Here is a 57,671-nt window from a genome sequence, read left to right on the forward strand (position 1 = left end):
GTGAGTGGTAATAAGCTTGATTCTCGAGCGAAAGATGTACTACGTAGAGCACAGCGTGGTTCTACAGTGCAAATATTTGACATTGATGCTCAGATTGCAGGAAACAGCAGTTACCGACTTAAAAAGGTATCACCTGTATTAATTGAGCTCACTAATTAAAAGATTAAGAGGTATGAAAAGCCAGATGCAAGCGTTAAGTGTTTTTTGTTTGATGATGTTGGGTACGGCCGTAATGGCACAAACCAATATTCTCAATGCAAAAATGCCTGGTGAAATGTTTGAGAAGACCGAAAGCCAGAAGCAGCTAGACAATGATAAACCATTACCATACGGTTATGTAGATAGCCGTGATGTGCTATGGGGTAAAAATACTTGGGAGATCGTAGATCTTGATGAGCGTGTCAATTTCCCGCTGTACTATCCTATAGATACAAACAATATTGGTTCAGATCGTAGATCGCTTTATGATGTTTTGGTTAAAAATGTTAAAGCAGGTAAGCTTGATATTTATGCAGATTCATACTTTAATCAAAAAATTGAATTAAGCGATATTGCTGCAGCAATGTCACGTGTTGATACCACAGATTTAGGTATCGAGCAAATCAATGCAGGTTATGAAGTCGATGAGCAATACATTGACCGTAGAGATATCTCTGCTGCTGATATTGAACAATATTGGATACGTGGTTATTGGTACTTTGATAAGCGACAGGGAGAATTAAAATATCGTCTGATTGGTTTAGCTCCGGTTGCACCAGATGTTAACTTTATCGATGATGAAGATCCTGTAATGGTGCCACTTTTTTGGGTTTGGTATCCTACCGCACGTGATATTTTACACGAGGCTAAGGTGTTTAACCCACAGAACTCTGCACAACCGATCTCTTTTGATCATATCTTGAATTCTCGACGTTTTAATGGCGTTATTTATCAGGTTGATAATATTCAAGGAGATCGTGAGGTTAAAGAGTATATCGCAGATAATGCGATGATGCAGTTGCTCGAATCACAACGTATCAAAGAACAAATACGCAACTTTGAAATTGATATGTGGAATTATTAAGTTCAAGTTCGCTAAAAACTACTTAATGGTAAGCCCAAGAAGCATTCGTTAGAGACGAATTTTCAAATTCACGGCTAGCCTAGGTTATTGAGCCTTTGGCGATGCCAATAAATTAAAACGCCTTTTTTTAAAGGCGTTTTTTTATACCCTATTTTTGCTGAATGAAAGAAGTAGATTATATCGTAGTGGGTTTTGGTTTAGCTGGAATGGCGTTCTGTGAGCAGCTCGAGCGCAATGGACACAGCTTTGTTGTGATCGATAAGCAAACCGAAGCTGCTAGTAGAGTCGCTGCAGGATTGATCAATCCTGTGATCTTGAAACGCTATACGATGCCGTGGCAAGGAGAAGAGCAATTTGATTTGGCTAAAGCCTTTTTTAAACGTTTACAAAATCGATTAGAAGTTGAGGCGATTCAGGAAATCCCCGTTTATAAATTATTTGCTTCAGTAGAAGATCAAAACAATTGGTTTGAAGCTTCAGACAAACCTGTGCTTTCGCGTTTTTTAGACGCCACTTTAAAGACCGATGTTTCTTCAGCTGTTGATGCTCGACTACATTGCGGTGAGGTCAAAGAAACAATCAGAATACACCTTTCAAAACTCTTAGATGCTTATCGAGTCAAGCTCCAAGAAAAGGGGCGATACTTGAACGAATCTTTTGAACACGATGCTCTGGTTTTTGATTCAGAAAGCGCAATCACCTATCAAACTTTAAAAGCAAAGCGCATTCTTTTTGCTGAAGGTTTCGGTATAAAGAAAAACCCTTTTTTAAATAAGCTTCCGCTGGTGGGAAATAAAGGTGAATATATCACCATCGCTGCTCCTGACCTTCAAATGACTAAGGCCTTAAAATCTTCCTTTTTTATTATTCCGCTGGGCGATGATTTGTATAAAGTGGGAGCAACCTTTAATTGGCTGGAAAAAGATTGTATTCCCACATCAGCTGCCCGAGAGGAACTTGTACAGAAGCTAGAAGCGGTAATTAATTGTGATTATAAAATAATGGATCAAGAAGCGGCGGTACGTCCTACTACAGGTGATAGAAGACCCTTGCTAGGCGTGCATCCTGAGTATCCTCAGTTGGCGCTTCTCAATGGTCTGGGAACGCGTGGTACCATGATGGCTCCTTATCTTGCAGAGCAGCTTTATAAACATTTGGAGTATAATGAACCTTTAGATTCAGATGCTCAAATTTTACGCTTTCCAAAGAAATTTTAAGAGGTCTTTTCAGCTTTCTGAACGTCGTAATCAAAAAAGAAATTGATCCAGATATTTCTACTCAAGCGCATAATTATGGGTGCAAAAACAAAAAGCGTCCCAATGATCGCGACAAAAGCGGTGACCAAGCTAGACCCTAAAAAATAATAGGAAATGATAAATGCTGCAACCGCAAAAGCGATTCCCACAGCATAACTCACATACATTGCTCCGTAGAAAAACGAGGGCTCAATTTTGTACTTTGTGTCACAGTGTGAGCAGCGTTCGTGCATTTTGAGGGTATCAGAAAGTTTGTACGGATTGCTTTCTACATACATACTTTCTTTTTGGCAAACGGGGCAGCTGCCCGTAAAAATGCTGTATAAAGGATTCCCTTGGAGGATTTTTTTCATAAAGCAAAGTTACTTGATTTCTTCTGAAATCTAAGTAACTCTTGTTACCTAAAGCATTTAATTTAATCCTTTAAAGTCTCTTATTTAATGATAACTTTGCGCCTTAAAATTATGCAAGATGCTTAACATACATAACCTTTCTGTTTCTTTTCAGGGAGAATATTTATTTGAAGAAGTAACCTTTAGGCTAGGGGAAGGAGATCGAGTAGGTCTAGTAGGGAAAAACGGAGCAGGAAAGTCAACGATGTTGCGCATTATTTCTCAAGAGCAGGAATATGACACCGGGCAAATTGCAACCGATAAGGATATTGAAATAGGCTTCTTAAAACAGGATATTGATTTTGTTGAAGGACGCACCGTTCTTGAAGAGTCTTATCAAGCTTTTGAGTTGATCAAAAAACTAGAAAAGCGCCTGGAAGAGATCAATACACAGCTAGCAGAACGTACCGATTATGAAAGTGAGTTTTATCACGATTTGATGGTAGAGCTTAATGAGGTGCAGCAGCAATATGAGATTCACGGTGGATATAACTACCAGGGAGAGACCGAGCGTATCTTAATGGGCTTAGGTTTTAACCGGGAAGATTTTAATAAAATCACAGATACTTTTTCCGGTGGATGGCGTATGCGTATTGAGTTGGCAAAATTACTGCTTCAAAATAATGATGTGTTACTGCTGGATGAGCCTACAAACCACTTGGATATTGAATCGATAATCTGGCTTGAAGGCTTTTTACGCAATTATGCCGGGGCAGTGGTTATTGTGTCGCACGATAGAATGTTCTTAGACAATGTAACCAATCGTACCATTGAGATTTCCCTTGGGAAGATCTACGATTACCCCAAGCCTTATTCAGAATATTTGGTGTTGCGTAAAGAAATGCGTGAGCAACAAATGGCAGCGCAAAAGAATCAGCAAAAAGAGATCGAGCAAACTGAAAAGTTGATCGAGAAATTTAGAGCCAAAGCATCTAAAGCGACGATGGCGCAGTCGTTGATCAAGAAGCTCAACCGTATGGATGTGATAGAAGTTGATGAGGATGATAACAGTGTGATGACGCTTAATTTTCCGGTTTCTATTGTGCCGGGAAAAGTGGTGATCGAAGCAGAAGATGTTAAGAAAAGTTACGGTGAGAAAAAGGTTTTAGAAGGAATCGACTTACTCGTAGAGCGCGATAGTAAAACTGCTTTTGTTGGACAAAACGGTCAGGGGAAATCTACATTAGCAAAAATTATTGTAGATGAGATTTCTTATGAAGGTAAGCTGAAGCTAGGGCATAACGTTCAAATTGGTTATTTCGCCCAAAATCAAGCCGATCACCTTGATGGAAACAAGACCGTATTAGATACGATGATCGATGCTGCAAATGAAAAGAACAGAAGTAAGGTGCGTGATATTCTAGGCTCCTTCTTATTTCGAGGCGAAGAAGTTGAGAAGTACGTGCGTGTACTTTCGGGAGGGGAGCGCAACCGCTTGGCTTTAGCAAAATTGATGCTTCAGCCGTTTAATGTTTTGGTAATGGATGAGCCTACAAACCACCTGGATATCAAATCTAAGAATGTACTTAAAGAAGCTTTGAAACGCTTTGAAGGTACCCTACTTATCGTATCGCACGATAGGGATTTTCTTCAAGGGCTTACTACAACTGTATATGAGTTTAGAGATCATCAGATCAAAGAATATCTGGGAGATATTGATTATTATCTAGAAAAACGCGCTGTTGAGAATTTACGTGAAATCGAAAAGAAGGATCCTAAGGTAAAATCGAAAACCACTACGGCTACCAAAGATTCGTATAAAGACCAGAAAAAGATAAAGTCTTTAAATAATCAACTAAGTAATATAGAATCTGAGGTGAACAAGCTGGAGCGCCAAATGAAAACTATGGACGATGAACTGGCTGCCGACTATGAGAAGACCAGTGCTAATCCTGAGTTTTTTGATAAATACCAAGCTAAAAAGAAAAAGGTAGAGCAACTCATGGAAAAATGGGAGGCATTATCTTTAGAATTAGAAGACTACAGTTAGCAGTATTTTTATGTTTTTTTTAACTTATCGAGAAGAATAGACGGGTATTTTTGTCAATAGTTAATTTTTTCATAAAAAGTTCTTTACATGCTCACAGCTGTACGCTCTATTCTAGCTATCCTGATTTTGGGTATAGCGGTTACCATTGGGTATTTTATCGCAACGCGCGATAAGGAAATACCAACTGAAATTGCCAAAGAGGTAAAAACGGTTTTTGTTCAAGAGGTAGTCAACGACACAGTCCCTATTATCATTCCTGCAAACGGAAACCTTACTGCAAAAAACAGGTTAGAGTTATATGCTGAAGTACAAGGTGTTTTTAGAAGCAGTGCACACGATTTTAAGCCGGGCCAGCCCTACAGTAGAGGACAAGTTTTGCTTAACCTTGATTCTTCAGAATATTATGCTTCGGTGCAGGCTGCAAAAAGTGAGTTGTACAATTTAATTACTTCCATAATGCCGGATTTGCGTTTGGATTATCCGGAGTATTTTGAAAAATGGCAAACTTATTTAGATGGTTTTGACATCAATAAAAGCACGCCGCAACTTCCGGAAACCGCTTCGGAAAAGGAGCGCTATTTTATAACCGGTCGTGGTATTTTCTCTTCGTATTATAACGTGAAAAATCTGGAACAACGTCTAGGAAAGTATCGCATTGTAGCACCATTTTCCGGGATATTAACAGAAGCTTTGGTCAATAAAGGAACTTTAGTACGCTCAGGGCAAAAGCTGGGGGAATTTATAGATACATCGGTTTACGAACTGGAAGTAGCCGTAAGTAAACGTTTTGGCGACCTGTTAGAGTTAGGTGAAGAGGTGATGCTCTCAGACCGTAATGATATAGAGCAATTTACCGGAAAGGTAGTGCGCATCAATGGCCGCGTAGATCAGGCTACACAGACCATTCGGGTTTTTATAGAAGTTAAAGGTTCAGATAAGCTCAAAGAAGGCATGTATTTGCAAGCAAATCTTGAGGCTAGAGATGAGCCTAATGCGATTAGTATTCCGCGTCAATTACTCGTAGACAATTCACAAATCTACGTAGTACGTGATAGCATTTTGGATTTGGTAGAAATCAATCCGGTTTACTTTTCAGATAAAGAAGCTGTGATAAGCGGTTTGCCTGACGGTACGCAATACCTGTCAAAATCTGTTCCCGGAGCTTATGCCGGAATGCGCGTGAAGATTTTTGAAGATCAACAAGAATCAACACAGTAGGTTTATGAAAAAAATTATAAGCTACTTCATTAAGTATAGTGTTGCCGTAAATGTGGTGATACTGGCTTTCGTCATTTTTGGGATCATTGGTATTCTAAGAATGCGTTCGTCGTTCTTTCCACTTATAGACTCACAAATCATTACCATAAGTGTTGCTTATCCGGGTGCTGCACCTCAGGAAATTGAAGAAGGGGTGATCCTAAAAATTGAAGACAACCTCAAAGGCCTCGTTGGGATAGAACGTGTGACTTCAACTTCACGCGAAAACGGCGGAAGCGTAACAGTAGAGATTGAACAAGGAGAGGATATCAACGTGATTCTTGCCGAAGTTAAAAATGCGGTCGATCGCGTTCCCAGCTTTCCTACCGGTATGGAACCGCTCGTGGTGGCCAAGCAGGAAGCCATTAGACAAACCATCAGTTTTGCGATAAGTGGCGAAACCTTAGATCTTGCCACGCTGAAGCAAATCGCGCGGTCTATTGAATATGATCTTCGGGCAATGGACGGGATCTCTCAAATTGAAATTACCGGTTTCCCTGAAGAGGAAATAGAAATTGCAGTACGTGAAAACGACCTGCTTGCTTATGGTCTAACCTTTCAGGAAGTTGCACAAGCCGTATCCAGAGCCAATATTCTCACCACCGGTGGAAATATTAAAACCGAAACCGAGGATTATCTCATACGCGCAAATAACCGCGCGTATTATGGTAAAGAACTTACCAATCTAATTGTTCGTGCAAACCCTGATGGTTCGCTTATACGCTTAAGCGATGTGGCGGTAATAAGAGATCGTTTTTCTGAAACGCCTAACGCATCCTACTTTAATGGGAATCTTGCAGTAAACGTAGAAATTAGCAATACCAATAACGAAGATCTATTACCTACCGCAGCTAAGGTTAAAGATTATATAGAAGACTTTAATAAGCGTTATGATGCCGTTCAGATCGATATTACTTCAGATTCTTCGATACGTTTAGAGCAGCGTACGCAGTTGTTAGTGGTAAATGGAGCAGAAGGTATCTTACTGGTATTACTCTTTTTGTCTTTCTTCTTAAATACGCGATTGGCATTTTGGGTAGCTGCGGGGATTCCGGTAGCGTTTTTAGGAATGTTCATATTTGCAGGAGGCTTTGGTGTTACGATAAACGTGCTTTCCCTTTTTGGGATGATCATCGTGATAGGTATTCTGGTAGACGACGGTATCGTGATCTCAGAGAATATTTATCAGCATTATGAGATGGGAAAAACGCCAATTCGTGCCGCAATTGATGGTACGATGGAAGTTATTCCGCCAATTATCTCTGCAATCATACAACGGTTCTGGCCTTTTCAACTTTCTTGTTTTTAGACAGTAGAATAGGAGAATTCTTTGGCGAAGTCTCCACGGTGGTGATTCTTACTTTGGTGGTTTCGCTGGTAGAAGCCTTGATCATTTTGCCGGCGCATATTGCACATAGTAAAGCCTTGGTGAATGAGTCTGATGAAGCTGTTGCCTCCAAAACGGGCATTGATAAATTCTTATATAAACTGCGCTTTTTTAATGAAAAGGGTGATCAATTCATGTCTTACATGCGGGATAAGCTATATACGCCAACACTCAAGTTTGTATTAAAAAATCAATTGCTTTCGCTATGTGTGCTTTTAGCGCTTTTTGTACTTACGATAAGTTCTATAATGGGTAGCGTGGTAGGCGTAACTATATTCCCCAACGTGGCTAGTGATACGGTTTCTATTGAATTGCTGATGCCGGAAGGAACAAACCCTGAGCGTACCGATAGTATAATCACTATGGTAGAAGATGCGGCCTGGGTAGTGAATGAAGATTTCACTTCGCGTCAAACCGATGAAATGCAGGTTATTGAAAACATTATCAAGCGTGTAGGACCTGGGAATAATAAGGCTTCTTTACGTATCAACCTCCTGCCGGGAGAGTTTAGAGATTTTTCCTCGCCAGAAATTACCAATGCGATACGAGATGAAGTTGGTGGTGTTTTTGGTGTAGAACGCCTCACGTTTGGTTCTGGTGGTAATTTTGGTGGAAGTCCGATCTCTATTTCTTTATTGGGTAATAATACCGAAGAATTAGAAGCTGCTAAAGAGGAGTTAAGAGCCAAACTGGAAGATAATATTTTACTACGAGATGTTGTAGATACCGATCCTGAAGGGATAAAGGAAATTCAAATTGAGCTGAAAGAAACCGCATATTCCTTAGGTCTTAACCTGAACAGTGTGATGGCACAAGTGCGTAGCGGATTTTTTGGTACACAGGCGCAGCGTTTTCAGCGTGGACAAGATGAGATTCGAGTTTGGGTGCGCTATGATCGCAGCGACCGTAGCAGCCTAAATGATCTTGATGATATGCGCATCGTTACGCCTTCAGGAGATCGAATTCCGCTGCGCGAAATTGCAACTTATACCATTTCACGTGGAGACGAATCTATAAGTCATTTAGAAGGACAGCGTGAGATTCAAGTCAACGCAGATATGGCAGATCCTAACGGAAGTGTAACCGATATTATGGCCGATATTCAGCAGAATATTATGCCAGATATTTTATCAAAATATCAAACACTTTCAGTCTCTTATGAAGGTCAAAATCGAGAAGCTGAAAAATTAAGCAGTTCTGCAAATAAAGTGGTTTGGGTGATTTTGTTCTTGATCTACGCGACCATCGCTTTTACCTTCCGTAGTTATAGTCAGCCGTTTTTACTGTTGTTTATGATACCTTTCAGCATTATTGGTGTCGCTTGGGGGCATTATTTTCACGGATTCCCAATCAACGTGCTTTCAGCATTAGGGATTATTGCATTAATCGGTATTATGGTTAACGACGGACTGGTGCTTATAGGTAAATTAAACGGATCGTTAAAAGCAGGAGTTAAGTTTGAAGAAGCACTTATGGATGCCGGTAAATCGCGTTTTAGAGCAATTTTCTTAACGAGTATCACAACCATTGCAGGTCTTGCTCCATTATTGCTTGAAAAGAGTAGACAGGCGCAGTTTTTAAAGCCTATGGCGATCTCTATTTCTTACGGAATTGGGATAGCGACAATACTTACTTTATTGATGTTGCCGTTGCTTTTATCAATTTCCAATACCATTAAAACCAAAGCAGCTTGGGTAAAAACTGGTAAGGAGCCTTCTCGTGAAGATGTTGAGCGCGCAATTAAAGAATTAAAAGAAGAAGATGAAGCTCACTAGTATACAATTTTTAGTAGTCGGTGTATTTGTGCTGATGCTGCCTTTTTGCGCTACAGCTCAGGAAGAAGTGCTCTCCAAGTCTGAGGCGATCGCACTTACTCTGGAGAATAATTACAATATTGCTGTTGCCGGTAATACGGTGGAAATCGCAGAAAATAATGCAGATTTATTGAATTCTAATTACTTGCCTAGCATCTTTGGTCTTGCCGGCGCAAATTACAGTGTTCAAGATCAACAGACAGATAGGGACGATGGACAATCTTTTGAATTGAATGATGCCAGATCAGAAAGTTACAATGCTTCATTAAATCTGGAGTATACCCTTTTTGATGGTTTAGGAAGATTGTACAATTATAAAAGTCTAAAAGAGAATTACAACCTTTCAAAATTAGAGGCAAGAGAAACTATAGAGAATACGGTTTTACAATTATTCTCTGTGTATTATGAGGTTGCACGTCTTACCGAAAATGTTGAGATCCTAGAGCAAACGCTTGAGATCTCGAGAAATAGAGTTAAACGAGCCGGATATCAGTTTGATTACGGCCAAAACACAAAGCTAGAGGTGCTTAATGCTGAAGTTGATGTGACCAATGACAGTATTAATTTGATGAACACCCGCCAACTTTTGCAAAACACAAAGCGCGATCTTAATGTGGTGCTCGCCAGAAATTTGCAAGCAGGATTTGCAGTAGATACCAATGTGACGTTTATTCCAAAAATTCAATTGGAGTCTTATATTGATCTCGCTCAGGAAAATAATGTGCGCATCTTACAAAGCGAATCAGCAATCACGCTGAGCGAATATGATATACAATCTTCTAAGGCGCGTTTTTTACCTACGGTGGGACTTTCGGGCTCTTATGGTTGGAATGAGTCGATCTCTCCGGCTTCTGCTTTCTTTGGCGGTAGTACACGGCAAACTACAGGATGGCAAGGCGGATTAAGCTTACGCTGGAATCTTTTTGACGGTGGTACTAGCATAACGCAGTTTAAGAATGCAAAAATAGCCAAGGATAATCAAGAATTATTGAAGCAACAAATTGAACTTGAGGTGGAGCGCGACATTGCAAATGCACTCGGTAATTATGAGAATCTTGTCGACGTTTTTGAAATTCAAGAGCAAAATGTGATCACCAATAAAAACAACTTTGAACGTTCAAAAGAGCGCTTCAATCTGGGGCAAATCACTTCGATAGAGTTTAGGCAGGCGCAGATCAATCTCATCAATGCGCAAACCAACAAAAACCTGGCGAAGTACGAAGCGAAGTTTGCAGAGCTTCAGCTTTTGCAGCAAATAGGCCAGTTGCTTAATATCGAATTTTAAGATGGAAGAACACTTTTTTCAATGTCCTTATTGCTGGGAGGAGATCTCGATGCTGCTGGATACTTCGGTACGCTATCAGGTATATGTTGAAGATTGTGAGGTGTGCTGTAACCCTATTGAGCTCACTGTTGCTTATGAAGATGCGGTGCTGACGCAATTTCAAGCCTCAAGTATTGAGCAATAAACCTTAACTTTAAAGGCGTATGCTGCAATAGAATCGCAATAATTCGAGAGTTGATTTAAAAAATATCAAGTGCTTCTAGATTTTAGTTTATCTGAAAATTCAATAGGTTACATCGTAGAAGGCACGATGGACTATAAAGCTGTTCAGGAATTGAAAGGTGCGATTCTGAAAAAACTTGAGAAACACGACAGCATCAACCTTTACCTTGAAGATAACAATATTGACCGTTTTACGCTAGATGCTGTGTTTATCGCCGGTATTTTCCCCATGCAGCACAAAAACCAACTCAATAAAATAGCGATGGTAACCAATCGCAAATGGATTCATATGATCGCCAACTTCAATAAAGCGGTTATAGGAAAAGATATGCGCAATTTTACGACCGACCGGCGCACAGAGGCAATTGCCTGGATCGCTTCAGATTAATCTAATGCCGTAACGGTTTTCAACATTCCATCTTTTAAATTGAGCCATAGATAATTAAAAAAGGACTTGGTTTGATTTCTGTTAACGTCTCCAGAACCTTCTTTAAAACCACCTTCATCATTCTTGCTGGTTTTAGAAATGAAAATATTAGCCAAAGTTGAAACCAGCCATTTTTTCTTTCCTTTCTCTTGATTGAGAATGCTTACTTTAAAATCATCATAAGTCATCTGCATATCGATATGCGAACTGTAGTTGTTACCGTAAATGGTAAAATAAGTACGGGCTACGCTTCCGGTCATTTCAACACCCAGATTAGGACCTGTAAATGCTTGTAGTTGTTTTGCAGGTAAGTTAGAAAGTGTTCCTACAAATCTAAATTTATCCTGCGCGTCTTGAACATCAAAATCCCAATCTACAGAAAAGGGTGCGCTTTTCATAAATCGGGCATTAAGGTCAATTTTAGTCTTCTTTTCACCTTTTTTATAAGTGTTTCCTACGTTGGTGATGGTCGCATTCAGGTTGTCAAAATACAATTGACCGGCCTGCTCTTGATTATTTACGCGTTCGGTATACGTGATGCCTCCATTTTTGAGTGCAATCGTATCTATCATCAAGTCAAACTTTAGCTCACGCAACATTTTAGAATACAAGGCTTTTGTGCTGTTATCATCTGCGATACGCTTGTCGCGATAGATATCTAAAAACGGCGCTTCTAAAGTTAGTTTTGGCGCTTTAAAGAAGAACTTGCCGTCATTTTGCCCGTAGGTTAGATTAGAGATGTCAACCTTTTTAATCGTGAAATTCATATGGTCTCTTTCCTTAGAAATCAACTCAGACAGTTTGCTTCGGGAAACTTCGGTAACTAACTGGGTTTCGTTTAGGCTTAAAGAAGAGCCGTTCCACTCGAGATGTTTTATTTTAAGTGCGTCATACGCATTTGTTTTGTAATAGATCGAGTCGGTTTTAATCAACACACTTTCATATTCAAAAGGGCGTAAAATACGTTGAGATTCTGCCGGCGTGACGTTTTTAAGGTCAAGAGAAAAATGAGCGGTGTGTAAAGCGACTTCGCTTGATCGAGGTTTTAAGATTTGAATATAAGCCGCCTTGAGGTCAAAATCTTTGATTTTAAACTTTCGATCTAGTTTTTCTTCGGTTAATGGGTTATCTAGGCTGTCTGAATTGGTTTGTTTTTTAGGTTCAGCTGAGGACTGCTTATAATGCGTTAGCGTATCGGCTTCAATACTTACTTGATTAAAGTAGATGTCTTTGCTTTTAAAATAGCGCCAATGCTTAAAACCTTTCAGGTTAACTGTTGCATTTTTCACTTCGCTTTTGGGGACACTGTCAGAAATATTAATGCGTACCGTTGCATTTTTTAGGCTTGCATTTCCTTGCCAACTATCGATGTCTAATTCCTCATATTCGATAGCTAAGGAAGAAGGTAGTTTGGTCTGGATGATATCTCTTAGTTGATTTTCCAGATAGGTGTTGAGGTATAAAGCAGCTGCTCCCAGCAGCACTATAAATATTAAAAGGCCAATTAAAAATTTTTTCATCCTGCTAAAGATATCTAATACTCAGGCTACTAAATGTTATTGAAACGATAATATTCTAAAAGAATAAAAAAATATCAAAAAGGGGCTTGTGAGAACAGAAAAAGGGTTGTATATTTGCCGTCCAATATCGCGGGATAGAGCAGTAGGTAGCTCGTCGGGCTCATAACCCGAAGGTCACTGGTTCGAGTCCAGTTCCCGCTACTAGATATATAAAACCCTCAGTAAGCACTGAGGGTTTTGTCGTTTAAGGAAAAAAGTGTTACAAATTTGACAAGATCTTTATCTTTAATTGTATCTAAACAATTGGTAATTATGCTGTTGGGTGAAAAGGGCTTTTGGCCAGTGTATGAAATGAGCATAATTAATTAGAAAAGTTATCTTAGCAGTATGGGAACAGAGGTGAATATCGAACCAGATATGTTGACTTGGGCAGTGGCTCGAGCTGGTTTTGATTTGAACGAATTTTCCGAAAAGTTTCCAAACTTAACAAAGTGGATTAATGGTGAAAAAAATCCAACTGTTAAGCAGTTAGAGGCTTTTTCCAAAAAGGTTCATATTCCTTTTGGATACCTATTTCTTGCCGAGCCGCCAATCGAAAATTTACCTATTCCTTTTTTTAGAACAAATTCACCGGAAAGCGATCAAATAAATCTGAATATTTACGATACTGTATTGCTTATGGAGCAAAGACAGGATTGGCTTAGTAATTATCTTCAAGAGAATAATTACGATAAATTAGACTTTGTTGGAAAGTATGAGGATGTTTTCGATGAAAGGACAATTGTCGATGATATTCGTAAAACTCTTAATCTTTCCGAAACTTGGGCGAGCAATTATGGTACTTGGGAAGAATCTTTGAATAAACTTGTTGAGCATATAGAGGATTGTGGGATTATAGTTGTGTTTAATGGAATTGTTGAGAACAATGTTTATAGAAAGATACCTGTAGAAGAATGTAGAGGTTTTATTTTAATTGATGATTACGCGCCGTTTATGTTTATTAACAATGGCGATTCTAAAGCAGCACAGATGTTTACAATTGTGCACGAGTTGGCACATGTTTGGGTAGGGGCTAGTGCAGGATTTGATATCGGAAAATTACTTCCGGCAGATGATCCAATAGAGATATTATGTGATAAAGTTGCTGCTGAGTTTCTTGTGCCGGAAAGAGCATTTAATTTGTTCTGGCAACATAATCCAGTAATAAAGAGTGCATCCAAGTATTTTAAAGTCAGTGAAATTGTAATCGCTAGGAGAGCATTAGATACGAATAAAATAAGTAAGGCAGAGTTTTTTGAATTTTATAATGAATATAAAAATAGAGAGTATGTAAAAAATGAAAATAGGAAGTCTGGAGGCAATTTTTATTTAACTACTAAAAAAAGATTAAGTCCAACTTTTGCAGCTCATATTAATAATGCTGTAAATACAGGCCAGTTACTTTATAGAGATGCATATAAACTTACAAGTTTGAAAGGAGATACCTTTAAGACTTTTTTTACTGAACATCTTTAATGAAAGTATACGTAGTTGATAGTAATTTTTTCATTAACGCTCATAGGGCATATTATCCCCTAGATGTAGCGCATAGCTTTTGGAATAAAGTGAAAGAATTGGCGGAAAAAGGATCAATAATCAGCATAGATAAAGTCAAAAACGAAATTTTTGATCGAAACGATGATTTGGAGGCCTGGTGTTCTGCTAATTTACCGGAAGATTTTTTCAAAAGTACAGATTCTGTAATTCTTGAATATAGCCAGGTTTCCAATTGGGCCGTTTCTCATTCTTCCCATTATTTACCTAATGCCCTTAATGAATTTTTGGGTGCAGATGAGGCTGATGCATTTCTTGTAGCTTTTTCATTAGCCGATCATAGCAACAGAATAATAGTAACTCAAGAAGTTAGTCAGCCTCAACGCAGAAATAAAATTAAGATTCCAGAACCGTGTAACCATTTTAATGTTCGCTATATGCCGACAATGGACATGCTAAGAGATTTGGGAGAAACCTTTTAGCCTTTTTTAATGCGTCTAAATTGAATTCTTATACAATAATATTAGGGTGTTTTTCTAATGAGTAAGGTAGTCATCGACCGTTCATCCTGCACATTGGTGGATTTTACCGGTTCCAGCAATTCGATAGGAAATTCTTCTAAAAGTTTAGAAATACGATCGCGCGTTAGGTAATAGGTACCTTTTTGTCCGGTGACTTTATATTTTATAACAGGAGCATTTCCGTCTAACCCAATATCTGAAGCCATCCTGATCAACAAACTTCCCTCAGGTTTCAAAACTCGAATCAATTCGCTAAACATTGCCGTAAACTGGTTTTCGTCTTCTGCAAAATGCAATACCGCACAGCATAAAATGTGATCAAAGCTAGCGTCTGCATACGGCAACGCGTCTAAATTTTCTATTTGAAATGCTGATGCCGAATTGGGGTAACGCTCTTTAGCTTCTGCTATAAAATCGCTATCGATATCAATTCCCGCGATTTCAAAGTTGTTTTGATAAAACCAATTCAGATTACGACCTCTGGCACATCCGGCATCCAGAATGTGCTGTCCGGCTAAGTAACGCTGTTTTAAAATTTGGTCGATGACATAAATGTCGGTATTGCCAATGGCTTTATGCAGTTCTTGTTGATTCATACTAATGTGTGTTAACTGTTTAAAAATACAATTTGTGGCAAGAAGTTTTTTAAAGCCTTAAGTAACAATGATTACCAAAACTTTGATTTCCCGCCTGTATTTTTACAATTGCTTAAAACAAATAATTTAAAATCATTGTGTTATGGGAATACTTAGTGTGCTTTTTGGGGTTCAGTCTCCAAAATCAGAAAATATAAAAATACTTGCTCCAGCCGAATTTAATGCGGCTATTACTCAAAAGAACGTTCAACTTGTAGATGTGCGTACGCCACGAGAATTCAGTGGTGGTGCCATTAGAAATGCGATTAATATTGACGTATTTCAGAAAAATCTATTCCACGAAAAAGCCAATAAATTAGACAAGCAAAAGCCGGTTTATCTCTATTGCAGATCTGGAAACAGAAGTCAGCAGGCAGCGCGAATGCTTGTTTCTGCTGGTTTTGAACAGGTATTTGATTTGCGAGGAGGCTATATGAATTGGCCGTATTAAGAGGTTGTAGCTATTGATGCATAAAATGTTCTGTAGAAAATAGTCTGAAGAATATCATAATCCTTTGAGATGCAATTTATCTGAAGTATGTATTTAGCGGTAACAAGTGTTAATAGATGAGTAATTAGAGCACTTAATTACGGCGATATGCATTTACATTGAAGCCATAATAAAGCTACTTTCAGTCACAGTTTCTGTGGTAAAGTGTGGACTTACTGTGGATTCAGTGTGGGATGAGTGTGGATTTATTTTATTAATTGTGAGGTTTATGTTGCGTTTTGGACTAGTGTGTTTGATGGATGTAATTTGTTTTTTAATCCTTCTGTTAAGCTTGCGGAACACTATTTCTTGGTCAGGTTGCTTCCACTATAACTAAAAAAGCGAGCTTTCTTCTATTTCGAAAAAAGCTCGTTTTTTAGATTTAATAAAAATGAGATTAGTTGAAACCTATTTCCTCAAGTCCTTTATGACTGATTTGAATCGCCTCAAGCGGCTCGTGATTAAAAGTCTGGTCTTGCTCTACAAAATAGTATTGCATTCCTGATTTATCTTTATTGGCTAAAATTTTAGCAAAATCAATGGTTCCTTCTCCAACAGGAGCAAAGCGTCCCTGATCATCCATGTCTTTCACGTGCCATAGTTTAAAACGTCCCGGGTATTTTTCAAAATATGTAACAGGATCGGCTCCGGCTTTGGTTACCCAATATAAGTCCATTTGAAAGTTTACAAATTCTGGATCTGTATTTTCAAGCATATATTCAATAGGTACGATGCCTTCAGCATTTTCTTTATACTCAAAGTCGTGGTTGTGATAAAGTAGTTTTAAGCCTTGCTCCTTACATTTTTTGCCCAAAGTGGTAAGAATATCGGTTAGTTCTTTTGCTGTTCCATCCATTCCCATAGTACGTGCTTCGGCATCAAAAGTGAACATACCCATAGGAGGCACGGGCACAACAAAATATTCAAAACCTGCAGCTTTAACGTCTGCGATCATTTGATCTGCATTTTCTAAGGTTACCGATCCTTGATGTGTACTCACCGGTTTAATATCTATAGACTCTAAAAATGATTTAAAATCCTGAGGAGTCATATTGTAAAATTTTCCATCGGCATATCCTGCAGCTTCTATGTAAGCATAACCGTCATCATAAACGGTCTCTAGTGTTCCTTTAGGATCTTCACCCATTGCGTCTCTTAGTGTATATAAAGCTAAGCCACCAAAGTTTGCTACTTCTTCGGTTTCGATAGTTGTAGTTATAGTTTCGTCAGTTTCAGACTTTTTCGTTTCACCACAAGAAAGTAGCAATGTGGTGCAAAATGAAAGGAGGAAAATTCTGTAAAAGAAATTAGGTATTCGGTGCGTTGACATGGTTTGTGTGATTTATATGAAAAGTTTTTCTGTTTAAATTATTAAATAACCAATTTAGGCATTAAAATATGATAAATATTTAATTTCTGTAAGAAGTCGATTTTTATTTGATAATTGTCAAAGCTAAGTTACATTTGCGCACCATTTTTGGGACATTAACTCAGTTGGTTTAGAGTGTCACGTCGACAACGTGGAAGTCATTGGTTCGAATCCAATATGTCCCACATAAGCTTTCAAGCAGATACGTTTGAAAGCTTTTTTTGTTTTGATCTGGTGTCTCTTGGTGTAAAATACCTTTTATCGGGTATTTTATAGGTCAATAATCACTTGTAAATTGCTAATGTAATATAAAGAACACCATCAAGGGTGGGGCTAATTACATAAAATTCATGTTGAATTTAGATTTGAATGAGCTTATAAAGAGTTAGGGGACTTTATAGGCTCATTTTTTTTGGCATTGCTATAATATCTACTTTCCCAAGCTTGTTCTGAATGTGTTTACTGTACTAGATCGAGTAAGGTTTCTAGTTTCATTCCGCGTGAACCTTTGATCAAGATGGTAGCATCGGCTAAAGCTTTTTGAAGGCTAACGGGAAGATTTTGTTCCTTAAGCTGATTGACATCGGTAAACTTAAAAGCTGTAGTATTGGTCTTCTCAAAATGTGAACCTAAAAGAATGAGATGGTCAATATCTAATTGGGCAGCAAGATTTGCAATAAATTGATGCTCGTACGCTGAGGTTTCTCCCAATTCAAACATATCTCCCAAGAAGGCAATTTTAGGTCCTTGGCGTTCTAGACCTGCAAAATTGCGTAGTGCTGCTTCCATACTTGTAGGATTGGCATTATAGGCATCAAGTATAATTGTTTGATCTCCGTTGTTTATAATTTGTGACCTGTTGTTTTTAGGTACGTAAGCTTCTAAGGCTTCTTTTATATCTTCTGCCGAAATTTTAAAGAATGTACCTATTGCTGCAGCAGCAGCAAGATTGATGGTGTTGTATTGCCCCATTAAATTACTGTTCACTGTAATTTCATCAAACTGAAAATTAGCAAAAGGCTGTGCCGTGTGGTAAACAATATTTAAATCGGTTTCCTGATGCGCGCTGAAGCAAAACGTGTGTGTGCTGCCGAGCTTTTCTGCCTGAATAGGATCGTCAAGATTTAAAAAGAGCGTTCCTTTATGAGCGATAAGATAATCGTAAAGTTCGCTTTTCCCTTTGATCACTCCTTGAACGCTACCAAAACCTTCTAAATGCGCTTTGCCAAAATTGGTGATGTAACCAAAGTCAGGAGCTGCGATCGCCGTCAAATCAGCAATTTCTCCGATGTGGTTTGCACCCATTTCAACGATACCCATTTCGGTATTTTTATTCATACTTAAGAGTGTAAGAGGTACACCTATATGATTGTTGAGGTTGCCTTGAGTTGCGGTGGTTTTGAATTTTTTTGAAAGTACACTGTTGATGAGTTCTTTTGTGGTGGTTTTACCATTGCTACCGGTTAACGCAAGCACCGGAATATCGAGATATTTCCTATGCGCATGTGCTAAGTCTTGAAGGGTTTGAAGCACATCCTCAACTAAAATAGTCTTGTCTTTTAAATGGTATTCTTCTTCGTCAATTACGGCATGAGAAGCACCGGATTTCAGTGCTTGTTGTGCAAAACTATTCCCATTGAAGTTAGCACCTTTCAAAGCGAAGAATAAGGTGTTTGGTTCTATTTTTCTGGTATCGGTGCTTATTCCGTCACTTTGAAGAAATAATGCGTGTAGATCTTGAATGCTCATAGTAGAAGTAAACAACCTCAGGACAAGTCTGTCTGCCGAAAACGGCATGCCCATGAGGCATTGGTTAAAAACGAATTTTCAATTTTGAGGCGAGCCTAGGGGTATAAAACCTTTAGGCGGTGCCAATAAAAAAACGCCCTGAGTAAATTACAAAGGGCGTTTCAATAATATGAAATATTTCTTTTAGTTACGCGGAGTTTTATTCTTTGTAGATTTTGAACCTACACGAGACATCGCATTTCTAAAGCCAATATCATCAGTCGCCATAGTTTGTGGTAGATATCTACGTTGTGCAGGATCTAACCAATACTCGCGATCTCTCCAAGAGCCTCCTTTATATACGCGTACTTCGTCATCAACAAGGGTTGTGCGGTCGTTCTCTTTATCATACTCTTTGATCATCCCTTCTTCCCCTTCTCTAATGCGGTTAATAGGTGAATCATACATACGATCACTGTCACTGTCGGCGTCTGAAAAACTTTGATAATATCTCGAAGATTGTTTGTCTCCATCTCTAAAGTTTCGGTTATCGCTTTCAGAGAACTGTGTTCTTAAATAAGTTTCCTCATCATCTACAGGAACCTGAGCGATTTCTCCCGGAAGACCTCGTGCTACAATTTTACCATTTTCTAAAGTGTCATAAACAATATCTTCTGTAGTGAGAACTTTTACGGTACCGTCTTCGGTGATTGCATTTTTAGTATAAACGTTACCACGATAGTAGTTAAAGTCGTTGTACTCATCATCTACAATCGGTCTATAAACATCAGCAACCCATTCAGAAACGTTTCCGGCCATATCATAAAGACCATAATCGTTGGGTTCGTAGGATTTAATAGGTGCGGTAATGTCTGCATTGTCATCAGACCAACCTGCGATTCCACCATAATCACCATCTCCTTGTTTGAAGTTGGCTAATTGATCGCCGCGATTTCTTCGGTTACCAGATCTTGTGTAAGCACCGTCCCAAGGATATTTTTTTCTTCCGCGATAAACATTGTATTCTCTAAGGCCTACAAGACCTAAAGCTGCATATTCCCATTCAGCTTCAGTGGGAAGTCGGTATTTTGTAGTTGAAATGATACCGTCTTTCATCTGAACATAAATGTCTTTAGCTTCACCCGTAGAACCTGGATTGTTAGGGTTGGGTCTGGGTGTGTTATTTTTTTCACGTCGTTCTGAAGCTTTTCCTCCGCGAATTACATCATCCTGACCTCCATAGGTTAAGCTAGGAGCTTGTAGATAGGTGTCAGTATCAAAAGTTGATTGTGCGTCAACATTGTATTTTGCACCTTTTTGAGTAAAACCTTCTTGCTCTAGAACATATTCGTTGTAACGGTTAGTTCTCCACGTACTGAATTCTACAGCTTGAATCCAACTTACACCTACAACAGGATAGCGGGCATAAGCAGGGTGTCTTAGGTAGTTTTCGGTCATGGTTTCATTAAAACCTAAGCGGTTTCTCCATACCAACGTATCTGGCAAAGCGCCGTAATAAATGTTTCTATAATTCGCTTCTTCCGGAGGGAATACGCGTTTTAAGTAGTCTAGATATTCGAGGTACATCAGGTTGGTTACCTCTGTCTCATCCATATAAAATGACTGCACATGTTGTTGGGTAGGTGTGTTGTTCCAATCATGCATCACATCGTCCTGAACACGCCCCATAGTGAAGGTTCCACCTTCAATGAAGATCAAACCTGGCGCAGCTTCCTGTTCCTTGTAATCTGTATTTGCTTGAAATCCTCCGTCACGGTCATTTATACTCCATCCGGTGGCGCGGGAACTGTTTTTGTAGTCTTTGCCGTTACGGCCACAGCTCACTAAAAGCATCGTTGAAAGGCCAAAAACAAGCGTTTTAAACACAAGATTCCTATTCATATGAAAAAATTCTTAAGAAGATTTGGGACTGCAATATACTATAAAGTGCCCAAATTGCAATAAATAATTCATTTTTGCAAACGCTTAATCGTTATGATTCATTGGGGTTTACAGGGCATATAACGAAAATCAAATCCATTTAGTATAGTAATCTGATTTAAAAGGTTTATGTTAGTTTTAAGAACTGATTTGTATGAGAGCGAATTACCTTAAAATCTTTATGTTTTTGTGTGCGTTTTTGATAGTGCGCAATTCAGTTCTGAATGCTCAAGAAAAGCAGGTTGAGATCCGCTGGTCAGCGCCGGTTAATGTTGCTACTACAGAAAAACCGCTGATGGTTCCTAGTTTTGAAAAGGCACATTTTAGTTATTCGGTAAGCGAAGGTTTACGATTTGCAGATAAATGGAAGGTTTCGGCGGTATTTGATGCTTCGAGTGTTCAGCTTGGTGATGTGGTGTATGAGGCTATTTCTTCTACAGCCTTAAAAGATCTGAAGCTGGAGCTTATTCCTGATGCTCCAAATTTAATAGCAGCATTTTCAAAAATAAGAGGAGCTTCCTATTTTCAGTTTAGCATTTCGCCTATTGTAAAGAAAAACGGAACGGTAAAACGAATCACGCGTTTTTCGATTCGATATAACGCACAGCGAAAGCCAACTATCCAACAATCCCGATTACCAGGGCGTAGTAATTCTATTTTGGATTCAGGAGATTTTTATAAATTTCACATAGATACCACCGGAGTTTTTAGGTTGGATTATGAATTCTTAGAACGTTTAGGAATGGATGTTCAAAACATCAATCCGCAGCATTTGAAAATCTACGGGGATGGTGGAGCGATGCTTCCATTAAAAAATAGCGACAACACCATTTTTGATCCTCAGGAAAACGCGATAAAAGTTGTAGGTGCAGAAGATGGAAGTTTTGACCGTGAAGACTATATTCTTTTTTATGGCGAAGGCACACGGCAATTCAATGCTGAAAGCCTGACGCATGTTAACGCGTATGATAATAAGTCTTATTATTTTATTACAGCGAGTGGTGCGCCTGGATTACGCGTAGCGCCTATGGTTGAACCGGCAGGAGTTCCTGCGCGCACCATCACAACATTTAAGGATTATCAATTTCACGAGCGCGATACGTATAATCTGCTTAATTTGGGTAGGCGATGGTTTGGAGAGCGCTTTGATGTTGAAAATGAACAGCGTTTTGATTTTACATTTCCTAATCGTGTAAATAATACGCCTCTGGACATCAGAGTTTATACTGCAGCAATTTCAGAATCTCCCACTTCCTTTGGGTTAAATGTAAACGGTCAGGCGATTACGAATCTTAATATACTGCCGATTAACGAGTCGGTTCTGGCTCGAGAAGCCTTTTATGACAGTTATCGTTTTCCTGGTGCAAACCCTGCGATCAATGTTTCAGGAGATGCTATTAGTGTGGTGTTGCAATACAATAATAACGGTAATCCATCGAGCGAAGGCTACTTAGATTTTATTGCTGTTGAAGCGACGCGCAGTTTAGCCGGTGTTGGAAACCAACTTTTATTTGATGGGATTGCTCCTGAAATAGCGAACGAGGTAGCGCGCTATGAGATTCAAAATGCTGCTGCTTTTACCGAAGTTTGGGAGATCGCGAGTCCTTCAGATATAAGTAGTTTTCAAAATACTGAAGCTGCAGCTACCATAACTTTTAATACCGCGTTGAGTTCGACTAAAAAATATGTCGCGCTTCATCCTGAGGATTTCTACGAGCCCTTAATTTACGCCGGGAATACTTCCGTAGCGAATCAAAATATAAAAGGTAGCATATTGCAGTCGGGCGGTATTTTTACAGATGTAGATTATTTAATGATCACTCCCAACGAGCTACGCGCGCAAGCTGAGCGACTGGCCCAGCACAATCGAACTTATAGAAATTTAAACGTAAAAGTGGTAACGCTTGATGCGATCTATAATGAATTCAGTTCGGGAAAACAGGATATTGGTGCGATACGTAATTTGGTTAGGTATGTTTACGAAAATGCTTCATCAGCAGAAAATAGATTAAAGTATCTCTGTTTGTTTGGAGATACCTCTTTTGATTATAAGGACCGAATCGACAATAACAATAATTTAGTCCCTACCTTCAATACGTATTATAGTTTCTCGCAATCACAATCGTATATGAGTGATGATTTCTTCGGGAGTTTGGATCCTGAAGAAGGGGTGATCGAAAATAATAGTCCGGCAGGGAGTGGCGGTTCTGACCGCTTGGATATTGCTGTGGGAAGAATTCTCGCCGATACGCCATTGCTGGCCAAAACCGCTGTTGATAAAATCATTAGTTATGATGCGCGGGCTTCATTTGGTCGCTGGCGCAACAATTTTGTGTTGGTTTCTGATGATGTTGATCAGCCTTGGGAATTTGCAGAGTTGGAGTCGACCATTGATGCTTTGGGGGATCAGATTCAGCAAGAGAAGCCCTTTATCAATGTCAAAAAGATTCACGCAGACAGCTATCAGCAACAATCTTCGGCTGGCGGTGATCGATATCCTGAAGTTAATGAGGCAATTGTAGATGCTTTAGAGTCTGGCGCTTTGGTAATGACTTACCTTGGGCACGGCGGTGAGAATACGCTGGCTTCAGAATTTATTTTTACTCGAGAAAATGCTCAGAATCTTGCAAATGGAGAGCGACTGCCGCTCATTGTTACAGTGACCTGTGAGTTTACACGATTTGATAATCCCAATCGGGTTGCTGCCGGAGAAGAATTGTTTTGGAATGAAGCCGGAGGGGCGGTTGGTCTTGTGGCGACGACTCGCGAGATCTCGGTGCGTTTGGGTGTGATATTCAACGAGGCACTGGCGTCTAATTTGTTTTCTTTTGGAACTAACACCATCAAAAGTGTTGCTGAAAATTTGCGGGAAACCAAAAACCAGATCAATGATGATAATCGAAGAGTGATCTTTTTTATAGGTGACCCGGCGATGAAGTTGGCTTTTGCAAAACCAGATATTCGATTGACGGCGATAAACGACGTGCCTTTGTCACAACCGGTAGATACGCTCAAAGCGCTGAGTCGTGTTAAAATGAGTGGTGAAGTTGTTGATGAAAGCGGTCAGTTGATTCCGCAATATTCGGGTACGCTTTCAGCAACGGTTTATGATAAGTACATCAATCAGCAAACCTTAGGCAATGACGGTACAACAGATGCAAATGGAAATCTTCTGATTCTTGACTTCAAGACCTTGGGTTCTATTTTATACCGCGGGCAAGCTAGCGTGACCAATGGTGTTTTTGATTTTGAATTTGTGGTTCCTAGAGATGTTGCTATTCCTTTAGGTAATGGGCGTGTGAATTTTTACAGCGTACGTGATGGTGTGCCAGAAGATCAGGCGGGAGCCAATGAGCAAATTCTTGTAGGCGGACTCAATGAAAATGCTGCTGAAGATACCGAGGGGCCGCTTATCAATCTTTATATGAATGATGAGAATTTTGTGAGTGGAGGAATTACCAATACATCGCCTACGCTTCTGGTAAAGCTAGAAGATGAAAGTGGAATTAATACAGCAGGCGGTATAGGGCACGATCTCATCGCAATTTTAGACGGAGATGAGGAAAATCCAATTATTCTGAATGATTTTTATGAGAGTGATGTTGATAACTTCAATCTGGGTCAGGCTTTGCGAACTTTACGCGATTTGGAACCCGGTTTACATACGGTGACTGTTGTCGCTTGGGATACGTATAACAATTCGTCCACAGCCGACTTACAATTTGTGGTCGCGGGTGACGAAGAATTGACCTTAGAGCGCGTCCTTAATTATCCCAATCCTTTTGTGAATTATACCGAGTTTTGGTTTAATCATAATCGACCTTACGAACCGTTGGAAGTTCAAGTTCAAATTTTCACAATTTCCGGAAAGGTGGTTAAAACCATCAATCAGCTGGTGACAACTACCGGATTTTTATCAAGAGAAATCACTTGGGATGGACTCGATGATTTTGGTCAAAAATTAGGAAAAGGTGTTTATGTGTATAAGATTACCGTAAAATCTACGTTAACGAACAAGAAGGTTGAAAAGTTCGAGAAATTAGTCATCCTCTAAGGTTTATCTATATATTTGTGAAAAGACCCCGTATTAATGAATAGATCATTACTTGTTTTAGGCCTTTGTTTTACAGTTCTTCAAAATTTAAAAGCTCAGGAAGTTGAAGGGCGACCCATAACTACCGGAGTTCCTTTCTTAGCGATTGCAGCAGATGCACGTTCTGCAGGAATGGGAGATCAAGGGGTGGCGACGCGTCCAGATGCATATTCGCAGCAGTGGAATCCTGCGAAGTATGCTTTTGTTGAGCAGCAACAAGGAGTGGGTTTTAATTACACACCTTATTTAAGTCAGATTGTTGATGATATTTTTTTAGGTCAGGTGACCTATTATAATCGAATTAATGATCGAAGCGCTTTTGCAGGGAGCATGCGTTATTTCAGTTTGGGAGATATTGAGTCTATTCAAAGCAGTAACCCGTCGCAAGCCGAATTAGAAAATCCGCTGATTTTAAGTCCGAATGAATTTACGCTCGATCTATCTTATGCCTTGCGTCTGGGAGATCGTTTTTCAATGGCTGTTGCCGGGCGCTATTTGCGTAGTAATTTGAGACTTCAGATCAACGAAGAAGATGCCAGTGCAGCAGGATCAATAGGTGTAGATATCGCTGGTTTTTATCAGTCAGAAGAAATAAGTTATGACGATTTCAATGGGCGATGGAGAGCAGGATTCAATATTTCAAACATAGGTCCAAAAATTCGATATGATGAGGCAGGTCAAGAAAACTTCATTCCTACCAACCTACGTCTAGGAGGTGGTTTTGATTTTATTCTTGATGCGTTTAATGTCATAGGGGTAGGTCTTGAATTCAATAAGTTGCTTGTGCCATCTCCGCAAGATTTTAATAATGATGGGGTGATCGATGGTTCTGATGCAGAAGCCTATCAGGCGATTGGCTTTTTTGAAGGAATGTTTCAATCTTTTGGAGATGCACCTAACGGAATAAGTGAAGAAATTAAAGAAGTGACCTGGTCTTTAGGTGCAGAATATAAATATGACGATGCGTTTGCTCTGCGTGCAGGGTATTTTAATGAAAGTGATTTAAAAGGTGCTCGTAAGTTCGCTACACTTGGTTTAGGATTCAAATATTCTGCAATAGATATCGACGTTTCTTATTTGTTCTCTACAACTCAAGTACGTAATCCATTAGAAAACACGCTTCGTTTTGGGATTACCTTCAGCTTTGGTAATGAGTATGTAGAATACTAAATTTCAGTATGAAAAAAATTAAAATAGAAGCTGAACTTGAGGTTTATGAAGACTTTTCAGAATTACCTCAAGATATTCAGCAGCTTATGAAAGATGCTTTTGCGGCGCGAGATTCAGCTTACGCACCTTATTCAGAATTTCACGTGGGAGCTGCTTTGTTGCTTTCTAATGGTGAGATTGTAAAAGGAAGCAATCAAGAAAACGCTGCCTATCCTTCTGGTCTTTGTGCAGAGCGAACTGCGATTTATTATGCAGGAGCCAATTTTCCCGACGAAAAACTTGAGGTTATGGCGATCTCTGCGACAGGAAAGCGCAAGCCTTCTACGACACCAATACCACCTTGTGGTGCGTGTCGTCAAGCTATAGCGGAGTATGAAGTAAAGCAAAAACAGCCGGTAGTGATTTATTTTATGGGCGCTAGCGGTAAGGTTTTTAAAAGCGATTCGCTTAGCAATTTGTTGCCGTTTATTTTCACACAAGAATATCTGTAAAATAGCGCGCTAGCTAGCGCTTAAATCCCCTGCGGATTCCCTTCAATTTTTTCTTCAAAGATTTTCACGCTTCGTCCTGAATATACTATTTTTGTTCTCCGTCTTTTTAGGCGAAACGATTATGCCGAGTAAAAATCTTGGTAGGTTTAACAAAATGATGATTTGAAGAGGTTTCTCAAATCGTTGATAAAACTCACAGCGTGAGTAAAGTGTATAGATAAATCTATAATTTAATGAAAGAAATCACAAAAGAGGTATACCTAAACTGGTATGAGGAGATGTCCTTCTGGCGCAAGTTTGAAGATAAACTGGCACAAGTTTATATTCAGCAAAAGGTGCGAGGATTTTTGCATTTGTATAATGGTCAAGAGGCAATACTCGCTGGTGCCCTTCACGCAATGGATCTTACAAAAGATAAGATGATTACGGCTTACCGTAACCATGTGCAGCCAATAGGTATGGGAGAAGATCCTAAACGTGTTATGGCTGAACTCTACGGAAAGAAGACGGGTACTTCTATGGGATTAGGTGGTTCTATGCACATCTTTTCTAAAGAACATCGTTTTTATGGTGGTCACGGTATTGTAGGGGGGCAGATTCCTCTAGGAGCCGGTCTTGCCTTTGGTGATAAATACTTTAAGCGCGATGCGGTAACCTTAACCTTTTTTGGAGACGGTGCTGCGCGTCAAGGTTCGTTGCACGAGACGTTTAACATGGCGATGAACTGGAAACTTCCGGTGGTATTTTGCGTTGAGAACAACGGTTATGCGATGGGGACTTCAGTAAAGCGTACGGCAAACCACGAGGATATCTGGAAGCTTGGTCTTGGTTATGAAATGCCTTGCGGACCAGTAGATGCGATGAATCCTGTGGCTGTGGCAGAAGCTTTTGACGAGGCGATCGCTAGAGCCCGTCGTGGAGATGGGCCAACGTTCTTAGAATTGAAAACCTATCGTTACAGAGGGCACTCAATGAGTGATGCTCAAAAGTATAGAACAAAAGATGAGGTAGCAGAATATCAAAAGATCGATCCGATCACACAAGTGAAGGATATCTTGTTAGAGAAAAAATTTGCTACAGAAGAAGAATTGAAGGCAATTGATAAGCGTGTTAAAAAACGTGTTGCCGAGTGTGAGAAATTTGCTGAAGAAAGTGACTTCCCTGAGAAAGAAGTTATGTATGATGTAGTTTACGAGCAGGAAGATTATCCATTTTTAGCACATAAACCAGAATAATATTATGGCAGAAGTAATTAAGATGCCCCGCCTTAGTGATACAATGGAAGAAGGAACCGTTGCATCTTGGCTAAAGAAAAAAGGTGATAAAGTAGAAGAAGGAGACATCCTTGCAGAGATTGAAACGGACAAAGCGACGATGGAGTTCGAATCATTCTATGAGGGAACGCTACTACATATAGGAATCGAGGAAGGTGAGACAGCAAATGTTGATGCGCTGCTTGCAATAATCGGTGAAGAAGGAGAGGATATTTCTGGTTTGATCGATGGAAGCGCAGATGCAGGATCTGATGCTGAAGAAGAATCTTCAGAGGATGATAGCGCAGAAGATGCTGAGGCTTCAAATGAAGAAGAAAGCGATGATGCTGCTGAAGAAACTTCTGATGATGCTGGTTCAGAAATTCCTGAAGGTGTTGAGGTGGTAACTATGCCACGTCTTAGCGACACGATGGAAGAAGGAACCGTTGCATCTTGGTTAAAAAAAGAAGGTGACAGCGTTGATGAAGGAGATATTCTTGCAGAAATAGAAACCGATAAAGCGACTATGGAGTTTGAGTCGTTTTATAAAGGAACTTTACTTCATATCGGTATTCAAGAAGGAGAAACTGCAAAAGTTGATTCACTACTTGCAATCATTGGTGAAGAAGGAACTGATGTTTCTGGTGTTATTAGCAATTTCAAATCTGGAGGAGCTAAGAAAGAAGCGCCGAAGAAAGAAGAAAAGCCTAAAAAAGAGGCTCCGAAAAAAGAAGAAGCTAAGAAAGAAGCTCCTAAAAAGGAGGCGCCTAAAAAGGAAGAATCAAAACCGGCAAAAAATACTTCATCTAGTGATGGTCGTATTTTTGCTTCGCCATTGGCTAAAAAACTGGCTGAGGAAAAGGGTATTGATCTGGCAAAAGTTCCGGGAAGTGGAGAGAATGGTCGCGTAGTGCGCAAAGATATTGAGAACTATACTCCGGCAGCTTCGGGAGCAGGTGTGCAGCAATTTGTTGCAACAGGTGAAGAAAGCTATGAGGATGTAAATAATTCTCAAATGCGTAAGGCGATTGCCAAGTCTCTTGGTAAATCAAAATTCACCGCACCGCATTACTACTTGAATGTAGAGTTTGATATGGAAAACATGATTGCTTTCCGCAGTCAGTTTAACCAGCTTCCGGATACTAAAGTGTCATATAACGATATGATTATTAAAGCGGTTTCTATCGCTTTAAAACAGCATCCTCAAGTAAACTCGCAATGGTTTGACGATAAGATGCGTTTAAATAATCACGTGCATATTGGTGTGGCAGTTGCTGTGCCAGACGGACTTGTAGTTCCTGTTGTTGAATTTGCAAATGAGAAGTCTTTACAGCAAATCAATGCTGAAGTAAAAGAGCTTGCAGGTAAAGCACGTAACAAAAAACTAAAGCCGGAAGAAATGCAAGGAAGTACCTTTACCATTTCTAACCTGGGAATGTTTGGTATTACAAACTTTACTTCGATCATCAATCAGCCTAACTCAGCGATCTTATCAGTAGGATCGATCATTGAGAAGCCGGTGGTGAAAGATGGTAAAATTGTAGTTGGTAACACAATGACCTTGTCTATGGCTTGTGATCACCGTACTATTGATGGTGCCACAGGTGCTCAGTTTTTACAAACATTGAAAACCTATATCGAGAATCCGGTATTGATGTTGGCTTAATTTAAGCAGCATTTTAAAAATAGATAACTTAAAAACCCATCAACATTTGATGGGTTTTTTTATATTGAACGTATGAAAAGAATTTTTTTAAGTCTGGTATATTGTACAGTATTGGCCTGCGGAAGCACTGCTGATGTACGTCAAGTTGATGCAGGAGCTGCCGCAGAAGCTTCAGAAGGTTATACGGTCTCAAATGAGCCGGCAGAAACCATCAAATCAACGGTAGCGCCTGATCCTGCTTCGGTTGCATTTCAAAAGCACGTTGACGCTTCAGCTATCAAACGACATATCGAATTTTTAGCTTCTGACGCCCTTGCCGGTAGAAAAACAGGCACAGATGGCATAGAAGAGGCAGCGACCTATATTATTAAAGAATTTCAGCAAGCTGGTGTAAAGCCTTACTTCACTTCGTATAGGGATAAGTTTGATGCAAAAGGTGTCGACGGTTACAATGTGGTTGGGATGCTTGAAGGAACTGATGCTGACTTGAAAAAGGAATTTATTGTGATCGGTGCACATTATGATCACATTGGTACGGCGAATGCTGACGGTGAAGACACTATTGCCAATGGAGCTAATGATAATGCTTCAGGAACTTCAGCTGTTATAGAATTGGCTAAGTATTTTGCTAAGGCAAAAACCAATAAGCGTAGTATTATCTTTGCGCTTTTTTCTGCGGAAGAACTGGGGCTGTTAGGATCAGCACATTTGGCTGAACGTCTTAAAACGACGAGCATCAATCCGTATGTAATGTTCAACATAGAAATGATAGGTGTGCCGATGACCGATAAAGATTATACGGTTTATCTTACCGGATATGAGAATAGCAATATGGCCCAAAAATTTAATGGGTATGCAGGGGCCAAAGTAATGGGCTTTCTGCCGCAGGCAAAACAATTCAATCTGTTTAAGCGCAGCGATAATTATGCATTTTATGCGCAATTTAAAATTCCGGCGCAGACGGTTTCAACCTTCGATTTTACCAACTTTGACCATTATCATAAAGTAGGTGATGAGGCAGCTGCTATGAATTTTGATCACGTGGCTAAGGTTGTGAATCAGTTGATTCCGGGAGTAGAAGGAATGACTAACAGTGCGACTCACGAAATACTTTGGAATGAGTAAGAATATAATAATCACAGGAACAAGTAGAGGGATTGGTTTTGAAATGGCCAGACAATTTGCTGCCGAAGGACATCAGGTTTTAGCCTTGTCGCGCAACGAGAAGCCGTTGAAAGAATTAGGAGTCGACAATATTCATTCCATTTCATTTGACATCACTAAAGCTGAAGATTTGAATAAAATATCGGCTTTTGTCAAGGCTGAATGGGAGGGTTTTGTTGATGTTTTGATACACAATGCCGGTGCATTAGTCAGCAAGCCTTTTGAGGAGCTTTCTCAAGCAGATTTTGAACAAGTATATGCTGTAAATGTATTTGGGGTCGCGACTTTAACTCAGGCTATATTACCCTTTATGAAGCCAGGTGGTCACGTGGTTACTGTGAGTAGTATGGGAGGCATTCAAGGCAGCGTGAAATTTGCAGGGCTAGCTGCGTACAGTTCGAGTAAAGGTGCTGTGATCACTTTAAGCGAATTGCTTGCTGAAGAGTATAAAGAACAGGGAATTGCCTTTAATGTTTTGGCGTTGGGAGCTGTGCAGACCGAAATGCTAGAAGAAGCTTTTCCTGGATACCAAGCACCACTTTCGGCTGAAGAAATGGCGGCATATATTAAGAATTTTGCGTTGACAGCAAACAAATTTTATAACGGAAAAGTTTTGCAGGTTTCGGCGTCTACGCCATAAACGATGAAGAATATCTTAGGCAAATACATACCAGAGCAAGCGGTTGACCCTGTTTTTGAGTTGATCAAAAATTTTGGCGTTCATCTAAAGATCGTAGATGAACGTGTCACGCGTCACGGAGATTATAGAAGGTTGCCTGGTGGCGGACATCAAATCACGGTGAATACCAATTTGAATTCCTATCGTTTTTTGATAACTTTAATTCATGAGATCGCCCATTTAGTAGCCTTCGTGAAATTTGGTAACCGAATAAAGCCGCACGGTAAAGAATGGAAATATACCTTTCAAAATTTAATGCTGCCATTTATTAGGCCCGAGATCTTTCCGAAGCAACTCTTGCCGGTTATCGCCAATCATTTTAAAAACCCTAAAGCGAGTAGCGATACCGATGCGCAATTATCATTAGCGCTTAAGCAATTTGACCCACCCAACGATAAAAGCTATATATTTGAAATTCCGCGGGGTAGTCTTTTTAAATTATATAACGGAAAAGTTTTTCAAAAAGGAGAACGTAGAATCAAACGTTATGAATGTGTAGAGACCGCCACGGGAAAAGTTTATTTATTTCAACCTAACGCAGAGGTCGAACTTTTAACTTAATAACACCAGATGACAAACAAAAACTACTATGCAATTATTATGGCCGGGGGAGTTGGTTCCCGATTTTGGCCACTGAGTAAAGCAAGTTATCCCAAGCAGTTTCACGATATTTTAGGAGCAGGAGAGACTTTAATACAACGTACTTTTGGGCGTTTGTCTCAAACCGTGCCTTCAGACAATGTTCTGGTGCTGACGAATGAGAACTATAAAGGACTGGTGAACGAGCAGTTGCCTAAGGTTAAAGATGAAAATATCGTCTTAGAGCCTGCAATGCGTAATACAGCTCCGTGTATTTTACTAGCGGCTTTAAAAATTTATAAGGCGAATCCTGATGGTGTGATGATCGTCGCTCCCAGTGATCATTGGATCGAAGATGAGCAGGCTTTTTTAGCAGATTTAAACACTGCTTTTGAAGCTTGTGCTGCTGATGATTCTGAAGAAAAATTGTTGGTTACTTTGGGTATCGAACCAACCTTCCCACATACAGGTTATGGGTATATTCAATATACAGCTGGAGACGATGCTGTAAAAGGAGTTAAGGCTTTTAAAGAGAAGCCCGATTATGAAACTGCGAAGCAATTTTTAGCAGAAGGAAATTATTCTTGGAATGCCGGTATTTTTATCTGGAGTGCCAGAGCTATTATCGAAGCTTTCGAAAAATACCTTCCTGAGATGTACGCCTTATTCAATTCTGGTTTTGAAGCGCTAAATACAGATTCAGAACAGCAATTTATTGTTGATAATTACGCTAAAGCCGAGAACATCAGTATCGATTATGGTATTCTTGAAAAAAGCGGTCACGTTGGGGTAATTCCTGCAACATTTGACTGGAGTGATCTGGGTGCTTGGGGTGCCTTATATGACAACTTAGAAAAGGATAGTGAGGACAATGTAGTCGTAAATGCCAAAACGGTAATACGCGATTCAGAAGGCAATCTCATTCGTTCTGAAAAAGGAAAAGTTGTTGTTATTGAAGGTTTAAAAGATTATATCGTAGTAGATAGTAATGAGGTTCTTGTAATTATGCCAAAGGCTAAAGAACAAGATGTGAAAATTATACGTGCTGAAGTTGAAAAGAAATTTGGTTCAGACCTCGTTTAAGCGTGAATGGAAGAGCAAAATAAGATAGCGCAGGACGAGAAAGTTTCGAATGAAGCAGTCAAGAGAGATGCGAAAACGCTTTGGTATAGTGTACGTACTTTTTTGTCTGAATTACTCGATATACGAAGTGATACCGATCGGGATTCGACAATAGAAGCTGTCAAAAAGGATATTTCATTTAAAGGGCACAACGCCTGGATTTTGATCTTTTCCATATTTGTAGCGTCCATAGGTTTAAACGTAAGCAGTACTGCCGTAGTGATCGGGGCGATGCTTATTTCTCCGCTAATGGGACCTATCGTGGGTATCGGACTTTCTCTTGCGATTAATGATATTGAAACGCTCAAACGCTCTTTGATCAACTTAGCGGTGATGATCGTGCTCAGCGTACTTACAGCAACACTTTATTTTGCTGTTTCCCCTATTTCTGAATTGACTCCGGAACTCGAAGCCCGAACGTATCCAACCATTTTAGATGTTTTGGTAGCTATTTTTGGTGGTTTGGCACTCATTGTAGCTAAAACCAAAAAAGGGACCATTGCGAGTGTGATTTTTGGTGTGGCTATCGCCACGGCCTTGATGCCTCCTTTGTGTACCGTAGGCTACGGACTAGCAATGGGAGAATGGCAGTACTATGCGGGAGCCTTTTATCTCTTTTCGATCAATGCGGTGTTTATTGCACTTTCGACATTTTTGGTAGCTAAATTTTTACGCTTCCCGATGGTGAAATATGCCAATTCTAAGCGCAGAAGATTTGTTACTCAAATGGCTTCGTTGATCGCATTGGTTGTGATGATTCCCAGTCTCTATTTGTTTTACATACTTTACAAAGAGCAGGTGTTTACTTCAGCAACTAAAGATTATGTGACTCGGGTAATCCGCTATGAGGGTGCTGAAGTTGTGAAGTTTTCACAAGATTATAAAGCCAAGCGTATCGATGTGTATCTCATTGGGGCATTGGTCCCAAAAGCTAAAATTCAGGAGTGGTACAATCAGTTGACAGAGGAGGTTTCTTTGGCAGATGTAAGTCTTAAAATACATCAGGGTTCTGATCAATCATCGCAAATGGCAGAGCAGCTTTCAAGCGCTGTAAAGTCGGGTATTCTTGAAGATCTCTATGTCAATAATCAGCAGGCATTGGCAGATAAGAATTCGCAAATTCAGTTGCTGGAAGATGAGATCAACAGACTTAAAGCTTCGGCTTTGCCTTTTCAAAGCTTGAGCGAAGAGGTGCACATTAATTATGAGAACATTGCACGTTTTGGTTTTTCGAATACGATAAATACCAATTTTGAAGAAGCAGATACTATTCCCACATTTCTCATAGAATGGAAGCCGTCACTTTCAGAAAATGCTAAGCGTAGAGAAGAGTTGAAACTGCGTGCATGGTTAAAAGTTAAGTACGATCTAGATACGCTTTCTATAGCGCGCTATTGATTTTCTTTAATAACCGCTTCGCGTACTTTTTTAAACAAGTCTGAAGAATATACAAAGTTGGTCACATCATCATTATCAGCCTTAAATATGGTTTCTTTAGAACCTTCCCAGGCAAGATGTCCTTTTTGTAGAAAAACGATCTTTTCACCAATTTCCATCACCGAGTTCATGTCGTGCGTATTGATGATGGTCGTGATCTCATACTCGTGTGTGATCTCTTGAATGAGGTTGTCAATGAGTGTTGCGGTACGTGGATCTAAACCAGAGTTTGGTTCATCACAAAACAAATACTTTGGGTTGTTTACAATGGCGCGCGCAATCGCAACACGCTTTTGCATTCCTCCTGAAATTTCTGACGGAAGCTTATTATTAGCATTGATTAAGTTTACCCGTTTGATTACTTCATTGGCACGTTCTCGGCGTTCTGCTTTACGTTGTTTGGTAAACATCTTTAGCGGAAACATAATGTTTTCTTCAACCGTCATCGAGTCAAACAAAGCGCTGCCTTGAAAAACCATTCCCATTTGCTCGCGTAACGTGCGTTGCTTTTCTGAAGATAATTCAGAGTACGCTTGACCATCATATAAAATTTTACCTTCCGTAGGTCTGAAGAGCCCTAAAAGACATTTTAAAAATACGGTTTTACCAGAACCACTCTGACCAATAATCAAGTTGGTTTTTCCTTTTTCAAATGTGGTAGAGATTCCTTTTAAGACTAATTCATCTCCGCCAAATCCTTTCTTTAATTCTTTAACTTCGATCATTAGCTTAGGAGTAATTGGGTGATTAGATAATTTGAAAGAATGATGAATACACTCGTCCATACAAAGGATGTGGTACTTGCTTTACCTACTTCAAGCGCACCACCTTTCATATAATATCCAAAATATGATGGGATAGTGGCCAATAGAATTGCAAAAACAAAAGTTTTTATAAACGCATAAACCAGCTGAAAGGGAACAAAATCTTCTTGTAAACCTTGAATAAATTGATCTCCGGTAGCAAAACCACCTAAAACTGCCGCGGTGTATCCGCCGAGAATTCCTAAAAACATAGCAATTGCGATCACAAACGGATAGAACAACATCGCGATTATTTTAGGAAAAACCAGATAATTGAGGGAGTTGATCCCCATAACTTCTAAAGCATCAATCTGCTCGGTAACACGCATCGTACCTATGCTGGAGGTAATAAAAGAGCTCACTTTACCTGCCATAATGATAGAAATGAATGTTGGAGCAAATTCTAAGATTATAGATTGTCTTGATGCAAAACCTATGAGTGATTTAGGAAGAATTGGGTTATCCATATTCAGTGCAGTTTGAATTGCGACCACACCACCCACAAAAAAGGAGATGAAACACACAATACCCAAAGAGCCTATGATAAGGTCGTCGATCTCTTTAAGAACTAAATTACGTAGAACAGATGTTTTGGTGGGCTTGATAAAAACACCCTTAAGCATCATAAAATAAAGACCTATCTCTTTCAGGTATCCCATAGTTATTTTTTCAGGTCTAAAAATAGCAAAAATAGGCGGGATGCATATTTAAGATTAACTTAAACTTACATCTTGCCTCTTATGCTTTAGCTTTGTGTGTCTAAAAATTTAACTAATGAATTTATTACCCTTAAAGTCGCTGGCGCTTGGTTTTGTCGCTTTAGCCGGTACTGTATCATTTGCTCAAGAAGCTTCGCAAAAGCCTAAACTTGTTGTAGGTATTGTGGTTGACCAAATGCGCTACGACTATCTTACACGATTTGAAAATCAATATGGAGAAGATGGTTTTAAACGCCTCCAGAATGAAGGTTTTGATTGCCGAAACAACCACTATAATTATATGCCCACCAAAACGGCACCCGGGCATACTTCGATTTACACGGGAACTACTCCGCAAAATCATGGGATCATTTCAAACAGTTGGTACAATAAATTTGAGAAAAAGGATGTGTATTGTGCCGAAGATACCACTGTAGCTTCTGTTGGGACAACCGATGTTGGTCCCGGGCAAATGTCTCCACGACGTATGCGCACTTCTACCATCACAGATCAAAACAGATTGCACACTCAAATGCGCGGAAAAACTATCGGTATTTCTATTAAAGATCGTGGTGCGATTCTTCCGGCAGGACACACTGCAAATGGCGCCTATTGGTTTCAGGGAGGTGACGAAGGCGTTTTTATCACGAGCACTTATTATATGGATGAATTGCCAAAATGGGTAAAAAATTTCAATAAGAAAAAGCCGGCTAAGGCTTATATGAAGGATTGGGATACGTATAAACCAATTAAAACCTACATAGAAAGTGGTGAAGATCTTAATGCTTATGAAGGAGGTTTTAGAGGAAAGGAAACAGCAACATTTCCTTATGACTTAAAGAAATTAGGAAAAGAGAATGGTGGTTATAGCATATTGAAAACAACGCCTTACGGAAACTCGATCACTACAGATTTTGCACTTGCTGCTCTAGACGGCGAAGATCTTGGCCAAGATGCGGATACCGATTTCCTAGCAGTAAGTTACAGCTGTACCGATTATGTTGGACACAATTTTGGAGTAAATTCTAAAGAGGTTGAAGATACCTATGTGCGTCTGGATCTAGAGATCGCAAAACTCTTAGAGGCATTAGATAAAAAAGTGGGCAAAGGAAATTACTCCGTATTTTTAACGGCTGATCACGCGGCGGTTCACGTTCCTTCTTTTTTAAGTGATAACAAGATTCCTTCTGGCTATTTTGATATGCGCAGTTTTAGAAAGGAATTGGAGGCTTTTATTCAGCAGAAATATGGTCGTGATGATTTGATCGAAGATATTTCTAACGATCAGGTGTTTTTTAGATATACCGTGCTGGCTGATGAAAGTATCGATGCCGAAGCTTTACAGAAAGACATAAAGCATTTTGCACTTCAGCATAAAAACATCAGCAAAGTGTATACGCGCGCTCAAATGGAGCAGGGATCTTACGATAGCGGTGTAGCTGCTTTGGTACAAAAAGGTTTTGATCAAGAGCGCAGTGGTGATGTGTTTTTTATTCTTGATCCGGGCTATTTAACCGGTGGTCCTACAGGTTCTTCTCACGGAACACCGTACAGTTATGACACCCATGTGCCTCTGTTATTCTATGGAAACGGAATTAAAAATGGTCATACATTTGAGCAAACGGTAATCACTGATATTGCTCCAACCGTGGCTGCACTTTTAGGAATTCAAGACCCTAACGGCACAACCGGAACAGTGGTTTCTGAAGTGTTGAAATAGGGAAATACCTGAAATGGATGAAAATTCCCGCTGATAATTAACTATTTTAACAATATGTTAACATTATTAATTATAATTCATAATTCATAATATTGTTTATTGTTAACATTTAAAATATTAATTACGAGGTATTTAAACATGAAAAATACTATAATAGCATTAATATTGCTATTTAGTTTCACAATTGCCAGCGCTTTAACTGTTTTCACTGAGCGTACAGCGCATAATTGTTCATATACTGGAGAAGATACTGATCGCTGTACAGCTAGTGAGGCTTATAGAAATGTCATTGTCTTGAGATGTAGATCTGGTAAAACATCTTGCTATTATGATTCACCAACCTTAACGCCATTTGACGATTAGTGTTAGTTTGGTATTTACAGTCTAGAACATTTCTAATACTTTAGAAGTGCTTTTTAATTTTAGAGTATGAGATTTTTTTTAGTGTTTGTGTTTATCCAATTTTATCCGTGTCATTCTCAGAAAAGTTCTCTAGATGCATTGTCTACTACTTTTGCAAAGTTTCCAGTTAATAAATCAATTGAACTTGATGAGTTCTTTTCTATAGGCGATTTTTCTGTAGATCGATTCAATATTTATAATGACTCCTTATTAGTCATAAAAATAGCTAATGAATCAAATAACCTTATTAAGTACGATTTGGTTACTCAAAAAGCTATAGGGGAATTTGTGAAGTCGGGTAGAAAATCAGATGAAGTATTAGGCTTTATGAGGTATGATTATTATGCAAATGATATTTGGATTTATGATATTGTAAAAAGTGGTCTTATGATATATAAGTACTCAACATTATATGACAGTAGTTTTAAACAATCTCGATTTTACAAATTACCTGATAATTACTATGATGTACAACTGCTTGATAGTAATACGTTTTTAACAAGTGGTAATTATAATTCTCCCTATTGGCTTGAAGAAATCAATTTACTAAGCGGTACAGTAGAAAAGCAGTATGTGCCTTACTCAGAAACCTGGCCAGATCAGTCCGTGACAAAAGCGGAGAAAACTGCTTATGAGAGTTTTTTATATGTAAAACCGGATAAGTCTAAGGCTGTTTTAGCTTCACGATATGCAGATCGCATACAATTAGTTAATCTGTCTGATGGCAGTTATAAAGTAATAAAAGGGCCTGAAAATTTTGAACCTGATTTAATTGTGATGAAAGGCTATGATGACGCAAACATAAGCGCAAGGGGGAACGATACGAGATATGCTTTTGTAAGAGGTAAAACAACCAATGAATATATATACCTTTTATATTCAGGTAACAACCATGAGGGGATAAATCGCTCATACGGGAGGTATATTTATAAATACGATTGGGATGGAAATCCTATAGAGCGTTTAGAATTACCGGAGTATTCCCGTGACTTTGCAGTGACTAGTGATGATCGTATAATTTATACATATGATCCTAAAGATAAAATGATTAAAAAAGGGAAGTTAGACCTAGACTAACATTTTACTTTTTAGGTTAAAAAAAAATACTGTCAAACCCTTAAATGTTTAGATTAGACAATAATATAATTCCATATGGAATTACTACATTAGACTGGACATAGAGTTGAATGAATATTATTGCAAGTTGTTAACTTAGCAATCATGAGACGTAAAGCCAAACATTACACTTTAGAGTTTAAGCAAAAAGCAGTAGAATTAAGTTACGCCAAAGGCAGTGTAGCACAGGTTTGTGAGGACCTGGATATCTTACCTGCTGTTCTTTACCGGTGGCGTAAAGAGCAAAAGAATTATGGTAAAAATAGTTTTCCCGGCCGTGGTAACCCTAAAATGACCGATCAACAAAAAGAGATAGCCCGTTTAAAGAAACAGCTCAAAGAAGCCGAATTAGAACGTGATATCTTAAAAAAGGCGATTGGCATCTTCTCCGCGAGCGACAAGAAAAATACAGGTTCATAAAACAGCATCGTATGAAATTTCCTGTTGAGAAGATGTGCACTATGTTAGCCGTGAGTAAAAGCGGTTATTACCACTGGTTGAAATCTGGTCCTAGCACCCTTTGGAAAGAAAATCAGAAGCTCTCTTCATTAATCAAAGATATATTTGAAGATAGTCACCAAAGCTATGGAGCTCCTAGAATAAAGGCTGAATTGAAAGCTTTGGGCTTTAAGGTATCAAAGCCTCGGGTAGCCCGTATAATGAAGGCAAACTATTTATACGCTAAGAGGAAGCGTAAGTTTAAAGCCACCACCGATAGTAACCATAAATATCCCATAGCACCAAACTTGTTGAACCAATGCTTTAATGTAGCCAGGGCTAATCAAGTATGGGTAAGCGATATTACCTATGTTCAGACCAATCAGGGTTGGAGTTACCTAACAGTGATCATTGATCTATTCAATAGAAAAGTTATAGGATGGGCTTTAAGTGATACCCTAAATACTGAGGATACTGTTATAAAAGCTTGGCAGATGGCTATTAAAAATACCACACTAACACAACCTTTGATATTCCATTCAGACCAAGGTATCCAATATGCCAGCCAAAGATTTACTAATCTACTTAAAAGCTATAATGACCTGGTAAAACAATCGATGAGTAGAAAAGGTAATTGCTGGGACAATGCCGTAGCTGAATCCTTTTTTAAATCTCTGAAAGTAGAATGGGTATATTGGCATAAATACAAGCTTAAATCACAGGCAGAGTTATCTATCTTTCAGTGGATAGAAACCTGGTACAATACCAGAAGAAGACATTCCTACTTAGGAAACAGAACTATTAAAGAATTTGAAATAGATATGTATAATCAAAAACTAGCAGCATAGTCACTCAACTTAAAGTCCAGTTTTTTGTTGCAAGTCCAATATTAATATAACCGTATGACAATGAATAGAATGAGTAAGTGTTTACTGAATGTAATTATGTCTCTGGGAATGATATTTAGTTTTTTAGGTCGAGTAAGCGGACAGGAAAAAACGATACTAAACGTGGTATACGAATTTAAACATGTGCGTGATCTTGCCAATCCTGAACCTCCTTATGTAGCAGATATGGTACTGTCCCTCGCTAAAAATACGAGCCGGTACACAACCATTTACGTTTATAACAATAATAAACCTGCATTACTAGCCCAGCAAGAACAGTTGCAAAGCACTGCGTCTTCTTCTGCAACTACCGTTGTAGGAGGCTTGGGTTTACTGGTGAATAATGGAGGCGTGTTTTTACGCGAAGAAACCTTAAAAGACCTAAAAGAACAAGCGCTAACACAGTACACCTTTTTAGGTAATAAAACCTACTTATTGAACAGTAAGATACCAGACATAAATTGGAAGATTACAAAAGACAAAAAAGAACTTGGAGGCTATAGCTGTCAAAAAGCTTTAGGTGATTATGCTGGTCGTACCTACGAAGCCTGGTTTACCACAGATTTACCTTTTCAAAATGGACCTTGGAAACTGGGAGGATTACCGGGTTTGATTCTGGAGGCACGGGATTTAAAAGAAGAAGTACAATTTATTCTTAAAGAAATAACACGCAATACAGATCCTGAAGAAACTACAGAGACTTTTCAATTATATCCACAGTTGGCAATACCTGTTAACGCTAAAGAATTAAATAGGTTAGAACATTCATTTATTAAAGATCCTATTGGCGTTTTAAATGCAGTTTTTCCAGACACCCAGGTTGCGATAATGAATATGGAAGATCCCGGTAACCGTTCTCTTGATAAGATAGAAGAATACAATCCTTTAGAATTAGACTAATATTTTACGACAAGGCTATATCATAAAACTTTTTAAGAGAATTGTTCTCCATTTTTCCTTTTATGGGATTTTTTTTATGGGATTTACGGTAATGTCTCAAAATAGATCAATAACCGGGACGGTCACCGGTGAAAATTCTGAGAGGCTTGATAGAGCAAGTGTTACTTTAGTTTCAAATGATTCTGGTGATATTCTAGCCTATACCATTTCAGATGATCAGGGCTATTTTGAGCTGGTGCTTCCCGTATTAAATGGTGAATCGCAAATCTTTTTAGAAGTGAATTATTTAGGTTTTAAGACCCAACAAATAGAACTGGCTGATGCTAAGGATGAGTATCGCTTTGTTCTGGAGCCTGATGCTACTGCATTAGATGAAATCGTTATAAAGAATAGACCGGTAGTTAAACGTAGTGGCGATACTTTAAAATACAGAGTTTCTAGTTTTCAGAAGGCAGAAGATCGTAGTATAGGGGATGTGTTAAAGCGTATGCCGGGAGTACAAGTGGGTGATGACGGTGCGATTTATTTTAATGGAGAGAAAGTTTCAAATCTTTATATTCAGGGTGATGACCTAATGGATGGCAGATATGGTCCCGCGACTAAGGCAATACGCAAAGAGGATATTCAAGGGGTAGATGTCATTCAAAACCATCAGCCCATCAAGGTGCTTCAAGAAAAGGTGCTCACAGAAAAGGTAGCAATGAACCTTGTTCTGAAGGACGAGAATAGTATGGCGGTTTCTACAAAAGCAGATATTGCCGCCGGGGCGCCGGGGCTTTATGATCTTTCAATTACACCTATACTACTCAATAAACGTATAAAAATGCTCAATACGGTAGCGATTAATAATGCGGCGGTTGATTACCGGGCAGATTTTAAACGATTGGGCGATGCAGACTTACGTTCTGATATCAGTCAGGACCCTGCTTCTTATTCTTTATCACTGGGTACGGTAGGCGCACCAGATGTACCTTTATCAACCTATTATTTCAATAAATCTAAAGTTGTTAATCTAAATAACCTGTATACTACAGATAGCGGCTTACAACTTAAATTAAATGTACAGGCGTTTACTGATACAAATGTGTTGAGCTATAACAGTAGGGTTGCAAATTTTACTGCGACAGATACGCTATCCTATTCTGAAGATCAACGCATTACCCAAAGACCTTTTTTGTTTAATAGCACGTTGAACATTCTGAAAAACAAAGAAACCAGTTTCTTTCAGAATAAGTTGAGCTTTAATGTTGATCAAAAAAATAGTGATGCAGGCATAGTTTCTAATCGCCAAAACTTTGCTCAGGAACTCCACCAAAAATCCTGGATGTTTTCTAATGATTTTAACTGGATACCTCAGTTAAAAAATGAAGGGGTGTTTGAGGTTCGCTGGTTATCCCAATACAGTACGAATGATAAAAAACTGAGTATAGGAAATGGTTATAATTCTGAAATTCCCGGATTTATGGGGATGAATGATGAGGTTAATCAATCTTTTAGATTACCCACATTTAATTCAAATGCTTATGTGTCCTACATAAAAGGAAGTAAAGTTGTTAAGCAACAATATCAATTAGGCTATTTGATAGAAAGTCAGCGTTTAGAAAGTGGTTTGAGTTTTAGGAATAATGATCAGGTTCAAGAGTTTCAAATGGATTCCGGGAACAATCTACAGTGGTTGAGGCAGCAAGTTTATTTCAAACCATCCTATCAGTTTGCTACTACAAATTTTGAAGCTTCATTAAATGTACCTGTAATATTTCAGACACTTTCTTATCAGGATAAAGCTTATGAACTGGATAAAAAAAAGACAGACTTTTTTATCAATCCTGAACTCAGCGTAAAGTATAAAATAGCTGCTGAAGAAGAACTAACAGCGCGTTATGCATATGGAAAAACCTTTGGAAACATCACGCAAGTTTTTAGAGGCGCTGTTTTACGCAATTACCGGTTTTTAGAATCAAATGAGGCAGATTTGCAGGAAACCCGGAGACAGTCGTATGGCCTCAATTATAAATTTGAAAAGTCTGTTGCACTGTTGTTTTTAAATGCAGGATTGTCTTACGAGAAAAGTCAAACAAATTCAATATTGAGTTATACCATTGAAGATGATATACAGACCATTGTCAGTTTACCCCTAAGTAACGAGACGAAGACGTATAGTGCAAATTTGAGTTTCAGTAAATATGTGTTTGCGCTAAGAAACGTGCTTTCTTTCAAATCTGGGTATAATTATTCAATCTTTAATAGACTAATTAATGATGAATTAGTCCCTTTTACAAATAACTCATTTGTCTTTTCAACACAGTTCAATAAAAAGTTCTTTAAGAAATTGACTTTCACTTACAGACCACGCTTAATTTTTAGTACAACTAAAGTAAACGAGGGATCTAGTGACAACTTAAATTATCAAACTTTTAGAGTAGATCAGGAAGGGGGTTTGAATATTCAACCTTTTCAAGGTTTTCAGCTAGGAATTGATTTAAAGCACAGTTATATGGATCAGGGCGAGCAGGAGGCGCTGCAATACTTGTTTTGTGATCTAAATTTGAAATATGCCTTAGCAAAAAAGGATGTCGATATCAGCTTAGCGCTAAATAATATATTTAATACTAAAGATTATCAGTTGTACGCTGTAAACGAGAATCAGCTACTGTCTAGTTCATACACGCTTCGTGGGGCTATGGCACTACTCAGGGTAGAGTGGTTTTTTTAGAATAATTTCTGCTTGATTTTACTCCAGCGGAGCTTTCTTATAAAAGCACCTTCATCTTGGGTAACCAAATACGGAAGGTGTTTTTTTTGTGCCTTAAAATAGCCATTGAGGTAGTTTTTAAAGAGCTTGAAGCTTTTCTTTCTAAACGCCAACTTACCTGATGCGATTGCAGTTAGCGCAAGTCCGTAACGCATTCCGTAGAAGGCCTCGCCTTGCTTGTATTTTGCTTTTGCAGAATAGGTGTGTCCGGTAGGTTTTAGGTGTTTTACCTGCAGCGCTTCATTGGTAGCAACTGCCCAGCCGTGATATTGTGCCAGCAATTCGTCTAAGGTATCCCAGCCCATCGCTGTTTTGAGTCCGCCAATGGCTTCAAAACAATCTTTTCTGTAACTTTTAAGCGCGCCGCGTATGTGATCTTTATTGGTTAGGTTCTCGAGTTCCCAAGAGCCGTTGCGTTCTACATAGCAAAAACCACCGTACATCCCCAGATTTTGATTTTGTTGAAAAGCCTTAATGACGGTTTCTAAATAGTTTTCAGGAAAAATCAAATCTGCATCGAATTTGCACAAAATGTCATAATCAGCATCTAAGCGCTCCAAACCGTAATTAAATGCCTGCACGACTTTGCTTCCGGGTAAATGTGCAGCTTCAGAAGACTTCTGTATCAGTTGAATGGAAGGATTCTTTTCAGCATACTCAAGAACGACCTCAGGAGTTTGATCGGTGCTTCCATCATCAACAATGACTATTTTTTCTGCTGAAAAACGTTGCGCCAGAAGCGAGTCTAAGGTTTTGCCTATTAGTGCAGCCTCGTTATACGCCGGTATGATGATTACTAGTTTCATTTTCGCTCTGCGTAAATAAGGTAATAGCGCGGGGTAAAAAGCCTGAGTAACGGTCTAAAGCCTATTTTTTTTACCGGATGTGTGAATTTTTCCCGCTTTTTGATCTCCCAACCTGACTTTTCTAAAAGCCAGTCAAACTGCCAATCTTCAAACTCGTGATAATGACGATCCCAAGCGTCAGTTTTACTTTGGTAGGCCGGCGAAAACCACAATTTAAGCGGAATACTCGCCACAAGCTTATCGGCTTCAATAGCTTTTAAAACATTAAAAGGTGCTAGCAGATGTTCAAAGATTTCAAAGGCAGTAACAGCATCAACAGTTGTGTTTTTTACAGCGGTGGTGTCAAGATCCAGATCTTCTCCAGAGGTGTTTTGAACCGAATATCCTTCAGTCTTCATAATTTCAGAAAAAGGATTTTCAACTCCCAAATCAAGGATTTTAGCTTCTTTGGGCAGCACTTCTTTTAAGAAGCGCGCGGTAATTGCGTAGCGTTTGTTGGGAAAAGTTTTTTCGTACACCGTTTTTAGTTTACTTGATAAAGCAGCAAATGTAACAGATTAGGTTGAGTTATAATGAAGGTATAAATCTTCATGATGTTGCTATTGGCTAAAATAATTTTACTTTTAAACTGCTATTTAGAATTACGTAAATTTGCGGCTTGTTATTTAACTGACTTACCAATTATGGCAAACCACCAGCTCGATCCCCAAAAATGGGTGGATAAATACTCAGATTACCTCTACAATTACACGATTGTAAAGGTGAACGATAAGGAGGTGGCCGAAGATATAATTTCAGAAACCTTTTTAGCAGGTTTAAAGTCAATGAAAAACTTTAAAGGAGAAGCCAGCGAGCGTACATGGCTGATTTCTATTTTAAAACGTAAAATAATTGACTATTATCGCAAAATAAATTCTAACAAGGGCAAGGCAGAGGTTCGTATGAACTATTCAAACGATGAAGAAGCAGGCGACTGGTTAGAAGAACGTGTTGCAGATCCTTTTGATCGTACCGCCGAAGATGATCTTGAAAATACCGAATTGGGTGTTGCGATCTATGCGTGTCTGGGCAAATTGCCAGAAAAACAGGCAGCTATCTTTAGAAAAAAAACGATAGAAGGCCAGGATACTGAAACTATTTGTAAAGAATTTGATATTACGCCGTCTAATTTGTGGGTAATCATTCACAGAGCCCGTACGGCGCTAGCAAGCTGTCTTGAAGAAAATTGGTTATAAAAGATGAAACTATTTGTAGATTGTAAAAAAGCAGGACACTTATGTGACAAAGGTCAATATGAGGATGCTTCTTTTTTTGAAAAGCTTAGCGTGCGTATGCACGTGATGATGTGCAAGCAATGCGCCAAGTACTCAGAGCGCAACGCAAAGCTTACCAAACTTTTGAAAGATTCTAAGTGTAAGCAAATGCCAGAAGAATGCAAGAAGCGCATACGTGAAGAGTTAGCACGTGAACTTGCTAAAAAGCCAGAATAAAAATTGCCCATAAGATCGGGATTCCTTCCACAAAGAACGAAGCATAGTAAGAAGATTGCTTCGTGCTCGATTTTAGAATTGCAAAGGCTGTGATCAATAAAATACAGTACTGTACAATGCTGTAAGCAGAGAAGGTTTCAGTTTTTAAAACTTCCAGAATAACACACCCTAATACCATTGATAAACCAAATAGCTTGGTTTTTTTTATGCCTAATACTTGCGGTAAAGTTCCCAGCGCGGCTGAGTCATAGGTAAGATCGCGTATCTCAAAAGGGATGATCAAAGCCAGAACCAGCATAAAGCGTTGTGCAAGCATCAGGTAGAATTCGGTTGTAAACGCAGATGCCTCATACACTACCGGTAAATACACAGAAACACCGGCCCATACTACGGCAATGATGAAAATTTTCAGTGTGGGTAAGGTTCTTAAGTTGGTGTTATTCGGTAAAAAAGGGACTGCATAAAGAGCTGTCAAGAGAGCCAGCGGAGCGCAGGAAAGCCAAAATTCCAAATCAAATTGAAACGCAAAATAGGCTAAGGCTAAAATGCAAACGAATGAAAATAGTTGAATCACCTTAAGCCTTTTGGTGAGGTTGCGATGATGTAATCCTGCTACCGAAGCATATTTAACAAAGTTGTAGCCGGTAATTGTACCTAAAAAGATAAAGGCGTTGAAGTTAAAATCGAGACTCAGCTCAAGTTCTTTTTCGGTTACAAAAACAAGAGAAAGCACAGCAAAAGCCACGTGAATACTGCTGTTGATGTAAAAATCAAAAAGCCCCTTAAGGTGTTTCATCAGGTAAAGATAGGGTATGTGTTAATAAGTGCTTTAAGTGGTTAAAAAAGTAGGAGGTATATCGATGAAAATATATATCTGAAATTGTACTTTTGCGCCATTCTAAACACACATAAATTGCATATGAGAACAGATGTTTTTTCACTAAGACACATTGGTCCAAGACCTGAGGAGAAAGAGGAGATGTTAAAAGCGATCGGGGCAGAAACTATAGATCAATTGATCTATGAGACCTTACCTGATGGAATTAAATTGAAAAAAGCCCTTGATTTGGAGCCGGCGCTTAGTGAGTATGAGTATGCCACGCACATCAATGCTTTGGCCAATAAAAACAAACTGTTTAAAACCTACATTGGTTTAGGATACCACGAGTCTAAAATCCCTGCGGTTATTCAGCGTAATATTTTAGAGAATCCGGGTTGGTACACAGCCTACACGCCGTATCAAGCGGAGATTGCTCAAGGTCGTCTTGAAGCTTTATTGAACTTCCAGACAATGATTAGTGATCTGACCGGGATGGAACTTGCTAATGCCTCATTACTTGATGAGTCTACCGCAGCGGCAGAGGCGATGACGCTACTCGCAGCAGTTCGCAGCCGAGCTCAGAAAAAGAACGAAGTGGTTAAATTCTTTGTTGATAAAGAAGTTTTACCACAAACCTTATCTGTATTAGAAACACGAGCGCTTCCGGTAGGTGTAGAGTTGGTAATAGGTAATCCGCAAGAATTTGACTTTAGTTCAGAATTCTTTGGAGCCTTGTTACAATACCCTTCAGCATCAGGTGAAGTTCACGATTATGCCGGATTTATTGCTAAAGCTAAAGAAGCAGATATCAAAGTTGCTGTTGCGGCAGATATTATGAGCTTGGTGCTTTTAGAATCACCGGGGCATTTAGGCGCAGATGTTGTGGTTGGTACTACCCAGCGTTTCGGAATTCCGTTAGGATACGGTGGGCCGCACGCTGCTTATTTTGCGACACGTGAGGAATATAAAAGAAATATCCCGGGGCGTATCATTGGGGTGACCAAAGATCGCAATGGAGACCGTGCGTTACGTATGGCGCTTCAAACCCGAGAGCAACATATCAAGCGCGATAAAGCGACTTCAAACATTTGTACAGCTCAAGTACTTCTTGCTGTTATGGCAGGGATGTATGGGGTGTATCACGGACCAAAAGGTCTTGAATATATCGCGACCAAAATTCAACGTACTGCAGCAACCCTTGCCGATGCGTTAGAAAATTTAGGATTGTATCAGCTGAATTCTGCTTATTTTGATACCATTCGAGTAAAAACAGATGCGGCAACAGTGCGCAAGTATGCAGAAGCAAATGAGATCAACTTCTACTATCCGGATGCTGAAACCGTTTCAATTGCGGTAAACGAAGCGACAAGCCTTTCTGATCTTAATAAAGTTATTTCCGTTTTTGCTGAAGCTTTAGGTAAAGAATTCACGCATTTAGAAGCTTTGGTTGACGAGATTACGATCCCGGAAGCTTTAGGTCGTAAAACAGAATTTATGACCAACGAGGTGTTTAACAGCTATCATTCTGAAACGGAGTTGATGCGTTACATCAAGCGTTTAGAGCGTAAAGATCTTTCGTTAAATCACAGTATGATCTCGTTAGGATCGTGTACGATGAAGCTGAATGCTGCTGCCGAAATGCTTCCGCTAAGTGATGCGCGTTGGGGCGGAATTCACCCGTTTGTGCCGGTAGAACAAGCCGAAGGATATCAAACGGTTCTTAAAAAATTAGAAGATCAACTAACCGAAATTACCGGTTTTGCAGGAACAAGTCTTCAGCCTAATTCCGGAGCGCAAGGAGAATATGCAGGATTGATGGTGATTAAAGCCTACCACGAAAGTAGAAATGATCATCATAGAAATATTTGCTTAATTCCATCTTCTGCACACGGGACAAACCCTGCAAGTGCCGTGATGGCCGGGATGCAGGTAGTAGTAACCAAAGCTACTGAAGCAGGAAACATCGACGTTGACGATCTTCGTGAAAAAGCTGAAAAATATAAAGATAACCTTGCTGCCTTGATGGTGACTTATCCATCAACACACGGAGTTTATGAAAGCGCGATTCAAGAAATTACTTCGATCATTCACGAGAATGGTGGTCAGGTGTATATGGATGGTGCCAATATGAATGCGCAGGTTGGTTTGACCAATCCAGGGAAAATTGGTGCCGATGTTTGTCACCTTAACTTGCATAAAACCTTTGCAATTCCTCACGGTGGTGGTGGACCAGGCGTAGGACCTATTTGTGTGGCAGAGCAGCTGGTTCCGTTTTTACCAACGAACCCGGTGATCAAGACCGGAGGCGAACAAGCGATTTCTGCGATTTCTGCAGCACCTTGGGGATCTTCTTTAGTGTGTTTGATCAGTTATGCCTACATCAAAATGCTAGGCGCAGACGGACTGAAACAATCTACGGAAGCTGCCATTCTAAATGCCAACTATATCAAAGAGCGTTTAAAAGGTGCTTTTGAAGTATTGTATTCTGGTGAAAAAGGACGTGCGGCTCACGAGATGATCATCGATTGTCGTCCATTTAAAGATAATGGGATCGAGGTGGTTGATATCGCTAAGCGTTTAATTGATTACGGTTTTCATTCGCCTACGGTATCTTTCCCGGTTGCAGGAACAATGATGATCGAGCCTACAGAGAGTGAAAGCAAGCAGGAGTTAGATCGTTTTTGTGATGCAATGATCAGTATTAGAAAAGAGATCGATCAGGCAACTGCAGATAATGATAATAACGTGCTTAAAAATGCACCGCACACGATGCATATGTTGACTGCTGAAACTTGGGATTTACCGTATACGCGCCAGCAAGCGGCTTATCCGCTGGAGTATGTTGCAGATAACAAATTCTGGCCTTCTGTACGTCGAGTAGATGATGCTTACGGGGACCGAAACCTAATCTGTACCTGTGCTCCAATTGAAGAATATATGGAAGAAGCGTAGTCTTCTAAAACATAAATTAAAAAGCGCCATTCATAACGAGTGGCGCTTTTTTGTTTACAGCAGATCATCATCTAAATACAGTCCAAAAGGAATACAGATAACGAGTGCTGGTAAAGAGCCCATTACAAAACAATAAAGAGGAGAGGCCCACAGCATTGTCAAGTTTTCTGAAAAGTGTTCAGGATTTATAGAGCAATCATAAATGAAATAAGGGATGTCGAAAATCAACGAGAAGACGAGTAATGACAGGAATGTATAGGCCAATCCCATCAGTTTAGGATTTCGGCCTCGGCGAATTGATTTTAAGCAAAAAGCACTCGTACCGATACTAACCAAATAATTCAACATGCAGGCTATTAAAAAGAAGTAAATTATTTTGCTATCAAATACAGTTTTTATTGAATCAAATAAAAAGTGCATCATAGCCAAAAATGAAATAAGAGCAAACGTGCCTAGTAAAATACCTCCTTTGATGGCTTTGGATTCAAGTCTCATTATTCAACAGTATTTAAATGTTGTCTGGATTTTTTTCTTCCTCTAAAGAATAAAAAGATATTAAAGAAGAGTATCAAGCCTAAATAGATTGTAAAACCACCAATCTTTGAGCTTAGAACTTCGGCTAGATTTTGATAGGTGTTATCAAAACCATAGTCTTGGATTTCCATAATGAGCAAAGCAAACCCAATATTCAAAAGATAGAATCCTACCTTAAAAAGTCGGTTAGTAGCAAGGGCGATTTCCTCTTTCCCTTTAAAAATATCTATCATAAATAACCTTCCATTGGTGAACAGGATATTAGATACAAAAAGCGTTAGGGTGATTGTAATGGGTAAATAGATGAGGTAACCGATTAGAATTTTTGAAGTTTCCATAAGTAAGTGATTTTAAGAATTAAATAGTTTATTAAATAAATGTGTAATAAAGTAGATGTTGAAATAGTGAAGTGTGGCCAGCAGAAAAAGTAAGAAGCCTATATACTTGCTTAGTTCGTGTATGATATCAATCGGACTCGTGATCTTAGGCCAACCACTGATAGTCACAATTACAAACCCAATGTTAATGAGGTAATAGCCTGCAAGTAGAAGTTTGTTAGTGCGATCTGTAAGGTTATGGTCTTGAACTACATTGAAAATAAATGCTCTTCCATTGGTGTAGCATACTTTTCCTATATAATAGATGACGCCAATCATTAAAATGAGGTAAACAGCATATGTGAATAAATTATAGTTCATATCATTATTTTTAAACTTTCAGAAAATATTGAAATATATAATTGTGAATGTTTCTGGAAAATTCTTCTCAGCCTGAATTTATTCCATAGAAACCAAAGCTTAGATCTAGGTCATCAGTTTCATGATGGTTTTAGTGATCCAATTTTCTTTTTGGTTAACGATTTTCTCCAGCATCGTATCTGCTTTGTTTACAAAATCGTGAAGCTCTTGCGTTTTCATTTTAAACTTTAAAGCTTCCGGACTTTCATCGGTTTCGTCAAAGTTTTTTACGCCTTCTAGAACGCGAAGTGCCGGTTTGATCTCCCGTTTGCTCCGTTCCACAGCAATCTTGCGGGCCAGGGAATCAACGTCCTGATCAGCTTTAAAATACTCCCGACGCTCACCGGGTTTGTACTCTTTATATACAATGCCCCAGTCAATAAGTCCGCGTAGGTTCATACTGGCATTACCACGAGAGATCTGCAACTCTTCCATCACATCTTCCATAGAAAGCGAATCTGGAGAGATCATTAATAATGCATGAATTTGCGCCATGGTTTTATTAATGCCCCATTGCGAACCTAATGCGCCCCAGGTTTGTAAAAATTGTGCTTTTGCTTCGTTGAATTCCATACTCAAATATAATTAAATATTTTAAAGTTTCAGTAATTATTGAAACTTATTTACTGGTACCGCCAATAGGTATAATTTTTAAAGACTTGATTCGAAATTGAAAACCAGTTTCTAACTATTTCTTCAAGGACTTGCAGTGAGGTTGTTTACTGCTTTAGTAAAACTATCTTTGCGCTATGAACGCATTAATTATAGGTAATGTTTGGCCGGAGCCGGTTTCGTCTGCGGCGGGAACGCGCATTATGCAACTGCTGGGAAGCTTGCAAGCCCAGGGGTATGCTGTGAGTTTTGCTTGTGCCGCAGGTAAAACGCCCTACGCTGAAGACTTGAAGGCGCTAGGTGTACAAACGCACAATATTCAATTGAACAACGCTTCATTTGATGTCTTTATCAAAGAACTCAATCCCGATCTGGTGTTGTTTGACAAGTTCGTGATCGAAGAGCAATTCGGTTGGCGGGTAAAAGAGCAGTGTCCGGGTGCGCTACGTGTTTTAGAAACGATTGACTTGCACGGCTTGAGAAAGGGGAGAGAGGCTGCTCTAAAAGCGAATGAAGCCTTTTCTGAAAGGCATTTGCATACCGATTACGCAAAGCGCGAGCTCGCCAGTATCTATCGTTGCGATCTCTCCTTAATTATTTCGGAAGCTGAAATGCAGTTGCTGCAGGAGTTTTTTAAAGTGCCCGATTCGCAATTGTTGTACTTGCCGTTTATGGTTGCACCAATTACCTCGGAAGAGCAGCAGGCTTGGAAATCTTTTGAGACGCGGAAGCATTTTGTGACGATCGGGAATTTTAGACACGAACCCAATTGGCTTTCGGTGCGGTATTTAAAAACGGAAATCTGGCCGCTCATTCGTAAGCAGTTACCGGATGCCGAAATGCGTGTTTACGGTTCGTATCCCGCAGAAAAGCATACGCAGTTGCATAATCCTAAAGAGCATTTTTATGTTTTGGGCAGAGCCGAAAGCGCGCACGAAGTTATAGAAGAAGCTCGGGTATTACTCGCACCTTTACTCACAGGAGCAGGTTTAAAAGGAAAATTACTGGACGCCATGCAATGCGGAACGCCGGCAGTAACGACAAGCGTCGGTGCAGAAGGAATGCACGGCGAACTAGACTTCAACGGAAGCGTGGTCGATGATCCTAAAGCCTTTGCAGAAGCTGCAATCGCATTATATAAGGACAAGAATAAATTTGCAGAAGCGCAAGCCAATGGGGCAATCATTGTAAATCAACGCTTTTCTAAAGAAGAATGGAATTCTGTTTTCAAAAAGCGGCTGAGTGATTTACAAGACAATCTGGAAACCCATCGCCTTTCAAATTTTACAGGCGCAATGCTTTGGCATCAATCGCTTCAAGCTTCTAAGTTTATGAGTAAATGGATCGAGGAAAAGAATAAATAAAAAAGCCTCATCAAGTGATGAGGCTTAGGCTTTTCTATTTAATCAATCCGGCTCTTTTTAAAAGTGCTTCAGGATTAGGTTCTTTTCCGCGGAAGCGCTTGTATAAAACCATAGGATCTTCGGTGCCTCCTTGAGAGAGTACGTGATCTTTAAATTTCTGCGCGACTTCAGCATTAAAAATACCGTTTTCTTTAAAGTATGCAAAAGCATCAGCATCCAAGACTTCTGCCCATTTGTACGAATAGTATCCGCTAGAATATCCACCTTGAAAAATATGCGAGAATGAAACACTCATACAGTTCTCGGCAACATCCGGGTAGAGTTTGGTGTTTTCAAAAGCAGCTTTTTCGTGCGCTTTTACATCGGTTATTCCGCTAGGGTCTGCACCGTGCCAAGACATATCCAAAATACCAAAACTCAACTGGCGCAGCGTTTGCATCCCTTCTTGAAAGTTGGCTGCTTTTTTGATCTTATCGATCAATACCATCGGGATGGTTTCTCCGGTCTCGTAATGCTTGGCAAATAATTCTAAAGCCTCAGGCTCGTAACACCAGTTCTCTAAAACCTGACTTGGTAATTCAACAAAATCCCAATATACAGATGGCCCAGACAGGCTAGGATAGGTGGTGTTTGCTAACATTCCGTGAAGTCCATGGCCAAACTCGTGAAACAGTGTAGTCACCTCGTTAAAAGTTAATAAAGACGGTTTTGAAGCCGTCGGTTTTGTAAAGTTGCACACATTAGAAACGTGTGGTCGCTCATTCACTCCATCTTTTTTAAACTGACCTTTGTATTGCGTCATCCAAGCTCCTGCACGTTTCCCGGCACGCGGATGAAAATCAGCATAAAAAATGGCGATAAAATTATCCTTGTCATCAAAAACCTGATACGTCTTTACGTCTTTGTGATATTTTGGAATGTCTTGTACTTCAACAAAACGAAGCTTGTATAATTTCTGAGCAATAGTGAAGACGCCGTTAATAACATTCTCTAATTTAAAGTAGGGCTTCAGTTGCTCATCATCCAATTCAAAAAGCTCTTGCTTCAGTTTTTCAGAATAAAAAGCGCTGTCCCATTTTTGTAATTCTTCGATGCCATCGCGTTTCTTAGCGAAGTTGGCAAGTTGTGTAAATTCGCGTTCAGCCGCAGGTTTAGCTTTCTCCAGTAGATCTTGTAAGAAACGTTCTACATTCTCAGGGCTTTTAGCCATACGCTCTTCGAGAACAAAATGCGCATGGGTTTTATAGCCTAAAAGATTAGCGCGTTCCTGACGCAGATTCACGATTTTAAGAACATTCTCCTGATTGTCTAGTTCGTCATTATGAAAACCTTTTGCCCCGAAGGCTATCGCCATTTTTTTACGCAATTCACGGTTTTCAGCATATTTCATAAACGGAATGTAGCTAGGATATTCAAGTGTAAACACCCAGCCTTCTTTCCCTTTTTCCTCAGCGGTTTGTGCTGCAGCTTCTTTGGTGCTTTCCGGTAATCCGGCAAGGTCTGCTTCATCAGTAAGATGCAACTCAAACTTGTTTGTTTCGGCTAAAACATTTTCGCCAAATGTTAGCGAAAGCTTGGACAATTCGGTATCGATCTCACGTAAACGTGCTTTTTTGTCTTCAGCTAAATTAGCACCGTTGCGAGAAAAACCTTTATAGCGTTTATCTAATAACACTTCCTCTTCTCTGGTAAGATCAAGAGACTCGCGTGAATCGTAAACATTTTTAACGCGTTTAAACAAAGCTTCGTTAAGCGTAATGTCATTAGAAAACTCTGATAATAGCGGAGAAACCTCTTGGGCCGTTTTCTGAATCGTCTCGTTGGTTTCGGCACTATTCAAGTTAAAAAAGATGCTGGTTACCCGGTCTAATTGGTAACCTGCATAATCCAGCGCGGCAATGGTATTCTCAAAAGTTGCGGGTTCTGGATTGTTAGTTATTAGATCTATTTCTTGTCTTGCCTGAGCGATAGCTGCTTCAATCGCAGGCTTATAGTCTTCATTTTGTATCGCATCAAAAGGTGCGATATCAAAATTTTGCAGCAATATATTTTCTGAATCTTTCAATTTTCTCTAGATTTTTTTGAATTAAATGTATTTTAGCTAGTATTATGATATCTTTGACGATAATTTTCTTTACTTTAAAGTAAATTTGTTACTCCAAAAATACTAGCACAGATATGTAGCAAGGGTTTGATTAATAATATTTAGAATGGTTAATAAATACTTTAATTTACCTTATACATTTCTCGAGAGCCGTTTTTAACGGCTCTCTTTTTTTGCACGGCTAAAAGGTTGAAGAATAAAGGCTTGCCTAAAAGTCCTTTACTTTTTGATCGAGGCAGCGCCTTTGATCACTTTTTCTTTGAGTCCGTTTTTGAAGGCAATGATATTCTCACGAATCTTTACATCTGAAGCTCCAAGAATTTGAGCAGCCAGTATTCCTGCATTTTGAGCGCCGTCAAGGGCTACCGTTGCCACAGGAACACCTCCCGGCATTTGTAGAATAGAAAGCACAGAATCCCACCCGTCTATCGAATTACGGGATTTTACGGGTACGCCAATTACGGGTAGCGGAGATAATGAAGCGATCATTCCCGGTAAATGTGCTGCACCACCAGCACCGGCGATAATCACCTGAATACCGCGCTCATGCGCGTTTTTACCATAGTCAAACAATTTATCTGGAGTGCGGTGTGCCGAAACGATATCAACTTCAGTTTTGATTCCCAGTTGTTCAAGAACATCTATCGCTGCTTGCATCACCGGCATATCGCTGGTGCTTCCCATGATTATTCCTACCATAATTGTTTTTTTAGTACGCTAAGTGCGTTTTGAATTGAATTTATTTTGTTGAAGTTCAGAAATTATTTGGTGATCACGCGAATAGCATTTTTAACTTGTTCGGCAATTTTGCGCGCTTCACTCAAGTCGCTGTTCACGATCGTCACGTGGCCCATCTTTCTAAAAGGTCTGGTCTCGCGTTTTCCATAAATATGCGGAGTAACGCCTTTAAGCGCCATAATATCTTCGATCTTCTCGTAGTACACGTCGCCGGTGTAACCTTCTGCTCCCACAAGATTTACCATCACAGCTCCTATTTTACTTTCGGTTTCTCCTAACGGAAGGTTTAAAATCGCGCGTAAATGCTGCTCAAACTGATTGGTATAACTTCCTTCGATGCTATAATGACCGCTGTTGTGCGGGCGCGGAGCAACTTCGTTTACTAAAATCTCATCATCTTGAGTCTGAAACATTTCTACAGCTAGCAATCCCACGTGTTCAAACGCTTCAGAAACCTGAGTGGCAACTTCACGCACTTTTTTTGCGACTTCATCATCAATGCGGCCCGGGCAGATCACATACTCGACCTGATTGGCCTCTGGATGAAATTCCATTTCTACGACAGGATATGTTTTTACTTCACCTTTTGGGGATCGTACCACGATTACAGCCAACTCATTCTTAAACGGAATCATTTGCTCTGCGATGCACGGCGTGTCTGTAAGTTTCTCGAGATCTTCCTGAGAGCGAACGACCTGAACCCCTTTGCCGTCATAGCCGCCTTGCGTGCTTTTCCACACAAATGGAAAGCTGTTTTGATTAGCGGTAAGCGCAAGTTTAAGATCATCGAGCGTTGGATATTTTTTATAGGGTGCCGTCGGAATATTTTTTTCGGTATAAAAATCCTTTTGAATTCCTTTATCCTGAATTTTTCGCAAGGTTTGCGGACTAGGATAAACGGCGATTCCCTCGTTTTCCAGTTTTTCTAAAGCGTCAACATTTACGGCTTCGATCTCAAAAGTCACTACATCTGCCTGCTTTCCGAAGTTGTAAACGGTATCAAAATCCATCAAGTCTCCTTGTTGAAAATAATTGGCTGCTAAGCGAGAAGGCGCTTCCGGATTAGGATCTAAAACCAGCGTTTGGATATCAAATTTACGGGTCTCATAAAGTAGCATTTTACCCAATTGACCACCGCCAAGAATAGCGAGTTTAAAATCTGAAGAAAAATATGAGGTCATTAATTCTATGTCTTTATACGATAAAAAATTAGTCTTGCAAAAGTAACTTATTACCTATAGAAAGTCGAATTGCGTCGGCAAATACTTCGGTTTAAAAAGCTCAAAAAAAGAATTAAAGCGGGTTTAGTGTAAT

General features: G+C 39.4%; 48 protein-coding genes, 2 tRNA genes and 1 pseudogene (1 of these 51 running past the window's edge). 33 read left to right on the plus strand and 18 right to left on the minus strand.

Features of this window, described 5'->3' with window-relative positions; all coding sequences use genetic code 11:
- The 3 genes from porM to MED217_RS03545 all read left to right on the plus strand — a co-directional run.
- Positions 1 to 159: the end of a type IX secretion system motor protein PorM/GldM gene (gene porM, locus MED217_RS03535; protein WP_009779104.1), read on the plus strand. The gene continues 1,374 nt to the left of window position 1, outside the view; the window shows 159 of its 1,533 coding nt (coding positions 1,375–1,533); the start codon falls outside the window, past its left edge; the stop codon is at positions 157 to 159.
- 13 nt (positions 160 to 172) lie between these two features.
- Positions 173 to 1,063, plus strand: coding sequence for a type IX secretion system ring subunit PorN/GldN (gene porN, locus MED217_RS03540; protein WP_009779105.1), 891 nt, complete (start codon positions 173 to 175; stop codon positions 1,061 to 1,063).
- A gap of 161 nt (positions 1,064 to 1,224) precedes the next feature.
- The gene (locus MED217_RS03545; protein ID WP_009779106.1) at positions 1,225 to 2,280 is read left to right on the plus strand and encodes an NAD(P)/FAD-dependent oxidoreductase; all 1,056 of its coding nucleotides are present in this window, start codon (positions 1,225 to 1,227) and stop codon (positions 2,278 to 2,280) included.
- Here the strand turns inward: MED217_RS03545 and MED217_RS03550 are convergent.
- The gene (locus MED217_RS03550) at positions 2,277 to 2,672 is read right to left on the minus strand and encodes a DUF983 domain-containing protein (protein WP_040532560.1); all 396 of its coding nucleotides are present in this window, start codon (positions 2,670 to 2,672) and stop codon (positions 2,277 to 2,279) included. The genes MED217_RS03545 and MED217_RS03550 overlap by 4 nt on opposite strands.
- A gap of 118 nt (positions 2,673 to 2,790) precedes the next feature.
- Here MED217_RS03550 and MED217_RS03555 point away from each other — a divergent pair, with 118 nt between their 5' ends.
- The 6 genes and pseudogenes from MED217_RS03555 to MED217_RS03580 all read left to right on the plus strand — a co-directional run bounded on the left by MED217_RS03555 (position 2,791) and on the right by MED217_RS03580 (position 11,054).
- Positions 2,791 to 4,701: an ABC-F family ATP-binding cassette domain-containing protein gene (locus MED217_RS03555; protein ID WP_009779108.1), complete on the plus strand. Its 1,911-nt coding sequence runs from the start codon at positions 2,791 to 2,793 to the stop codon at positions 4,699 to 4,701.
- Between the two features lie 87 nt (positions 4,702 to 4,788).
- Complete coding sequence (locus tag MED217_RS03560) at positions 4,789 to 5,919, plus strand: efflux RND transporter periplasmic adaptor subunit (RefSeq protein WP_009779109.1); 1,131 nt, start codon at positions 4,789 to 4,791, stop codon at positions 5,917 to 5,919.
- Positions 5,920 to 5,923: 4 nt separating this feature from the next.
- Positions 5,924 to 9,120 (plus strand): annotated as a pseudogene (locus MED217_RS03565) (efflux RND transporter permease subunit).
- A complete protein-coding gene (locus MED217_RS03570) occupies positions 9,107 to 10,444 on the plus strand; it encodes a TolC family protein (RefSeq protein WP_009779112.1) in 1,338 nt (445 codons plus the stop codon). Before MED217_RS03565 ends, MED217_RS03570 begins: the two are co-directional and overlap by 14 nt.
- A 1-nt stretch (position 10,445) precedes the next feature.
- Positions 10,446 to 10,628 (plus strand): CPXCG motif-containing cysteine-rich protein, encoded by a 183-nt coding sequence (locus tag MED217_RS03575; RefSeq protein WP_009779113.1) that lies wholly within the window; start codon positions 10,446 to 10,448, stop codon positions 10,626 to 10,628.
- A 69-nt stretch (positions 10,629 to 10,697) separates the two neighbouring features.
- Positions 10,698 to 11,054 (plus strand): SpoIIAA family protein, encoded by a 357-nt coding sequence (locus MED217_RS03580; RefSeq protein ID WP_009779114.1) that lies wholly within the window; start codon positions 10,698 to 10,700, stop codon positions 11,052 to 11,054.
- Here the strand turns inward: MED217_RS03580 and MED217_RS03585 are convergent.
- On the minus strand, positions 11,051 to 12,613 hold the full coding sequence (locus MED217_RS03585) for a DUF748 domain-containing protein (RefSeq protein WP_009779115.1): 1,563 nt from the start codon (positions 12,611 to 12,613) through the stop codon (positions 11,051 to 11,053). The two genes, MED217_RS03580 and MED217_RS03585, sit on opposite strands and share 4 nt — an antisense overlap.
- 128 nt (positions 12,614 to 12,741) lie before the next feature.
- Here MED217_RS03585 and MED217_RS03590 point away from each other — a divergent pair.
- The 3 genes from MED217_RS03590 (at position 12,742) to MED217_RS03600 (ending at position 14,628) form a co-directional block, all read left to right on the plus strand.
- Positions 12,742 to 12,814, plus strand: a tRNA-Met gene (locus MED217_RS03590).
- A 186-nt stretch (positions 12,815 to 13,000) separates the two neighbouring features.
- Positions 13,001 to 14,128 (plus strand): ImmA/IrrE family metallo-endopeptidase, encoded by a 1,128-nt coding sequence (locus tag MED217_RS03595; protein WP_009779116.1) that lies wholly within the window; start codon positions 13,001 to 13,003, stop codon positions 14,126 to 14,128.
- Positions 14,128 to 14,628, plus strand: coding sequence for a DUF4411 family protein (locus MED217_RS03600; RefSeq protein ID WP_009779117.1), 501 nt, complete (start codon positions 14,128 to 14,130; stop codon positions 14,626 to 14,628). Before MED217_RS03595 ends, MED217_RS03600 begins: the two co-directional genes overlap by 1 nt.
- A 41-nt stretch (positions 14,629 to 14,669) precedes the next feature.
- Here MED217_RS03600 and MED217_RS03605 read toward each other — a convergent pair whose 3' ends face one another.
- Complete coding sequence (locus MED217_RS03605) at positions 14,670 to 15,263, minus strand: class I SAM-dependent methyltransferase (protein WP_009779118.1); 594 nt, start codon at positions 15,261 to 15,263, stop codon at positions 14,670 to 14,672.
- 142 nt (positions 15,264 to 15,405) lie between these two features.
- Between MED217_RS03605 and MED217_RS03610 the strand changes: the two genes are divergently transcribed.
- Positions 15,406 to 15,753: a rhodanese-like domain-containing protein gene (locus MED217_RS03610; protein ID WP_009779119.1), complete on the plus strand. Its 348-nt coding sequence runs from the start codon at positions 15,406 to 15,408 to the stop codon at positions 15,751 to 15,753.
- Between the two features lie 436 nt (positions 15,754 to 16,189).
- On the opposite strand, the gene MED217_RS03615 is transcribed toward MED217_RS03610, so the two are convergent.
- The gene (locus MED217_RS03615; protein WP_009779120.1) at positions 16,190 to 17,122 is read right to left on the minus strand and encodes a sugar phosphate isomerase/epimerase family protein; all 933 of its coding nucleotides are present in this window, start codon (positions 17,120 to 17,122) and stop codon (positions 16,190 to 16,192) included.
- Between the two features lie 149 nt (positions 17,123 to 17,271).
- On the opposite strand from MED217_RS03615, the gene MED217_RS03620 reads away from it, so the two are divergent.
- A tRNA-Val gene (locus MED217_RS03620) sits at positions 17,272 to 17,346 on the plus strand.
- A 274-nt stretch (positions 17,347 to 17,620) separates the two neighbouring features.
- Here MED217_RS03620 and MED217_RS03625 read toward each other — a convergent pair.
- Entirely contained in the window at positions 17,621 to 18,964 is a 1,344-nt protein-coding gene (locus tag MED217_RS03625) for a UDP-N-acetylmuramoyl-tripeptide--D-alanyl-D-alanine ligase (protein WP_009779121.1), read from the minus strand.
- 129 nt (positions 18,965 to 19,093) lie between these two features.
- Positions 19,094 to 20,791, minus strand: coding sequence for a gliding motility lipoprotein GldJ (gldJ, locus tag MED217_RS03630; RefSeq protein ID WP_009779122.1), 1,698 nt, complete (start codon positions 20,789 to 20,791; stop codon positions 19,094 to 19,096).
- A gap of 193 nt (positions 20,792 to 20,984) precedes the next feature.
- On the opposite strand from gldJ, the gene porU reads away from it, so the two are divergent.
- From porU to MED217_RS03680, 10 genes are all read left to right on the plus strand, one after another.
- Positions 20,985 to 24,884, plus strand: a complete 3,900-nt coding sequence (gene porU / locus MED217_RS03635) for a type IX secretion system sortase PorU (protein WP_009779123.1) — start codon at positions 20,985 to 20,987, stop codon at positions 24,882 to 24,884.
- 36 nt (positions 24,885 to 24,920) lie between these two features.
- On the plus strand, positions 24,921 to 26,093 hold the full coding sequence (gene porV, locus MED217_RS03640) for a type IX secretion system outer membrane channel protein PorV (protein WP_009779124.1): 1,173 nt from the start codon (positions 24,921 to 24,923) through the stop codon (positions 26,091 to 26,093).
- Between the two features lie 8 nt (positions 26,094 to 26,101).
- Positions 26,102 to 26,584, plus strand: a complete 483-nt coding sequence (locus tag MED217_RS03645; protein ID WP_009779125.1) for a cytidine deaminase — start codon at positions 26,102 to 26,104, stop codon at positions 26,582 to 26,584.
- Positions 26,585 to 26,817: 233 nt separating this feature from the next.
- The gene (gene pdhA / locus MED217_RS03650) at positions 26,818 to 27,819 is read left to right on the plus strand and encodes a pyruvate dehydrogenase (acetyl-transferring) E1 component subunit alpha (protein WP_009779126.1); all 1,002 of its coding nucleotides are present in this window, start codon (positions 26,818 to 26,820) and stop codon (positions 27,817 to 27,819) included.
- Between the two features lie 4 nt (positions 27,820 to 27,823).
- Entirely contained in the window at positions 27,824 to 29,503 is a 1,680-nt protein-coding gene (locus MED217_RS03655) for a pyruvate dehydrogenase complex dihydrolipoamide acetyltransferase (protein ID WP_009779127.1), read from the plus strand.
- Between the two features lie 72 nt (positions 29,504 to 29,575).
- A complete protein-coding gene (locus MED217_RS03660) occupies positions 29,576 to 30,628 on the plus strand; it encodes a M28 family metallopeptidase (protein WP_009779128.1) in 1,053 nt (350 codons plus the stop codon).
- Positions 30,621 to 31,307 (plus strand): SDR family NAD(P)-dependent oxidoreductase, encoded by a 687-nt coding sequence (locus MED217_RS03665; protein WP_009779129.1) that lies wholly within the window; start codon positions 30,621 to 30,623, stop codon positions 31,305 to 31,307. The genes MED217_RS03660 and MED217_RS03665 overlap by 8 nt, the downstream gene beginning before the upstream one ends.
- Positions 31,308 to 31,310: 3 nt before the next feature.
- The gene (locus tag MED217_RS03670) at positions 31,311 to 31,907 is read left to right on the plus strand and encodes a SprT-like domain-containing protein (RefSeq protein WP_009779130.1); all 597 of its coding nucleotides are present in this window, start codon (positions 31,311 to 31,313) and stop codon (positions 31,905 to 31,907) included.
- Positions 31,908 to 31,916: 9 nt separating this feature from the next.
- Positions 31,917 to 33,008 carry a mannose-1-phosphate guanylyltransferase gene (locus MED217_RS03675; RefSeq protein ID WP_040532563.1) on the plus strand — a complete coding sequence of 364 codons (1,092 nt, stop codon included), beginning with the start codon at positions 31,917 to 31,919 and terminating at the stop codon, positions 33,006 to 33,008.
- Positions 33,009 to 33,014: 6 nt separating this feature from the next.
- Positions 33,015 to 34,445, plus strand: coding sequence for a DUF389 domain-containing protein (locus MED217_RS03680; RefSeq protein WP_009779132.1), 1,431 nt, complete (start codon positions 33,015 to 33,017; stop codon positions 34,443 to 34,445).
- Here MED217_RS03680 and MED217_RS03685 read toward each other — a convergent pair.
- Together MED217_RS03685 and MED217_RS03690 are read right to left on the minus strand one after the other, a co-directional pair.
- The gene (locus MED217_RS03685; protein ID WP_009779133.1) at positions 34,439 to 35,209 is read right to left on the minus strand and encodes an ABC transporter ATP-binding protein; all 771 of its coding nucleotides are present in this window, start codon (positions 35,207 to 35,209) and stop codon (positions 34,439 to 34,441) included. The two genes, MED217_RS03680 and MED217_RS03685, sit on opposite strands and share 7 nt — an antisense overlap.
- The gene (locus MED217_RS03690) at positions 35,209 to 35,946 is read right to left on the minus strand and encodes an MlaE family ABC transporter permease (RefSeq protein WP_009779134.1); all 738 of its coding nucleotides are present in this window, start codon (positions 35,944 to 35,946) and stop codon (positions 35,209 to 35,211) included. The genes MED217_RS03685 and MED217_RS03690 overlap by 1 nt, the downstream gene beginning before the upstream one ends.
- Positions 35,947 to 36,061: 115 nt before the next feature.
- Here MED217_RS03690 and pafA point away from each other — a divergent pair, with 115 nt between their 5' ends.
- The 5 genes from pafA (at position 36,062) to MED217_RS03720 (ending at position 44,161) form a co-directional block, all read left to right on the plus strand.
- Entirely contained in the window at positions 36,062 to 37,705 is a 1,644-nt protein-coding gene (pafA, locus tag MED217_RS03695; RefSeq protein ID WP_009779135.1) for an alkaline phosphatase PafA, read from the plus strand.
- 429 nt (positions 37,706 to 38,134) lie between these two features.
- Positions 38,135 to 39,184, plus strand: a complete 1,050-nt coding sequence (locus MED217_RS03700) for a BF3164 family lipoprotein (protein WP_009779136.1) — start codon at positions 38,135 to 38,137, stop codon at positions 39,182 to 39,184.
- Between the two features lie 120 nt (positions 39,185 to 39,304).
- Positions 39,305 to 40,509, plus strand: a protein-coding gene (locus MED217_RS03710; protein ID WP_154648898.1) for an IS3-like element ISLbl1 family transposase whose coding sequence is annotated in 2 segments (ribosomal slippage) — positions 39,305 to 39,584 and positions 39,584 to 40,509 — 1,206 coding nt in all. Because the reading frame shifts where the segments join, the coding sequence is not laid out codon by codon here.
- 69 nt (positions 40,510 to 40,578) lie between these two features.
- Entirely contained in the window at positions 40,579 to 41,448 is an 870-nt protein-coding gene (locus tag MED217_RS18445) for a GLPGLI family protein (protein WP_195891553.1), read from the plus strand.
- A 76-nt stretch (positions 41,449 to 41,524) separates the two neighbouring features.
- Entirely contained in the window at positions 41,525 to 44,161 is a 2,637-nt protein-coding gene (locus MED217_RS03720; protein WP_009779140.1) for a peptidase associated domain and porin domain-containing protein, read from the plus strand.
- Here MED217_RS03720 and MED217_RS03725 read toward each other — a convergent pair.
- Both MED217_RS03725 and MED217_RS03730 read right to left on the minus strand, forming a co-directional pair.
- Complete coding sequence (locus tag MED217_RS03725) at positions 44,158 to 45,006, minus strand: glycosyltransferase family 2 protein (RefSeq protein ID WP_009779141.1); 849 nt, start codon at positions 45,004 to 45,006, stop codon at positions 44,158 to 44,160. The genes MED217_RS03720 and MED217_RS03725 overlap by 4 nt on opposite strands.
- Positions 45,003 to 45,524, minus strand: a complete 522-nt coding sequence (locus MED217_RS03730) for a class I SAM-dependent methyltransferase (RefSeq protein WP_009779142.1) — start codon at positions 45,522 to 45,524, stop codon at positions 45,003 to 45,005. Before MED217_RS03730 ends, MED217_RS03725 begins: the two co-directional genes overlap by 4 nt.
- Before the next feature lie 165 nt (positions 45,525 to 45,689).
- Here MED217_RS03730 and MED217_RS03735 point away from each other — a divergent pair, with 165 nt between their 5' ends.
- Both MED217_RS03735 and MED217_RS03740 read left to right on the plus strand, forming a co-directional pair.
- Positions 45,690 to 46,241, plus strand: coding sequence for a sigma-70 family RNA polymerase sigma factor (locus tag MED217_RS03735; RefSeq protein WP_040533207.1), 552 nt, complete (start codon positions 45,690 to 45,692; stop codon positions 46,239 to 46,241).
- A gap of 3 nt (positions 46,242 to 46,244) precedes the next feature.
- A complete protein-coding gene (locus tag MED217_RS03740) occupies positions 46,245 to 46,496 on the plus strand; it encodes a hypothetical protein (RefSeq protein WP_009779144.1) in 252 nt (83 codons plus the stop codon).
- Here the strand turns inward: MED217_RS03740 and MED217_RS03745 are convergent.
- The gene (locus MED217_RS03745) at positions 46,480 to 47,292 is read right to left on the minus strand and encodes a UbiA prenyltransferase family protein (RefSeq protein ID WP_009779145.1); all 813 of its coding nucleotides are present in this window, start codon (positions 47,290 to 47,292) and stop codon (positions 46,480 to 46,482) included. The genes MED217_RS03740 and MED217_RS03745 overlap by 17 nt on opposite strands.
- A gap of 123 nt (positions 47,293 to 47,415) precedes the next feature.
- On the opposite strand from MED217_RS03745, the gene gcvP reads away from it, so the two are divergent.
- Positions 47,416 to 50,268 (plus strand): aminomethyl-transferring glycine dehydrogenase, encoded by a 2,853-nt coding sequence (gcvP, locus tag MED217_RS03750; protein ID WP_009779146.1) that lies wholly within the window; start codon positions 47,416 to 47,418, stop codon positions 50,266 to 50,268.
- A gap of 54 nt (positions 50,269 to 50,322) precedes the next feature.
- Here gcvP and MED217_RS03755 read toward each other — a convergent pair whose 3' ends face one another.
- The 4 genes from MED217_RS03755 to MED217_RS03770 all read right to left on the minus strand — a co-directional run bounded on the left by MED217_RS03755 (position 50,323) and on the right by MED217_RS03770 (position 52,112).
- Positions 50,323 to 50,763 (minus strand): hypothetical protein, encoded by a 441-nt coding sequence (locus MED217_RS03755; RefSeq protein ID WP_009779147.1) that lies wholly within the window; start codon positions 50,761 to 50,763, stop codon positions 50,323 to 50,325.
- Positions 50,763 to 51,140 carry a hypothetical protein gene (locus MED217_RS03760; protein ID WP_009779148.1) on the minus strand — a complete coding sequence of 126 codons (378 nt, stop codon included), beginning with the start codon at positions 51,138 to 51,140 and terminating at the stop codon, positions 50,763 to 50,765. Before MED217_RS03760 ends, MED217_RS03755 begins: the two co-directional genes overlap by 1 nt.
- 12 nt (positions 51,141 to 51,152) lie before the next feature.
- Positions 51,153 to 51,500, minus strand: a complete 348-nt coding sequence (locus tag MED217_RS03765) for a hypothetical protein (RefSeq protein ID WP_009779149.1) — start codon at positions 51,498 to 51,500, stop codon at positions 51,153 to 51,155.
- A gap of 105 nt (positions 51,501 to 51,605) precedes the next feature.
- Positions 51,606 to 52,112, minus strand: a complete 507-nt coding sequence (locus MED217_RS03770; RefSeq protein WP_009779150.1) for a GbsR/MarR family transcriptional regulator — start codon at positions 52,110 to 52,112, stop codon at positions 51,606 to 51,608.
- Positions 52,113 to 52,288: 176 nt separating this feature from the next.
- Here MED217_RS03770 and MED217_RS03775 point away from each other — a divergent pair, with 176 nt between their 5' ends.
- A complete protein-coding gene (locus tag MED217_RS03775) occupies positions 52,289 to 53,515 on the plus strand; it encodes a glycosyltransferase family 4 protein (RefSeq protein WP_009779151.1) in 1,227 nt (408 codons plus the stop codon).
- Between the two features lie 34 nt (positions 53,516 to 53,549).
- Here the strand turns inward: MED217_RS03775 and MED217_RS03780 are convergent, their stop codons facing one another.
- The 3 genes from MED217_RS03780 to MED217_RS03790 form a co-directional block, all read right to left on the minus strand.
- Positions 53,550 to 55,580 (minus strand): M3 family metallopeptidase, encoded by a 2,031-nt coding sequence (locus MED217_RS03780; RefSeq protein WP_009779152.1) that lies wholly within the window; start codon positions 55,578 to 55,580, stop codon positions 53,550 to 53,552.
- A gap of 258 nt (positions 55,581 to 55,838) precedes the next feature.
- Positions 55,839 to 56,318, minus strand: coding sequence for a 5-(carboxyamino)imidazole ribonucleotide mutase (purE, locus tag MED217_RS03785; protein ID WP_009779153.1), 480 nt, complete (start codon positions 56,316 to 56,318; stop codon positions 55,839 to 55,841).
- 62 nt (positions 56,319 to 56,380) lie between these two features.
- Positions 56,381 to 57,538, minus strand: coding sequence for a 5-(carboxyamino)imidazole ribonucleotide synthase (locus tag MED217_RS03790; RefSeq protein ID WP_009779154.1), 1,158 nt, complete (start codon positions 57,536 to 57,538; stop codon positions 56,381 to 56,383).
- Between the last annotated feature and the right edge of the window lie 133 nt (positions 57,539 to 57,671).

Source organism: Leeuwenhoekiella blandensis MED217 (assembly GCF_000152985.1).
Taxonomy (GTDB): Bacteria; Bacteroidota; Bacteroidia; order Flavobacteriales; family Flavobacteriaceae; genus Leeuwenhoekiella; species Leeuwenhoekiella blandensis.

What these genes read in the sequence shown, in the direction of transcription:
- porN (WP_009779105.1), top strand. Translation starts at nt 173, where the DNA reads ATGAAAAGCCAGATGCAAGCGTTAAGTGTTTTTTGTTTGATGATGTTG.
- MED217_RS03545 (WP_009779106.1), top strand. Translation starts at nt 1,225, where the DNA reads ATGAAAGAAGTAGATTATATCGTAGTGGGTTTTGGTTTAGCTGGAATG.
- MED217_RS03550 (WP_040532560.1), bottom strand. Translation starts at nt 2,672, where the DNA reads ATGAAAAAAATCCTCCAAGGGAATCCTTTATACAGCATTTTTACGGGC.
- MED217_RS03555 (WP_009779108.1), top strand. Translation starts at nt 2,791, where the DNA reads ATGCTTAACATACATAACCTTTCTGTTTCTTTTCAGGGAGAATATTTA.
- MED217_RS03560 (WP_009779109.1), top strand. Translation starts at nt 4,789, where the DNA reads ATGCTCACAGCTGTACGCTCTATTCTAGCTATCCTGATTTTGGGTATA.
- MED217_RS03570 (WP_009779112.1), top strand. Translation starts at nt 9,107, where the DNA reads ATGAAGCTCACTAGTATACAATTTTTAGTAGTCGGTGTATTTGTGCTG.
- MED217_RS03575 (WP_009779113.1), top strand. Translation starts at nt 10,446, where the DNA reads ATGGAAGAACACTTTTTTCAATGTCCTTATTGCTGGGAGGAGATCTCG.
- MED217_RS03585 (WP_009779115.1), bottom strand. Translation starts at nt 12,613, where the DNA reads ATGAAAAAATTTTTAATTGGCCTTTTAATATTTATAGTGCTGCTGGGA.
- MED217_RS03595 (WP_009779116.1), top strand. Translation starts at nt 13,001, where the DNA reads ATGGGAACAGAGGTGAATATCGAACCAGATATGTTGACTTGGGCAGTG.
- MED217_RS03600 (WP_009779117.1), top strand. Translation starts at nt 14,128, where the DNA reads ATGAAAGTATACGTAGTTGATAGTAATTTTTTCATTAACGCTCATAGG.
- MED217_RS03605 (WP_009779118.1), bottom strand. Translation starts at nt 15,263, where the DNA reads ATGAATCAACAAGAACTGCATAAAGCCATTGGCAATACCGACATTTAT.
- MED217_RS03610 (WP_009779119.1), top strand. Translation starts at nt 15,406, where the DNA reads ATGGGAATACTTAGTGTGCTTTTTGGGGTTCAGTCTCCAAAATCAGAA.
- MED217_RS03615 (WP_009779120.1), bottom strand. Translation starts at nt 17,122, where the DNA reads ATGTCAACGCACCGAATACCTAATTTCTTTTACAGAATTTTCCTCCTT.
- MED217_RS03625 (WP_009779121.1), bottom strand. Translation starts at nt 18,964, where the DNA reads ATGGGCATGCCGTTTTCGGCAGACAGACTTGTCCTGAGGTTGTTTACT.
- gldJ (WP_009779122.1), bottom strand. Translation starts at nt 20,791, where the DNA reads ATGAATAGGAATCTTGTGTTTAAAACGCTTGTTTTTGGCCTTTCAACG.
- porU (WP_009779123.1), top strand. Translation starts at nt 20,985, where the DNA reads ATGAGAGCGAATTACCTTAAAATCTTTATGTTTTTGTGTGCGTTTTTG.
- porV (WP_009779124.1), top strand. Translation starts at nt 24,921, where the DNA reads ATGAATAGATCATTACTTGTTTTAGGCCTTTGTTTTACAGTTCTTCAA.
- MED217_RS03645 (WP_009779125.1), top strand. Translation starts at nt 26,102, where the DNA reads ATGAAAAAAATTAAAATAGAAGCTGAACTTGAGGTTTATGAAGACTTT.
- pdhA (WP_009779126.1), top strand. Translation starts at nt 26,818, where the DNA reads ATGAAAGAAATCACAAAAGAGGTATACCTAAACTGGTATGAGGAGATG.
- MED217_RS03655 (WP_009779127.1), top strand. Translation starts at nt 27,824, where the DNA reads ATGGCAGAAGTAATTAAGATGCCCCGCCTTAGTGATACAATGGAAGAA.
- MED217_RS03660 (WP_009779128.1), top strand. Translation starts at nt 29,576, where the DNA reads ATGAAAAGAATTTTTTTAAGTCTGGTATATTGTACAGTATTGGCCTGC.
- MED217_RS03665 (WP_009779129.1), top strand. Translation starts at nt 30,621, where the DNA reads ATGAGTAAGAATATAATAATCACAGGAACAAGTAGAGGGATTGGTTTT.
- MED217_RS03670 (WP_009779130.1), top strand. Translation starts at nt 31,311, where the DNA reads ATGAAGAATATCTTAGGCAAATACATACCAGAGCAAGCGGTTGACCCT.
- MED217_RS03675 (WP_040532563.1), top strand. Translation starts at nt 31,917, where the DNA reads ATGACAAACAAAAACTACTATGCAATTATTATGGCCGGGGGAGTTGGT.
- MED217_RS03680 (WP_009779132.1), top strand. Translation starts at nt 33,015, where the DNA reads ATGGAAGAGCAAAATAAGATAGCGCAGGACGAGAAAGTTTCGAATGAA.
- MED217_RS03685 (WP_009779133.1), bottom strand. Translation starts at nt 35,209, where the DNA reads ATGATCGAAGTTAAAGAATTAAAGAAAGGATTTGGCGGAGATGAATTA.
- MED217_RS03690 (WP_009779134.1), bottom strand. Translation starts at nt 35,946, where the DNA reads ATGGGATACCTGAAAGAGATAGGTCTTTATTTTATGATGCTTAAGGGT.
- pafA (WP_009779135.1), top strand. Translation starts at nt 36,062, where the DNA reads ATGAATTTATTACCCTTAAAGTCGCTGGCGCTTGGTTTTGTCGCTTTA.
- MED217_RS03700 (WP_009779136.1), top strand. Translation starts at nt 38,135, where the DNA reads ATGAGATTTTTTTTAGTGTTTGTGTTTATCCAATTTTATCCGTGTCAT.
- MED217_RS18445 (WP_195891553.1), top strand. Translation starts at nt 40,579, where the DNA reads ATGAGTAAGTGTTTACTGAATGTAATTATGTCTCTGGGAATGATATTT.
- MED217_RS03720 (WP_009779140.1), top strand. Translation starts at nt 41,525, where the DNA reads ATGGGATTTACGGTAATGTCTCAAAATAGATCAATAACCGGGACGGTC.
- MED217_RS03725 (WP_009779141.1), bottom strand. Translation starts at nt 45,006, where the DNA reads ATGAAACTAGTAATCATCATACCGGCGTATAACGAGGCTGCACTAATA.
- MED217_RS03735 (WP_040533207.1), top strand. Translation starts at nt 45,690, where the DNA reads ATGGCAAACCACCAGCTCGATCCCCAAAAATGGGTGGATAAATACTCA.
- MED217_RS03740 (WP_009779144.1), top strand. Translation starts at nt 46,245, where the DNA reads ATGAAACTATTTGTAGATTGTAAAAAAGCAGGACACTTATGTGACAAA.
- MED217_RS03745 (WP_009779145.1), bottom strand. Translation starts at nt 47,292, where the DNA reads ATGAAACACCTTAAGGGGCTTTTTGATTTTTACATCAACAGCAGTATT.
- gcvP (WP_009779146.1), top strand. Translation starts at nt 47,416, where the DNA reads ATGAGAACAGATGTTTTTTCACTAAGACACATTGGTCCAAGACCTGAG.
- MED217_RS03755 (WP_009779147.1), bottom strand. Translation starts at nt 50,763, where the DNA reads ATGAGACTTGAATCCAAAGCCATCAAAGGAGGTATTTTACTAGGCACG.
- MED217_RS03760 (WP_009779148.1), bottom strand. Translation starts at nt 51,140, where the DNA reads ATGGAAACTTCAAAAATTCTAATCGGTTACCTCATCTATTTACCCATT.
- MED217_RS03765 (WP_009779149.1), bottom strand. Translation starts at nt 51,500, where the DNA reads ATGAACTATAATTTATTCACATATGCTGTTTACCTCATTTTAATGATT.
- MED217_RS03770 (WP_009779150.1), bottom strand. Translation starts at nt 52,112, where the DNA reads ATGGAATTCAACGAAGCAAAAGCACAATTTTTACAAACCTGGGGCGCA.
- MED217_RS03775 (WP_009779151.1), top strand. Translation starts at nt 52,289, where the DNA reads ATGAACGCATTAATTATAGGTAATGTTTGGCCGGAGCCGGTTTCGTCT.
- purE (WP_009779153.1), bottom strand. Translation starts at nt 56,318, where the DNA reads ATGGTAGGAATAATCATGGGAAGCACCAGCGATATGCCGGTGATGCAA.
- MED217_RS03790 (WP_009779154.1), bottom strand. Translation starts at nt 57,538, where the DNA reads ATGACCTCATATTTTTCTTCAGATTTTAAACTCGCTATTCTTGGCGGT.